The 56,750-nt window shown below is 55.4% G+C and carries 56 protein-coding genes and 2 tRNA genes (1 of these 58 running past the window's edge); 38 read left to right on the top strand and 20 right to left on the bottom strand.

Annotation, left to right across the window (positions count from 1 at the left end; all coding sequences use genetic code 11):
• Positions 1-127: the start of a M67 family metallopeptidase gene (locus tag KXG62_RS13235; protein ID WP_218092453.1), read on the bottom strand. It extends 308 nt beyond the left edge of the window; only the first 127 of its 435 coding nucleotides appear in the window; its start codon is at positions 125-127; the stop codon falls past the left edge of the window.
• A gap of 48 nt (positions 128-175) precedes the next feature.
• The gene (locus KXG62_RS13230) at positions 176-1,486 is read right to left on the bottom strand and encodes an MFS transporter (RefSeq protein ID WP_218092452.1); all 1,311 of its coding nucleotides are present in this window, start codon (positions 1,484-1,486) and stop codon (positions 176-178) included.
• A 190-nt stretch (positions 1,487-1,676) separates the two neighbouring features.
• Between KXG62_RS13230 and KXG62_RS13225 the strand changes: the two genes are divergently transcribed.
• Entirely contained in the window at positions 1,677-2,210 is a 534-nt protein-coding gene (locus KXG62_RS13225) for a TlpA family protein disulfide reductase (RefSeq protein ID WP_218092451.1), read from the top strand.
• Positions 2,211-2,279: 69 nt separating this feature from the next.
• On the opposite strand, the gene cimA is transcribed toward KXG62_RS13225, so the two are convergent.
• Complete coding sequence (gene cimA / locus KXG62_RS13220; protein WP_218092450.1) at positions 2,280-3,899, bottom strand: citramalate synthase; 1,620 nt, start codon at positions 3,897-3,899, stop codon at positions 2,280-2,282.
• Between the two features lie 184 nt (positions 3,900-4,083).
• Here cimA and KXG62_RS13215 point away from each other — a divergent pair, with 184 nt between their 5' ends.
• From KXG62_RS13215 to KXG62_RS13200, 4 genes are all read left to right on the top strand, one after another.
• The gene (locus KXG62_RS13215; protein ID WP_218092449.1) at positions 4,084-5,418 is read left to right on the top strand and encodes a DNA polymerase IV; all 1,335 of its coding nucleotides are present in this window, start codon (positions 4,084-4,086) and stop codon (positions 5,416-5,418) included.
• Complete coding sequence (mobB, locus tag KXG62_RS13210) at positions 5,415-5,912, top strand: molybdopterin-guanine dinucleotide biosynthesis protein B (RefSeq protein ID WP_218092448.1); 498 nt, start codon at positions 5,415-5,417, stop codon at positions 5,910-5,912. Before KXG62_RS13215 ends, mobB begins: the two co-directional genes overlap by 4 nt.
• A 126-nt stretch (positions 5,913-6,038) precedes the next feature.
• On the top strand, positions 6,039-6,275 hold the full coding sequence (locus tag KXG62_RS13205) for a ferredoxin (protein ID WP_218092447.1): 237 nt from the start codon (positions 6,039-6,041) through the stop codon (positions 6,273-6,275).
• 254 nt (positions 6,276-6,529) lie between these two features.
• A complete protein-coding gene (locus KXG62_RS13200; protein ID WP_246627431.1) occupies positions 6,530-7,939 on the top strand; it encodes a L,D-transpeptidase family protein in 1,410 nt (469 codons plus the stop codon).
• A 43-nt stretch (positions 7,940-7,982) separates the two neighbouring features.
• Here the strand turns inward: KXG62_RS13200 and KXG62_RS34365 are convergent, their stop codons facing one another.
• On the bottom strand, positions 7,983-8,117 hold the full coding sequence (locus KXG62_RS34365) for a hypothetical protein (RefSeq protein WP_281426781.1): 135 nt from the start codon (positions 8,115-8,117) through the stop codon (positions 7,983-7,985).
• Positions 8,118-8,288: 171 nt separating this feature from the next.
• Here KXG62_RS34365 and KXG62_RS13195 point away from each other — a divergent pair, with 171 nt between their 5' ends.
• The 3 genes from KXG62_RS13195 (at position 8,289) to KXG62_RS13185 (ending at position 10,836) form a co-directional block, all read left to right on the top strand.
• Positions 8,289-9,392, top strand: coding sequence for a quinone-dependent dihydroorotate dehydrogenase (locus tag KXG62_RS13195; RefSeq protein ID WP_218092445.1), 1,104 nt, complete (start codon positions 8,289-8,291; stop codon positions 9,390-9,392).
• Between the two features lie 178 nt (positions 9,393-9,570).
• Positions 9,571-10,377: a GTP diphosphokinase gene (yjbM, locus tag KXG62_RS13190; RefSeq protein ID WP_218092444.1), complete on the top strand. Its 807-nt coding sequence runs from the start codon at positions 9,571-9,573 to the stop codon at positions 10,375-10,377.
• 30 nt (positions 10,378-10,407) lie between these two features.
• Positions 10,408-10,836 (top strand): DUF309 domain-containing protein, encoded by a 429-nt coding sequence (locus KXG62_RS13185; RefSeq protein WP_281426780.1) that lies wholly within the window; start codon positions 10,408-10,410, stop codon positions 10,834-10,836.
• 97 nt (positions 10,837-10,933) lie between these two features.
• Here the strand turns inward: KXG62_RS13185 and KXG62_RS13180 are convergent, their stop codons facing one another.
• Entirely contained in the window at positions 10,934-11,416 is a 483-nt protein-coding gene (locus KXG62_RS13180; protein WP_218092443.1) for a thioredoxin family protein, read from the bottom strand.
• A 198-nt stretch (positions 11,417-11,614) separates the two neighbouring features.
• Between KXG62_RS13180 and KXG62_RS13175 the strand changes: the two genes are divergently transcribed.
• Genes KXG62_RS13175 through KXG62_RS13165 form a run of 3 tightly spaced genes read left to right on the top strand, consistent with a single transcriptional unit; the run spans position 11,615 to position 15,487 of the window.
• A complete protein-coding gene (locus tag KXG62_RS13175) occupies positions 11,615-13,240 on the top strand; it encodes a hypothetical protein (protein ID WP_218092442.1) in 1,626 nt (541 codons plus the stop codon).
• A 7-nt stretch (positions 13,241-13,247) separates the two neighbouring features.
• Positions 13,248-14,732, top strand: coding sequence for an RsmB/NOP family class I SAM-dependent RNA methyltransferase (locus KXG62_RS13170; protein ID WP_218092441.1), 1,485 nt, complete (start codon positions 13,248-13,250; stop codon positions 14,730-14,732).
• Positions 14,732-15,487, top strand: coding sequence for a pseudouridine synthase (locus KXG62_RS13165; protein WP_218092440.1), 756 nt, complete (start codon positions 14,732-14,734; stop codon positions 15,485-15,487). Before KXG62_RS13170 ends, KXG62_RS13165 begins: the two co-directional genes overlap by 1 nt.
• Positions 15,488-15,605: 118 nt before the next feature.
• On the opposite strand, the gene KXG62_RS34065 is transcribed toward KXG62_RS13165, so the two are convergent.
• Positions 15,606-15,698 carry a YjcZ family sporulation protein gene (locus KXG62_RS34065; RefSeq protein WP_246627430.1) on the bottom strand — a complete coding sequence of 31 codons (93 nt, stop codon included), beginning with the start codon at positions 15,696-15,698 and terminating at the stop codon, positions 15,606-15,608.
• A gap of 185 nt (positions 15,699-15,883) precedes the next feature.
• Here KXG62_RS34065 and KXG62_RS13160 point away from each other — a divergent pair, with 185 nt between their 5' ends.
• A complete protein-coding gene (locus tag KXG62_RS13160; RefSeq protein ID WP_218092439.1) occupies positions 15,884-16,951 on the top strand; it encodes a hypothetical protein in 1,068 nt (355 codons plus the stop codon).
• A 120-nt stretch (positions 16,952-17,071) separates the two neighbouring features.
• Here the strand turns inward: KXG62_RS13160 and KXG62_RS13155 are convergent, their stop codons facing one another.
• Positions 17,072-18,469 carry an RsmB/NOP family class I SAM-dependent RNA methyltransferase gene (locus KXG62_RS13155; RefSeq protein WP_218092591.1) on the bottom strand — a complete coding sequence of 466 codons (1,398 nt, stop codon included), beginning with the start codon at positions 18,467-18,469 and terminating at the stop codon, positions 17,072-17,074.
• A gap of 152 nt (positions 18,470-18,621) precedes the next feature.
• On the opposite strand from KXG62_RS13155, the gene queD reads away from it, so the two are divergent.
• From queD to queC, 3 genes are read left to right on the top strand one after another with little or no spacing between them, the layout of a single operon-like run.
• A complete protein-coding gene (gene queD / locus KXG62_RS13150) occupies positions 18,622-19,098 on the top strand; it encodes a 6-carboxytetrahydropterin synthase QueD (protein ID WP_218092438.1) in 477 nt (158 codons plus the stop codon).
• The gene (locus tag KXG62_RS13145) at positions 19,095-19,796 is read left to right on the top strand and encodes a 7-carboxy-7-deazaguanine synthase QueE (protein WP_218092437.1); all 702 of its coding nucleotides are present in this window, start codon (positions 19,095-19,097) and stop codon (positions 19,794-19,796) included. The genes queD and KXG62_RS13145 overlap by 4 nt, the downstream gene beginning before the upstream one ends.
• Before the next feature lie 32 nt (positions 19,797-19,828).
• On the top strand, positions 19,829-20,524 hold the full coding sequence (gene queC / locus KXG62_RS13140; protein WP_246627429.1) for a 7-cyano-7-deazaguanine synthase QueC: 696 nt from the start codon (positions 19,829-19,831) through the stop codon (positions 20,522-20,524).
• Between the two features lie 211 nt (positions 20,525-20,735).
• On the opposite strand, the gene KXG62_RS13135 is transcribed toward queC, so the two are convergent.
• Positions 20,736-21,155 (bottom strand): helix-turn-helix domain-containing protein, encoded by a 420-nt coding sequence (locus KXG62_RS13135; protein WP_218092435.1) that lies wholly within the window; start codon positions 21,153-21,155, stop codon positions 20,736-20,738.
• 200 nt (positions 21,156-21,355) lie between these two features.
• On the opposite strand from KXG62_RS13135, the gene KXG62_RS13130 reads away from it, so the two are divergent.
• Positions 21,356-21,562, top strand: coding sequence for a helix-turn-helix domain-containing protein (locus tag KXG62_RS13130; RefSeq protein WP_218092434.1), 207 nt, complete (start codon positions 21,356-21,358; stop codon positions 21,560-21,562).
• Between the two features lie 212 nt (positions 21,563-21,774).
• Positions 21,775-22,515 (top strand): UMP kinase, encoded by a 741-nt coding sequence (gene pyrH, locus KXG62_RS13125; protein WP_218092433.1) that lies wholly within the window; start codon positions 21,775-21,777, stop codon positions 22,513-22,515.
• Here pyrH and KXG62_RS13120 read toward each other — a convergent pair.
• Positions 22,512-23,654: a GGDEF domain-containing protein gene (locus tag KXG62_RS13120; protein ID WP_218092432.1), complete on the bottom strand. Its 1,143-nt coding sequence runs from the start codon at positions 23,652-23,654 to the stop codon at positions 22,512-22,514. The genes pyrH and KXG62_RS13120 overlap by 4 nt on opposite strands.
• 233 nt (positions 23,655-23,887) lie before the next feature.
• Between KXG62_RS13120 and KXG62_RS13115 the strand changes: the two genes are divergently transcribed.
• The 3 genes from KXG62_RS13115 to KXG62_RS13105 all read left to right on the top strand — a co-directional run bounded on the left by KXG62_RS13115 (position 23,888) and on the right by KXG62_RS13105 (position 29,559).
• Positions 23,888-25,018: a glycosyltransferase family 4 protein gene (locus tag KXG62_RS13115; protein WP_218092431.1), complete on the top strand. Its 1,131-nt coding sequence runs from the start codon at positions 23,888-23,890 to the stop codon at positions 25,016-25,018.
• A gap of 102 nt (positions 25,019-25,120) precedes the next feature.
• Positions 25,121-26,425 (top strand): metallophosphoesterase family protein, encoded by a 1,305-nt coding sequence (locus KXG62_RS13110; RefSeq protein WP_218092430.1) that lies wholly within the window; start codon positions 25,121-25,123, stop codon positions 26,423-26,425.
• Positions 26,422-29,559, top strand: a complete 3,138-nt coding sequence (locus KXG62_RS13105; RefSeq protein ID WP_218092429.1) for an AAA family ATPase — start codon at positions 26,422-26,424, stop codon at positions 29,557-29,559. The genes KXG62_RS13110 and KXG62_RS13105 overlap by 4 nt, the downstream gene beginning before the upstream one ends.
• A gap of 63 nt (positions 29,560-29,622) precedes the next feature.
• Here the strand turns inward: KXG62_RS13105 and KXG62_RS13100 are convergent, their stop codons facing one another.
• Positions 29,623-30,600, bottom strand: coding sequence for a DMT family transporter (locus KXG62_RS13100; RefSeq protein ID WP_218092428.1), 978 nt, complete (start codon positions 30,598-30,600; stop codon positions 29,623-29,625).
• Positions 30,601-30,631: 31 nt separating this feature from the next.
• A complete protein-coding gene (locus tag KXG62_RS13095) occupies positions 30,632-31,393 on the bottom strand; it encodes a glucose 1-dehydrogenase (protein WP_218092427.1) in 762 nt (253 codons plus the stop codon).
• Positions 31,394-31,582: 189 nt separating this feature from the next.
• On the opposite strand from KXG62_RS13095, the gene KXG62_RS13090 reads away from it, so the two are divergent.
• Together KXG62_RS13090 and KXG62_RS13085 are read left to right on the top strand one after the other, a co-directional pair.
• On the top strand, positions 31,583-31,876 hold the full coding sequence (locus KXG62_RS13090; RefSeq protein WP_218092426.1) for a hypothetical protein: 294 nt from the start codon (positions 31,583-31,585) through the stop codon (positions 31,874-31,876).
• Between the two features lie 99 nt (positions 31,877-31,975).
• Positions 31,976-32,416, top strand: coding sequence for a hypothetical protein (locus KXG62_RS13085; RefSeq protein WP_218092425.1), 441 nt, complete (start codon positions 31,976-31,978; stop codon positions 32,414-32,416).
• On the opposite strand, the gene KXG62_RS13080 is transcribed toward KXG62_RS13085, so the two are convergent.
• On the bottom strand, positions 32,342-33,388 hold the full coding sequence (locus tag KXG62_RS13080) for a YkvI family membrane protein (protein WP_218092424.1): 1,047 nt from the start codon (positions 33,386-33,388) through the stop codon (positions 32,342-32,344). The two genes, KXG62_RS13085 and KXG62_RS13080, sit on opposite strands and share 75 nt — an antisense overlap.
• A gap of 211 nt (positions 33,389-33,599) precedes the next feature.
• Here KXG62_RS13080 and KXG62_RS13075 point away from each other — a divergent pair, with 211 nt between their 5' ends.
• Complete coding sequence (locus KXG62_RS13075; protein WP_246627428.1) at positions 33,600-34,205, top strand: DedA family protein; 606 nt, start codon at positions 33,600-33,602, stop codon at positions 34,203-34,205.
• Between the two features lie 144 nt (positions 34,206-34,349).
• Here the strand turns inward: KXG62_RS13075 and KXG62_RS13070 are convergent, their stop codons facing one another.
• Positions 34,350-35,066, bottom strand: coding sequence for a DUF4309 domain-containing protein (locus tag KXG62_RS13070; protein WP_218092422.1), 717 nt, complete (start codon positions 35,064-35,066; stop codon positions 34,350-34,352).
• Between the two features lie 319 nt (positions 35,067-35,385).
• Here KXG62_RS13070 and KXG62_RS13065 point away from each other — a divergent pair, with 319 nt between their 5' ends.
• Positions 35,386-35,955: a xanthine phosphoribosyltransferase gene (locus KXG62_RS13065; RefSeq protein ID WP_218092421.1), complete on the top strand. Its 570-nt coding sequence runs from the start codon at positions 35,386-35,388 to the stop codon at positions 35,953-35,955.
• A 154-nt stretch (positions 35,956-36,109) separates the two neighbouring features.
• A complete protein-coding gene (locus tag KXG62_RS13060) occupies positions 36,110-36,433 on the top strand; it encodes a hypothetical protein (RefSeq protein WP_218092420.1) in 324 nt (107 codons plus the stop codon).
• Positions 36,434-36,543: 110 nt separating this feature from the next.
• On the opposite strand, the gene KXG62_RS13055 is transcribed toward KXG62_RS13060, so the two are convergent.
• Complete coding sequence (locus KXG62_RS13055; protein ID WP_218092419.1) at positions 36,544-36,876, bottom strand: hypothetical protein; 333 nt, start codon at positions 36,874-36,876, stop codon at positions 36,544-36,546.
• A 111-nt stretch (positions 36,877-36,987) separates the two neighbouring features.
• On the opposite strand from KXG62_RS13055, the gene KXG62_RS13050 reads away from it, so the two are divergent.
• From KXG62_RS13050 to KXG62_RS13040, 3 genes are read left to right on the top strand one after another with little or no spacing between them, the layout of a single operon-like run.
• Positions 36,988-37,221, top strand: a complete 234-nt coding sequence (locus tag KXG62_RS13050) for a hypothetical protein (RefSeq protein WP_246627427.1) — start codon at positions 36,988-36,990, stop codon at positions 37,219-37,221.
• A complete protein-coding gene (locus tag KXG62_RS13045; protein ID WP_246627426.1) occupies positions 37,218-37,934 on the top strand; it encodes an adenosylcobinamide amidohydrolase in 717 nt (238 codons plus the stop codon). The genes KXG62_RS13050 and KXG62_RS13045 overlap by 4 nt, the downstream gene beginning before the upstream one ends.
• A 39-nt stretch (positions 37,935-37,973) precedes the next feature.
• A complete protein-coding gene (locus tag KXG62_RS13040; RefSeq protein ID WP_218092417.1) occupies positions 37,974-38,201 on the top strand; it encodes a hypothetical protein in 228 nt (75 codons plus the stop codon).
• A gap of 26 nt (positions 38,202-38,227) precedes the next feature.
• Here the strand turns inward: KXG62_RS13040 and KXG62_RS13035 are convergent, their stop codons facing one another.
• On the bottom strand, positions 38,228-38,449 hold the full coding sequence (locus tag KXG62_RS13035; protein WP_218092416.1) for a hypothetical protein: 222 nt from the start codon (positions 38,447-38,449) through the stop codon (positions 38,228-38,230).
• Between the two features lie 394 nt (positions 38,450-38,843).
• Between KXG62_RS13035 and KXG62_RS13030 the strand changes: the two genes are divergently transcribed.
• The 5 genes from KXG62_RS13030 to KXG62_RS13010 all read left to right on the top strand — a co-directional run bounded on the left by KXG62_RS13030 (position 38,844) and on the right by KXG62_RS13010 (position 42,282).
• Positions 38,844-38,927 (top strand) — tRNA-Leu (locus KXG62_RS13030).
• Positions 38,928-38,963: 36 nt separating this feature from the next.
• Positions 38,964-39,048, top strand: a tRNA-Leu gene (locus KXG62_RS13025).
• Between the two features lie 124 nt (positions 39,049-39,172).
• Positions 39,173-39,658: a GNAT family N-acetyltransferase gene (locus KXG62_RS13020; RefSeq protein ID WP_218092415.1), complete on the top strand. Its 486-nt coding sequence runs from the start codon at positions 39,173-39,175 to the stop codon at positions 39,656-39,658.
• A gap of 479 nt (positions 39,659-40,137) precedes the next feature.
• Positions 40,138-41,847, top strand: a complete 1,710-nt coding sequence (gene argS, locus KXG62_RS13015) for an arginine--tRNA ligase (protein ID WP_218092414.1) — start codon at positions 40,138-40,140, stop codon at positions 41,845-41,847.
• Positions 41,848-42,087: 240 nt separating this feature from the next.
• A complete protein-coding gene (locus KXG62_RS13010; RefSeq protein WP_218092413.1) occupies positions 42,088-42,282 on the top strand; it encodes a YqzE family protein in 195 nt (64 codons plus the stop codon).
• 102 nt (positions 42,283-42,384) lie between these two features.
• Here KXG62_RS13010 and KXG62_RS13005 read toward each other — a convergent pair whose 3' ends face one another.
• The 3 genes from KXG62_RS13005 to KXG62_RS12995 form a co-directional block, all read right to left on the bottom strand.
• Complete coding sequence (locus tag KXG62_RS13005; protein ID WP_218092412.1) at positions 42,385-43,320, bottom strand: hypothetical protein; 936 nt, start codon at positions 43,318-43,320, stop codon at positions 42,385-42,387.
• Between the two features lie 206 nt (positions 43,321-43,526).
• Positions 43,527-44,570 (bottom strand): YqhG family protein, encoded by a 1,044-nt coding sequence (locus tag KXG62_RS13000; RefSeq protein ID WP_218092411.1) that lies wholly within the window; start codon positions 44,568-44,570, stop codon positions 43,527-43,529.
• A gap of 1 nt (position 44,571) precedes the next feature.
• Positions 44,572-46,365: a DEAD/DEAH box helicase gene (locus KXG62_RS12995; protein ID WP_218092410.1), complete on the bottom strand. Its 1,794-nt coding sequence runs from the start codon at positions 46,363-46,365 to the stop codon at positions 44,572-44,574.
• 163 nt (positions 46,366-46,528) lie between these two features.
• Between KXG62_RS12995 and KXG62_RS12990 the strand changes: the two genes are divergently transcribed.
• Together KXG62_RS12990 and KXG62_RS12985 are read left to right on the top strand one after the other, a co-directional pair.
• Positions 46,529-47,626, top strand: a complete 1,098-nt coding sequence (locus KXG62_RS12990; RefSeq protein WP_218092409.1) for a hypothetical protein — start codon at positions 46,529-46,531, stop codon at positions 47,624-47,626.
• A gap of 63 nt (positions 47,627-47,689) precedes the next feature.
• Positions 47,690-48,535: a lipoate--protein ligase family protein gene (locus KXG62_RS12985; protein WP_218092408.1), complete on the top strand. Its 846-nt coding sequence runs from the start codon at positions 47,690-47,692 to the stop codon at positions 48,533-48,535.
• Between the two features lie 61 nt (positions 48,536-48,596).
• On the opposite strand, the gene dat is transcribed toward KXG62_RS12985, so the two are convergent.
• A complete protein-coding gene (gene dat / locus KXG62_RS12980; RefSeq protein WP_218092407.1) occupies positions 48,597-49,439 on the bottom strand; it encodes a D-amino-acid transaminase in 843 nt (280 codons plus the stop codon).
• 609 nt (positions 49,440-50,048) lie between these two features.
• Here dat and KXG62_RS12975 point away from each other — a divergent pair.
• From KXG62_RS12975 to KXG62_RS12965, 3 genes are all read left to right on the top strand, one after another.
• Entirely contained in the window at positions 50,049-52,658 is a 2,610-nt protein-coding gene (locus KXG62_RS12975) for an adenosylcobalamin-dependent ribonucleoside-diphosphate reductase (RefSeq protein ID WP_218092406.1), read from the top strand.
• Positions 52,659-52,856: 198 nt separating this feature from the next.
• Positions 52,857-54,500, top strand: a complete 1,644-nt coding sequence (locus KXG62_RS12970; RefSeq protein WP_218092405.1) for a TniQ family protein — start codon at positions 52,857-52,859, stop codon at positions 54,498-54,500.
• Between the two features lie 756 nt (positions 54,501-55,256).
• The gene (locus tag KXG62_RS12965) at positions 55,257-56,234 is read left to right on the top strand and encodes a hypothetical protein (protein ID WP_218092404.1); all 978 of its coding nucleotides are present in this window, start codon (positions 55,257-55,259) and stop codon (positions 56,232-56,234) included.
• Between the two features lie 287 nt (positions 56,235-56,521).
• Here the strand turns inward: KXG62_RS12965 and KXG62_RS12960 are convergent.
• The coding region (locus tag KXG62_RS12960; protein WP_218092403.1) for an IS3 family transposase at positions 56,522-56,750 on the bottom strand (229 nt) is incomplete at its 5' end.

Raw genomic sequence — 56,750 nt, 5'->3', positions numbered from 1 at the left:
GATCGATTCGATCGGACACGGAACTGTCGCCGCGATAACCTGACAAAAAGCCGCATGCTTCATGCGGCTGTTGCTGTATGCAGTATGCAATCATCTCGCGATAAGCTTGCTTGCTGATGCGAATCATATCCATAGTTCCTTTGCCGCTTTTACATCCATTATAATGCGGCGGAGGTCAACCTCCAACCTTCCCATGCGGTTTGACCAGGAAAAACACAAGTCCGAGCGTAATCAAGGCCATGGTGGCGACGGTAATGAAAACCATCTGATGCGATTTCTCCATCATCCACCCGAACAAAGGCGGTCCTGCCGCTACGCCCAAAAAACGCAAGCTGTTGTAGATGGACGTAATCATCCCGCGCTGGTCCCGTTTGACCGAGCCTGTAATCATCGTATTCAGGCAGGGGAGCAGCAAGCCGGTTCCGATACTGCTCAAAGTAAGCAGGCCGATAAACAGGTATATGTTTTTATTAAAGAGGAAGATACACAATCCGAGCGCGACCGTCATGATCCCAAGTCCGATATTGATGAGCCAGCGCATGACTGTTCCGTTTTTCTTGATCAACGACCCGGTTGTGTAGGACGTGATGACAAGGCCAAGCAGCGGAATGGCAAGCACCATCCCTTTCTTTACACCGTCGATATGGTAAGGGGCAACCTCCAAAATATCGGACAAGTAGAAGAGCACGCCGAACAATACGAAGAGCGAGACCGACCCGGCTATAAACGATGTAATTAACCAACGGCCTTTTTCCTTCAGTACTTTGCCGATGCTCCGCAAGTATTCGCCGAGCTTCATCGGTTCCTTCGTTTTCTCCGGTTCCTTGATCAAGAACATGATCGCCAGCAGCGATAGCGCGCAAAAGACGGGAAAAGCAAAAAAAGCCGCGTACCATACAATAAGGGCGAGCAATGATCCGATGATCGGACTGACGACTTTACCTGTGCCGTTCGAAGCCTCCGTTAAGCCAAGCGCCTTGCTTTCCGTTCCTTCCTTATATAAATCACCGGCGAGCGCCATGGCGATCGGAGCTGTTCCTGCGGCGCCAAGCCCTTGAATTGCCCGGGCAATAATGATCGTTGTGTAGGAGTTCCAGATCGCCCCGAAGCCTGCCAGAACTCCAGCGGCGCCGTATATAATGAGCGATGGAATCATGATGCTTTTCCTGGAAAATCGGTCGGATAAATAACCAGATAGTGGAATAACCAGGCCGGCCGTTACCGAAAAGAGGGTGATGACTAGACTGCTTTGGAATTGGCTGATGCCCAATCGTTCCTGCATGTCGGGTAAAATTGGAACGAGCATCGAGTTGCCGAGCACGAGGACAAGCGGAACGGAAGCGATCGCAATGAACTCCCATATTCTTCCTTTCGATTCACCGCTATTGTTCCCCTTCGTTTCGGCTTGTCCGGTTCGCTCCTTCGGCTTCCAGCTTACGTCGCTTTCAAACGTAATATCGAGTTTTTTTCGCTTCGTTTTTTCCATTACTTCATTCTGCTCCTCTATTTACATAAGATGAACCTAATGTTCCCGTATCTATCATTCACCATGCCTTAGGACGATACCTAATGAAGGAAAACGGCATTAATGTAACGTTTGCCGGCATTTTGGAGATACTGGAAAAGTGCGGCGCAAGCATGCGCCCATCCGAATAGCGACTACGAGGAGCAAGCAGATGAAAAAAATCACATGGTTGGCGGCAATCGCCGTCCTTTTAGTTGTGCTGGGTCTGTACCAAAGTAAAGCGGGGGACGCTGTTGCACAAGCATCTGCGGCCCGGCCGGAGCTAAAGCAGGGTCAAGCAGTACCTTCGTTTTCTTTGAAGGGCATGGATGGGGGAGAGTATCATGTCGGCGGTCCGCGGGATAAGCCGCTGATCGTTAATTTCTGGGCGTCATGGTGCGGGCCTTGTCACGAGGAGGCCCCGGACTTGGCGCAGCTATACGAGCGGTACAAAGGAAAGATCGATCTGTACGCCGTGAATGTTACCAAAGGAGACAGCCTCAAGGAGGCGCGGAGCTTCGTCAAACAATACGGGTATCACTTTCCCGTGCTGCTGGACGCTCAAGGGGAGGCGGCTGCTGTTTACCGGATCTTGTTTGTCCCGACCAGCTTCTTGATCGACAAACACGGGAATTTAAAAGAAGTGATTCACGTGCTTCCGCGCGATGAGCTGGAGCAACGCATACAGTCATTAATTGAAGCGTAACGAAAAAAAGCTGCGGTCTCCGTTATGAAAACGGGAACTGCAGCTTTTTGGTAGTTTATTATAGAAGCATTAATGGTTTACAAGCCCGACTTGCTCACGCTGTTCTTCCGGCTGATGGCTGGTGCGCGATTGCGAGAGAAGGGCATAGCGCATACTGTCGACGAGCGCGTGCCAGCTCGCTTCGATAATATTTTCCGACACACCTACCGTATTCCATGCATTTTTGAAATCGGACGATTCGATCAGCACCCGTACTTTGCCGGCTGTCGCATTTTTATCGTCGAGAACGCGGACTTTATAGTCGGACAAATGCATATGCTGGATGCCCGGGTAATGCTTTTTCAAGCATTTGCGGAGCGCGTTGTCGAGCGCGTTGACCGGTCCGTTGCCTTCCGCCGCATTGTATACGGTCTCCCCATGCACCTTCAGCTTGACGATCGCTTCGGAAAGAACCGGTTGTCCGGCCGATTTGGTCACCATGATTTTGAACGATTCAAGCGTGAAAATTTCTTCGAGCATACCATAGGCATTGCGCATCAACAGCTCGAGTGTCGCATCGGCCCCTTCGAACTTGTAGCCCTGATGCTCCATTTCCTTGATTTGCTCGATCAGCAGCTTCGTCTGCTGATTATTCGTATCGAACTCCAGCCCGAGCTCCTGGGCCTTGAATACGAGGTTGCTTTGACCGGCCAACTCGGAGACGAGCACACGCTGCTTGTTGCCCACAAGCTCCGGCGTAATATGCTCGTATGTACTGGAGTCCCGCAAAATGGCCGAGACGTGAATGCCGCCCTTGTGGGCGAACGCCGCCGAACCGACATACGGCTGATTGATCGGCATATGCATATTCGCGATTTCGCTGACATAGCGGGCAATACTGCTTAAGCTCGCCAACTGGTCCGCAGAGATGACGTCGTATTTCAGCTTGAGCTGCAGGTTCGGGATGATGGACACCAGATTGGCATTGCCGCATCGTTCACCATACCCGTTAATCGTGCCTTGAACTTGTCGGGCGCCGGCCATTACAGCTGCGATGCTGTTGGCAACGCCGAGCTCACAGTCATTATGCGCGTGAATGCCGATCGGCGTAGCGATGTTCTGGCACACGGTCTTTACGATCTCCGTTATTTCATGCGGGAGCGTACCGCCGTTCGTATCGCACAAGGCGATCCAGTCCGCGCCGGCCGCTTCCGCCTGCTTGATCGTCGCCAGCGCATATTCGGGATTGCTCTTGTAGCCGTCGAAGAAATGCTCAGCGTCGTAGATCACTTCCAAGCCGTTGCTCTTCAAGTAGCGGACGGAATCGTAGATCATCGCCAAATTTTCTTCCAGCGTCGTCTGGATCGCCGTATGCACCTGAAAGTCCCAGGACTTGCCGAAGATCGCCGCGGCGGCCACGCCGACTTCAAGAATCCGGTTCAAGTTCGGATCGTTCTCCGCCTTGGTCCCTTTGCGGCGCGTGCTTCCGAAAGCCGTCACTTTCGCATGCTTGAACGACAGCTCTTTGACGCGAATGAAAAACTCAATATCTTTATTGTTGCTTCCCGGCCAGCCGCCTTCAATATAAGAAACACCCAGCGTATCGAGCTTCTGGGCGATTTTCAATTTGTCTTCGACGGACAGGCTGATTCCTTCGCCTTGGGTACCGTCCCTAAGTGTCGTATCGAATATTTTGATCGTGCTATTCATAAACTGGCCTCCTGATCCATCAACCTCTGTTGCGCTGATACGGGACCGAATCGTTAACTTGATCGTATTTCCCTTCTCAGCCGCAAAGTATATTACATCATTATAGCACAATTTTCCCGGGGCCGTGTACACTTTTTCAGGCGAAGGTCCCTTGTTCGTCTTGACCTTGATTCGGGGTGTAGGTATGCTGGGAGAAGATGATATCGCCGGAGGTGTTCCTTTTGTGACGAACGCGGGCTCGAGCGGTTATCCTGTCAATGGAAGAGTTATTTTGCATATCGATATGAACGCGTTCTACTGCTCGGTTCATGAAGCGGTAGAACCGGAATTGTATAAAGGCAAGCCACTTGCCGTCGCCGGAAGCGTGGAGCTGCGCAAAGGCATTGTCGTCACTTGCTCCTACAAGGCGCGTGCGGTAGGCGTCAAAACCGGCATGCTGGTAAAGCAGGCGCTTCGTCTATGTCCGGATCTGGTCCTGATCCGGCCGGACTTCGATTTGTACCGGCAGTTTTCCCGGCGGTTCATGAAAATCGCATACGAATACTCGCCGCTCGTGGAAGCGGTGTCCATTGACGAATGTTATGTCGACATTACCGGTTCCAAAATATTCGGCGTGCCGCTCGATATCGCTCAGGCAATTCAGCTGCGCATTCGCGAGGAGCTCGGTCTCCCTTGCTCCATCGGTGTCGCTCCGAACAAGCTGCTGGCCAAAATGGCTTCGGACATGAAGAAGCCCAATGGCATTTCGGTGCTGCGGAAGCGCGATGTACCGCATGTGCTGTGGCCGCGGCCGTGTGCGGAATTGTTCGGCATCGGCCGGAAGACGGCGGAGAAGCTGAAGAAGCTGCAAATTCATACGCTCGGTCAGCTGGCTAAGGCGGATGAGCGGCTGCTTACCGATCGCTTCGGCGTGTATGGGGCTCATCTGCTGCTTGCCGCTAACGGCGAAGACGATTCGCCGGTCAATCCGGAGCGGGAGCAAAGCAAATCGATCGGCCATACGACCACGCTGCCGGTCAATGTGAAAGACAAGCATGACATTCACCGCGTATTTCTGAATTTGTCTGACCAGGTGGGACGCCGGCTGCGCAAGCAGGGGCTGCTGGCCCATACGGTGCAGATTACGATCCGCGACCCCGACATGAAGACGATTACCCGGGCATCCAAGCTGCCGCATGCTTCCGAGAACGCCGACGAGTTCTACAAAGCGGCATGCAAGCTATTCGATACGCAGTGGCAAACCGGCGAGCCGGTCCGCTTGCTCGGGATTACGCTGCAAAATTTGGAGGCGAAGCGGGAGGCGGCCGTCCAGCTCGACCTGTTCGACTACGAAAAACAGCCGCTCAAAGAAAAGCTGAACAAAGCAATGGATGCGCTGCGCGACAAATACGGGGAAAGCGTCATTTTGACGGCAGGCATGCTTAGCGACGATCCGTCCGCACTGATCCGCAACGGGAAAGTGCGGGGAACATCGCTGCAGATGGATCATTTGAAGCTGAAAGGGCTGGAGGAAGAATGACGAAGGTGATCGGATTTGCCGGATATTCGGACAGCGGCAAGACGACGCTGATCGAGAAGCTCGTCCCGCGGCTCGAAGCCGGCGGCCTGTCGGTCGCGGTCATAAAGCATGACGGCCATGGGCACTATAAAGAAGTCGAGGGAACCGACTCCACGCGATGGATCGAGGCGGGCGCTTCGGCTGTCGCCGTCCTGTCGCCGCATGCGCTTCATCTATATGAACGGTGCGCTCCGGCATTGGGGCAGCTGATTGAGCAGTGGGAGGGACGCTACGACCTGATTATTATCGAAGGGTTCAAGCGGGAGCCTTTTCCGAAAATCGCGGTGTTCCGTTCGCCTCAGCAAGCGGCCATCGTTGCCGAGTTGTCCGAAAGACCGCTCGCTTGGGTAACGACGGATGCAGCTTACGCTTCCGAACCGCCGGGCGGGACTCCCATCTACGATCCCGATGATGTGGAAGGCATCGCCAGTTTCATTGAAGGACTTGCGGAATAACAAATACCGGAAGCCCTGTTCCATAGCAGGAAGGTATCAAACCGTTCTCTACTTTCTATTTGAACTTTCAAAGCATTTATATTATATTTTAGGATGAGGCTGCACAATTAAGGAGGAATATAAGTCATGGCTAAATACACATGGGTGGAGAAAGATACCTGTATCGCCTGCGGCGCCTGTGGCGCGACCGCACCTGATATTTACGATTACGACGATGAGGGTCTTGCTGAAGTTATTTTCGACGGCGACGGAAACACGGGTAACACGGAAATTCCGGAAGATCTGTTCGACGATCTGCAGGATGCGCAAGACGGCTGTCCTACCGATTCCATTAAAGTAGCGGATGCTCCTTTTAATAAATAATCGGTTTTTGCAACGGCGAAAAGAGCCTGTTCCCATACATGTGGAGTAGGCTCTTTTGCTATACTCATTTTCCCACTCTTGCAGCGTCCGCCCTCTTGTATATCCCCGCACAACCGACAACATTCCGTTCTTTTCGGCATTTCACCGAATCTATCCGCAGGAACGACCTTTCCGATGGGAAAGGTTTTTTCTTCATGTTCGCTTGATAAAAACCGATATAGAAGAGGAGCATGCGGAAAGAAAGGGGTCTTGTCGTGAAAACGAAACCAACGGGCGAACAATTGGAGCTGTTTTTCAAGCAGGACCCGATGTATTTGAAAAAATACGTCAAGGCGCACCCGGAAAATAAAATGGCCTGGTATTTGCTCGGGCGAGATTACGAGTCGCAGGGAAAGCAAGGGAAAGCGCTCTATTGCTATGCGCAGGCCGGGGAAATCTACGAAGCGTACGAGAATCAAAAAATAAGTTTGCCTACGGAGGAGCTGGAATCGATCGAGCGCTGGCATGCCGGCCGCAAACGGGCGCGGACGCGCGGCGTACTGCGCTGGGCCGTCCTGCTTCTGCTGGCCGCGGCCTCCGTATTGATCGCGCCGGGCTCATGGCCGTGGACGCCGGAGGAGACAAGCCGGGAGCTCCCGCTTCCGCCGGATGTAAGCAGCGCGCAGGTGCGAGAGACGAAAGTATACTACTTGTCCGGCGGCAAGAGCAAGGCATCGGTCGGCGCCGCGCTGCAGCAAATGCTGCTGCAGGAGCGGGTCAGCAGCTTCGGGCTGCTGGCCAGAGGGCTCCCGCTCGGCGGGACCTCGTGGATCGGCTGGTTAAAGAAGCCGCAGCTCATTCTGTCCGTGGAAGCGAAGCAGGACGCATCGCAGCAGCAAATTTATTATCATGACGCGCAGAGCTGTGAATGCGAGCCGAGCGATTCTGCCAAGGCGGAGGCGATCGTCGATGCGTGGATGTCCACACAGGAGCAGGAGCTTGTCTTGAAGTCGGCGCTGGCCGCCTATATGGAGCGGAACGGCCGCATGCCGCAGCAGAGCTCCGAGCTGACGGCAGCGTACCCGAACAATATGCTGCCGGGACTTACGCCATACATGCAGGAGCGGTTTGAACGGCAGAAGGATGCGCTGGGCGCAGAGCTTGCAGCGGCGAAGCAAGCTTCGGCTGCGGGGGCCAAGGCGCTGCCTGAGGCGGGCACGGACGGACTGACCAAACCGCTCGGCGAGCCGATGCGGATCATCGTGGACAAGACGGCGCACCGGCTCGCCGTAGCGAGCGGCAATATCATTGTACGCAGCTATGCGGTAGGTTTGGGCGGCTCCCGTACGCCGGAAGGGACCTTCGCCATCTCGGAGAAGGTGCGCAATCCGAACGGCAAATCAGACGGCGAGTTCGGCAGCAGAGGTATGACATTATCCGATACGAACTACGCGATTCACGGCACGAATAAGCCGTCCAGCATCGGGAAGGATCAATCGCTGGGATGCATACGAATGCGCAAGGAAGATATTGAAGAGCTGTTCGATCTGGTGCCGCTCGGCACACCCGTTACGATCGGAAAAGGGATGCTGCCGCTCGAAGAGGTGCGTTCGGGCAAGCCGTATCAGGTGCCTGCCGTAAGCGACGATACGAATCCGGGCAAAGTATACCGCTGGCTGGATTGATGCGCGTCGCATCGCGAGCCGTTATCAACGAACCGCCGCAGACTCAAGGATTCAAAATCAGCAGCAAGGCCATGGCGATGACGATGAGCCCGAAGATAGAGCTGATCCATATAATCAGCTTCTTGTTCGGCTCGTCCTTTTGTTTGCGCTGAACGTAAGAGGTTTTCTTTTTTGGCATGCGGATCAGTCCTGCCTTTTCTAGGGTTTAAGCCTATTTTAGCATAACCGGAATCGATTCGCCGATGCAGAATTCACAGATGCCTACTTTATTTTTGAGCGATTTAACGATAAACTGTCAAAAGAAGGGTTGCACTAGGATACGCGGCTTCAGAGGGAGAGAACATAACAGATGCTTTACAAAAATATAGCAAAGCCGGTGCTGTTCCGGATGGATCCGGAACAAGCGCATCATCTTACGATCGACGGGCTTCATACGGTTGGAAACGTGCCGGGCGGACGCAGACTGCTCCGCGCCATGTACGGAGTCAGGCCGTGTCCGGAGCTGCAGACGGAGCTGTGGGGCATCCGCTTCGATAATCCGGTCGGGCTTGCCGCCGGCCTCGATAAGAACGCGAAGGCGGTTCCGGGCTTTTCGAACATCGGCTTCGGCTTCATGGAAGTCGGGACGGTGACGCCTAAACTGCAAGAGGGCAACGAAAAGCCGCGCTTGTTCCGGCTTCCGCCGGACGCTGCGCTCATCAACCGGATGGGCTTCAACAACGTAGGGATCGACGGCATGAAGCGGAATCTCCGCAACCAGGGACATCGTTCCATCCCGCTTGCCATTAATATCGGCAAAAACAAAACGACGCCGAACGAGCAGGCGGAGGACGATTATCGCGCTTGTATCCGGGCTTTGTACGGGTACGGCGATTTTTTCGTGGTCAATATCAGCTCGCCGAATACCCCGGATCTGCGAAATCTGCAGCACGGAGACGACTTGTCGCGGCTGCTTGCCGCGGTCATCGGCGAAATTCAGGCGCAGCACGCGAAATTCGGCGGGAGGCAAAAGCCGGTGCTCGTCAAAATCGCGCCGGACTTAACCCCGGAGGAAGTCGAGTATACGGTGGCTACGATCGACCGGAGCGGCGTATCCGGCATTATCGCCTCGAACACGACGCTTTCCCGCGACGGCTTGTCCCACGAGAACCGGAAGGAAACCGGAGGGCTTAGCGGCAGGCCGCTCACTGAGCGCTCTACCGAGCTCATTCGGACGATATATCGGTTAACCGACGGAAAGCTGCCGATCATCGGGTCGGGCGGTATTTTTACGGCGGAGGACGCATACGAAAAAATACGAGCCGGAGCCAGTCTGGTCGAAGTGTATACCGCCCTTATATATGAAGGTCCTGGGCTTCTGCGCAAGCTGAACGACGGGCTCAAGACACTGCTGCGCAAAGACGGGTTCAGCCGCATCTCGGAAGCGGTCGGATCGGCGCATCGCTCGAAGTAACGTAGCTCCCGCCGGTTGTGCGGGGGCTGCAGGTGTCAGCAGCTTTCGTCTCTGTGAGAGAAGGGGAGCTGTGGAGGTTGATGACTTCACTCCCAAGCAGCAGGGGAAGTTGCACTGGCTGACAGCTTCCATCTGAATAGGGAATAGAGGGAAGTTGCGACGTAGGAGGTTGACAACAATGGAAGGCTGGGATTGGAAAAAATTTCTGCTGCCTTACGAGCAGACGATTGAAGAACTGAAAGTGAAATTCAAGACGCTTCGTACCGAGCTGAAAAGCCGTGAGGAATACTCGCCTATCGAATTCGTAACCGGACGCGTGAAAAAGGTGTCCAGCATCCTCGAGAAAGCCAAACGGCTTAATGTGCCGATGGAGCAGCTGGAGACCGGGATCGAGGACATCGCAGGCATCCGGATCATGTGCCAGTTCGTGGAAGACATCGACCGTCTCGCGGAGCTGATCCGGCAGCGCGAGGACATGACGGTGCTGTATGTGAAAGACTACATTAAAAATAAAAAGCCGAGCGGCTATCGAAGCTACCATATTATTGTGGAATATCCGGTGCAAACCGCGCTCGGCATGAAACGGGTGCTTGCAGAAATCCAGCTCCGTACGCTAGCGATGAACTTCTGGGCGACTATCGAGCATTCGCTGAACTACAAGTACCGCGAAAGCTTGCCGAAGGAAGTGGTGAACCGGCTGAGCAAGGCGGCGGAAGCGGCGTTCCTGCTCGATCAGGAAATGAGCAGCATCCGCGAGGAAATTATGGAAGCGCAGAAGCTGTTCGAGGATAAGTCGAACATCGTTTCCAAAGTATTGAACGGCATCCATGAGCTGTACTTTTTCCATCGTGTGCGCGAGGCGGCGCAATTCCAGATGCGGTTTAACGAGCTGTGGGATACGGATGACGTATGGCTGCTGAAGGAGCTGCTCGGTCAGGTAGAGGAAGCGATCGTCCGCGCGAAAAAAGGCAACTCCTCCAAATGACGCCGATTCGAACGGGGGAGGTTCATCGACTTGCAGACGTATGACCGATTGTACGTTCAATTTATATACTATTTTAATATGGCCCGCGATTATTTCGAATGTCATGAAGTGCTGGAGGAGCTGTGGCTGGAAGAAGGCCGCGATCCGCTGTACCAGGGGCTGCTGCAAGTCGCGGTCGGCCTGTACCATCACCAGAACGGCAACGCCAATGGCTCGATCAAGCTGTTCACCGCAGCGCTGGAGAAGCTGGAAGGGCATCCGGCGGAGACGCTCGGAATCGATCTGGCGTCGCTCCGGGAGGAAAGCCGTCTTTATCTGCATAAGCTGCACCGGCTGCACGAGGAGCCGTTCGCTTGTTACGACTTGGACATTCGTATCGTCGACCCGGTGCTCGAAGAAGCCGTCGAGAAGCTTCGGCTGCATCCGCCAGGCGAGCATGAGGCGGACACGAACCGGTGACGACCGAACTGCGGGAAGAGGCAAGTCACAGCATTCAACGAAAAAAGTACTGGATCGGTTGCATCCAGTACTTTTTGGCGTGTCGCGAAAAAAAGGCTTATGACTTGTATTTGGAAATGAAATTTTTGAAAGTATCGGCCGTTTGCTCGCCTTCGATGCGCTCGACTTCCTTGCCTTCCTTGTAATAAATCAAAGTCGGCGTCGCTTGAATTTTGTATTTGTCCCAGCCGTTCTTGAATTCTTCCAGATTAAACTGCTTGATGTCCGCACTGAGCGATTTGGCGACAGGCATCAGTACGGGAGTCGTCGCTTTGCAGTGAACGCAGGTGGAAGCGAAGTAGTACAGGAAGAAACTTTCCTTTGCGGTAATCTTTTTGTCCAGCGCGTCCGGCAAGATGATGTTCTGGTAGTTCGGGTCGTCCAGCTGCTTGATCGTTTCGGGATGAAGCTTGCCCGGCGCGATGCCGTATACATTGTCCGTATATTTGCCCAGCTTTGCCTCGGTTGACTGTTGATTGACAATATACAATGCGCCGAAAAGTACAACAATGATCGATAAATAAATAGCCAGTTTCTTCATCTTGCTCCTACTTTCCATCGAAAATATAAAACCAACCTGTCCGCCTAAAAAACATAGGTTACTAAATAAATGTTCCTAACTTGATCATACAACAAACAGGAAGGAATTTCGACTGTCTTGTGGAATTTAAATTAAACAGATTTGCGAACATAAGCCGCAATCATGGATGTTGACGACTAGGGAGGCGCAGGGGGGTCCATGATCAGAAGACAATCGGCGTATATAGGCTATATTCTCGGCTTTTGCATCGCGTCGCTGCTGTTTTACGGCTTGTATTTGACCAGCGGGGCAAAATCGACGCGGGACGCGATAAAGCCGGAGCGTGCGGCGGACAATGTCGCGGTATTTACGGAAGCGCCAAGCTATCGAGTCGTTGACGCGTTTAAGGCAGAGAACGGCTCCATCACGGCACATGAATTCCCGGAGTTGACGGCATCGAAATCGAAGGTAACGAAGGGCACGTTGTATACACTAAAAGACGGGGCGCATGTCATTGGGCAGTACAGCTTGCCGGATCGCAGCCAAATCGTCTATATTGTCATGCGGACGAATATGCGGGATGACGGAACGTGGAGCCAGGCGGACGCGGTGACGATTGATCCGAAGCGGCAGCTGCTGCAAAGCGACCCGATCGGTTATTCGTTCGGAGCAGCCCCCGAGCAAGCGTTGCGGTTCACGAAGCTGCTCGGCTTTGTCAATAACGATGAATGGTTATACTTGACGCTAAAAAACGAAGGCCGGGACCGGGTGCTTCGCGTGAACCGGTTTTCGGTGGCGAAGCGTACGGTTACGCCGGTGCTCGATTTGTACCGCTTCCAGGACGGAGACAGAGCGTTATCAGCGATAACCTTCGGGGAATCGGCCGTATCGCCCGACGGACGGCGGCTGCTCCTGAAGGACAGCGGCAGAGGGATTGTCAGCTACGATCTGCAGACGGGCGCCGCGAACATTATTGCGCCGCCGGTGCCGGAGCTGGAAGTAAGGGACAAGCTCATCGCGTCTCCTGCGGGCATCGCGCTGTATGCGGCCGGTTTGTTCCGCAGCGATGTGCGATGGATCGATCTGAATACGTCGGAGGCGAAGCAGCCATTTGCCGCGGAGACGGGTCTGGTGGAGGCGGGAATGGACGCCGGCCGCAAGCTGCTGTACTACAACTTCACGTATGACCGCGAGGTGCGGCATTTTAGTCTCAACGATAACCGGGCGATGCTGTATCCGTTCGGCGTGCAGTTCGCGGACCTGAAGGGCGCGCCGCTGCAGCGGTTCAGCCTGCCGAAGGATTCGCCGGAGCGGCTGGAATACGGGGGAGGCTACAGCGAGGACAAGAAGATCGTGCTGCTTCACCGGTTCACGGTGGAGACGAACGGCCAAGGGCTGCCCTACAAAAAAACGACAGGCTGGCTAGCCGGCGATTTGTCGACCGGTACGATGACGCCGCTGCAAAAAATCGACGTGCCCGACGGCTGGGACCGGAAAGACATCTTGTTCGGGAGCGCGTTTACCGATGTCAACAACGAAACGGCAGCGGAGCAGGTGTTCGTGAACATGCCCGATCGCACGTATTATTCGTCCCGCTGGCGGACGAAAGAAGCGGTCCTGCTGCCGGAGGAAGATGCGATCATGTATGCGGATGAAACGAGCAAGCGGATCTTCGTCAGCTCGTTTACACGCCCGGACCTGATCGTTGCAGTGAACAATTATAAGAAGTACAATTGGGATAATCGCGATTTTGTTTGGCTGAGCGGACATTGGCTGTCCCGGTATCATACGCAGCCGGAAGGCGACAAAATATATTTCTTCCAGATTCCTACCGAAACGAGTTGATTTGTCGATGACAGGGCCGGCTGCGCCTGCTGCTTTTTTAGAACGAATGAGATCACTTCTTGGGGCCGAGTATTCGGCCTTCTTGGCGTCTTACGAGGAGGACCGGCTGTACGGGCTACGGGCGAATACGCTCAAAGTGTCTGCTTCCCGTTTGCTCGAGCTGACAGAGCTCAAGCTGGACCCGGTGCCCTGGGCGGAAACGGGCTTTTATTACGGCGAGGCGGCGCGTCCGGGCAAGCACCCCCATTACCATGCCGGCTTGTATTATATTCAGGAGCCGAGCGCCATGGCGCCGGCCGAGCTGCTTGGGGTGGAGCCGGGCGATTATGTGCTCGACCTGTGCGCCGCGCCGGGCGGCAAAACGACCCAGCTTGCGGCCAAGCTGCAGGGCACGGGTCTGATCGTGGCTAACGATGTGCACCCCGACCGGGTGAAGGCCCTTGTCAAAAATATGGAACTGTGCGGCGTGACCAACGCGGTTGTGCTGAACGAGGACCCGGAACGGATGATTCGCACGTTTGCCGGTTATTTTGACAAAATTCTCGTCGACGCCCCGTGTTCCGGGGAAGGGATGTTCCGTAAGGAAGAGGACATGGCGAAAGCTTGGCAGCCGGATTGGGTGAACAAGTACGCGGACATGCAGCGTACGCTGCTGCGTCAAGCCGGGCAAATGCTGCGTCCCGGCGGACGGCTCGTCTATTCGACTTGTACGTTCTCGCCGGAAGAGAACGAAGCGATCATCGCCGAATTTCTGGACGCACATCCGGCGTTTGAGGTCGTGCCCGCTGTGACCGGGCACGGTGGATTCGCCCCGGGGCGGCCGGACTGGCTGCCCGAAGGCCGCTACGCGAGAGCCGGCGAAGTGGCCGGCACGGCGCGCTTGTGGCCCCATCGCCTGCGGGGCGAGGGCCACTTCGTAGCCGTGCTGCGCCACCGCGGCGAAGCCGGCGTGCGGCAGGCGGTCGCGCACGCCGCGGCAGCGTCGGCCCCCGCGCGCGCGCCGCGCAGCGGCAGCGCAGCCCGTGCCGGCCGTGCGGCAGCGGCGGTGGCCGACCCGCGCGAAGCGCTGGCCCGCTTCGCGCGCGAGCATTTGGCCGCGGCGCTGCCCGCGGCCGTGGAGCTGCGCGGCGAGCATGTCTACGCCGCGCCGGCAGGGCTGCCGCCGCTGGACGGCATCCGGGTCATCCGGCCCGGATGGTATCTGGGCGGCGCGGCCAAGCAGCGCTTCGTGCCTTCGCACGCGCTGGCGATGGGGCTGCGCGCGGAGGATGCGCTGCGCCGGATTATGCTGACGGCCCACGACTCGCGGGCCGTGCGCTATCTGAAGGGCGAGACGCTGGAGCTCGCCCCGGAAGAACTCCACGCCGCGCATGAAAGCGTGGAGCGGAAGGGCTACTGCCTCGTGTGCGTCGACGGACATCCCGTCGGCTGGGGCAAATGGCAGGACGGCCTGCTCAAGAACGAATATCCCCCCGGGTGGAGGTGGACCTAATGAAAGCGACGATGCGTCTGGACAAGCTGCTCGCCCACACGGGCTACGGTACGCGGAGCGAGATCAAGCTGCTCGTCAAGCGCGGTGCCGTGTCCGTAAACGACAAGACGGCCAAAGACAGCGGCATGCAGGTGCAGCCGGACCGGGACCGCATTATGGTCGAGGGTGAGCCGGTGGCGTACCGCCAGTTCGTCTACCTGATGCTCAACAAGCCGCAAGGGGTCGTATCGGCTACGGAAGACACGAGAGACCGGACGGTGCTGGATTTGCTCGGAGACGAATACGCGCATTTCGAGATTTTTCCCGTCGGACGGCTGGACAAAGATACGGAAGGATTGCTGCTGCTGACCAACGACGGGAAGCTGGCGCATAATTTGCTCTCTCCCCGGAAGCATGTGCCGAAGACGTATTATGCGGAGGTGGACGGCGCCGTAGGAGCTGACGATGCCGAAGCGTTCGCCCGTGGCGTGACGCTGGACGACGGCTATGTGACGATGCCGGCCCGGCTGAATATATTGCACGGCGGTAACCCGGATCAGGGACAGCGGTCCATAATCGAGCTGACGCTTATGGAAGGAAAGTTTCATCAAGTCAAACGAATGTTTCAAGCCGTCGGTAAGAAAGTCGTATTCTTGAAGCGGCTTTCCATGGGCCCCCTGGTCCTTGATCCGGCGCTGCGTACCGGACAAAGCCGCGAGCTGACGGCAGCGGAGCTGGAGCAGCTCGTCCAGGCGCAGCGATGGCAAGAAGGATAAGCAAGCGCGCTGCCAATGCGTCAGAACGGCGCGCGCCTGCCGCAATGTGCAAAGAGAGGTCGGGACAACGAGTCCTGACCTCTCTTTGCGCATTAGGATGCTGCAAGCAGGCGGGGGATCAATATATTCCTGCGCGAAGGATGATCACCAGCAGGATGTACAGTACCAGAATCGTGCCTGTCGATGTGAAAAAGCCGTGAACATGAGACATGGAAATCATTCCTCTCGATATTGTACCGATCAGGAGGGGTATCGGTTTACTATAGGTTATGGCCGTCTGCCCGGATCCGCTATAGTCATATGTCCCGGCGAATAAATCTTGGGCTCCGGAGGGCACGATATACAGGGGCGGCCGAAAACTGTGCTTCCACTATCGCCTAACTTGGAGGGAACCGAATGGCTAATGTGATGCTTAGACCGGATTTGAAGACGGCTGGCGGCGAAGTCAACGATATATTATTCAATCATCGTTCCGTGGGCACTTTATCGTTGGTATACCGGGAAAATGACCGCATTGCGGGAGCGCTTCAGTTGGAGCAAGAGGTTCTTTCGGAATCGGAAAAGGAAGCGGTTTTCGAAAGCGTGCACGCCTATGTACAGGCTTTGGCCGGCGCGATCCAGGCGAAGAGCTGCGAAGTGATGGCTACATACGGCAGCTACGACCATATTATTGCGACGGAAAGCCTGGATGAAGCGTATCCGCGAATAACCGGTATCGATGAAGATTTCGATTTCGATTCCGATTGGGTCGATACGGATACCCGGATCGAAGATGAGGGCCCTATGGAACGGGGAGACTACTCGATGGCCGACTTTGAACTAGTCGTTGTCGGCGAAGCGGACGATGCGATTGAGTATCATATTTACGACAAAGACGAAGATTGGGTCGCGGAAGTGTTCCTCCAGATCGAAGACCGCGAAGTGAGCGGGACGGTGAATTGGCTGATGGAGCCGACCGAAGAAGAGCTGGATGTCGTGGCCGACCTGCTCGTTCTGGATTTTGACGACGATCAGGTGGACAGCTTCGTGATCGATATGAAGTTCAATCATGAAATCATAGAAACGATCGAACTGACGCATGAAGATTTACTGGACGAAGCGGAGATGGAAGCGGAGGCTGAGACAGTATCGGACAGCGAGCATGTCTGGTACAAGCGCAGCGATCAGCATGATTACTCCGTAATGCTCGTGCGAGACGACGGAGATGTGCTGACCTATGAGATTTATCAGTCAACCTACGGCGGCTTGCCGATCGGAACGGCAACGATCGATATTAGCCAGCGGCAGTTGACCGGGTTTATTGATTTTCGCGTAGCCGGCAGCAGCGATGACCGCGAGCTGATCTCCATGATGCTGATGCAGGAGCTGGATAAGGAAAAAGATTTCGACACGATCAATTTGAGCATGATGCACCAAAACCGGCTCATCGAGGAAGTATTGCTCGAAACGGAACAAGTGCATTAAGTTCGCAATGCGTATAGAACGGTAAAACCGTCCGGGCATGCAGGAGCGGTACCCCGATCGTTAGACAGCTAACCATCGGCGTGCGGTTCAGGCCATGCCCGGATATTTTTTTTATGCTCGTTACGATTTTCTGAGCCCTTTCGGGTAATGATTTTTCACTTGTCCGTCCGATTGCTTGCCCCAGCCCAGCGGATAGTCGTCCGCTGCGATAACGACCCAGCCTTGCTGCGGCAGCGCTGCGGGGAGCGTCTCGCCCTTCAAGTAGCGTACGATTCGGGTATCATTCGCATCCAAACGGATCGTTTGACGGGCTGCGCCTGCGCGGTCGCCGCAAGGCATCGCCAGCGCCAAAGCATGGGCCGGTTCGATGCGTCCTTTGCGGCATTCGGCCAGATGCAGTCCAGGCCGCAGCACCTTCAGCCCGGTCAGCCACGTGCTGCCGAACGGACAGCCGTTCGCTGAAGGGAGCCAATAGAGCTGGTCGCCGAACAGTACCGGTTCCCCCGGGGGCAGGGGCAAGCTCCCTCCGATCAGCGATTCGGAAGCCCAGCGGCGAAACTGCTCTATCGCTTCCTCCCCCGGCCGCCGCCCGCCGCGGTTGCCTTTCGAGCGCCGCGCCGCATCCGTTCGTTCCGGCCTCTTAGCCGGCGCCGCATCTTCGCGGGCATCGCCGCTGAGCCGGAGTACGGCGACAAAATGCCCTTCACCCTGCTGGAGGTGAGGCCAGATGCGCTCTGTCCGTTCCAGCGACAGCTCCGGAAACCGCCGCAGCAGCGCTTCGACCGTCCGCTCGTTCTCGAGCTCGTTAAACGTACAGGTCGAATATGCGATCCGCCCGCCCGGCTTCAGCATGGTGACAGCCGATTCCAGTATATCGAGCTGCCGCGCCGCACACATGTCGACATGCCCCGGCGACCATTCCGCAACGGCTTCCGGGTCCTTGCGGAACATGCCCTCCCCGGAGCATGGTGCATCGACCATCATTTTATCGAAGAAGCGGGGGAAGCGCTCGGCGAGCTGCTGCGGCGTCGCACTGACGACGACGGCATTGCGCACGCCCATGCGTTCGATGTTTTCGGATAGGACTTTGGCGCGCGCGCCGTGAATCTCGTTGGAAATGAGCAGCCCCTCGCCGCCCAGCTTGCCGGCGATATGCGTCGATTTGCCGCCGGGCGCAGCCGCGAGATCCAGTACGACATCGCCCGGCTGCGGGTCCAGCAGCTCAACGGCCGACATGGCCGAAGGCTCCTGAATATAGTAAAGCCCGGCGGCGTGATACGGATGCTTGCCGGGCCGGGTGTCTTCCTCATAGTAGAAGCCCGTCTCGCACCACGGCACCGGCTCCAATGAAAATAAACCGCGCAGCCGGTTCATCGCATCGCCGGTCGCGCTCAGTTTGCCCGGGTTGATGCGCAGCCCTTGCGTTCGGGGCATAGCGTAGCTGCGGAAGAAGGCGTCCGCCTCCGCGCCGAGCTGTTCCTTCATTTGTTGTATATAAGCCTCTGGCAGTGCAATCATAGCGATCATTCAAACTCCTTTATTCAGTCAGCTTGTCCTCATACGATTCCCCAAAAGGTTTCCCGTTTCATTATACAAGTTTCACCATATTGTAGGAAGCGATTCCCGCATGATATAATGGTGTGTGTTTTTTGGTAGAGAGGTGAACAGCGATGGAATACGAAATTCCTAGAAAAATACAAACCTTGGGTCGCGATATACAAGAAAACGAGCTCAAATATCACGATAAAGAAGTGCTCGTATCCAAAGAGTTTACGTTCGACAGCGCCCATCACCTGCATTGCTATGACGGCAAATGCAAGAGCCTGCACGGCCATACGTACAAGCTTCAGGTCATTATGCGCGGCAAAGTGGACAGCCGGGGCATTGCGATCGATTTTGCCGATATCAAACGAATCGCCAAAGAGCGGATCATCGACCGGCTGGATCACCGGTATTTGAACGAGGCGCTCCCTCTGATGAATACGACAGCGGAGAACATGGTCGTCTGGATGTACGAGCAGTTGGATACGGCACTGCGGGAAGAAGGATGGCTGCCGAACGTACGCGTGGAGGAAGTCCGCCTGTGGGAGACGCCGACAAGCTACGCTGCGGTAACGGCGCAAATGATGGGAGATGATCGCGCATGAAGCGGCCGGATGCTGCGGTGTACGACGTGAAGCTTCCGATGGTGGAAATATTCGAAACGGTCGAGGGCGAAGGAACGCGCGCGGGATTTCCGACAGTGTTCGTTCGTCTGTTCGGCTGTAATCTGCGCTGCACGTGGTGCGATACGAAGTACAGCTACCCTCCAGCGGAGGCGGAGCATGTGCTTACGATTGGCCAAATTGTAGAACAGGCAACGAGCTACAGCTCCACGCACCTGTGCTTGACCGGGGGGGAGCCGCTGCTGTACGGCGACAAGTCCGCCTCGCTTATCGAAGCGCTTGTGGCAACGGGCCGGTTTACCGATTTGCATATCGAGACGAACGGCGCCATCGATCTGGGCATGTTCCTGGAGCGGATCGACGCGCCGGAAGTGCGCTATATTATGGATTACAAGCTCCCCGACTCGGGCGAGTCGGATAAGATGATTACGGCCAATCTCGTCAAGCTGCGGTCCCAGGATGAGCTCAAGTTCGTGATAGGCAGCGAGCGCGATTTTCTCGCGGCCAAAGAAGTGCTGTCGGCCTATCCGACGGCGGCGCTGCCTTTGTTCAGCCCGGTATGGGAAACGATGCCGCCGGCCAGACTCGTCTCCTTGATGCTGGAGCACGGGCTGTCCCGCGTGAAGCTGAACATGCAGCTGCACAAAATCATATGGGACCCCGCGAAGCGGGGCGTGTAAACGGAACAATAATTAAAGAAGGTGCAATGAAGATGAGTATAAAAAAAGCGGTCGTCATTCTTAGCGGCGGCCTGGACAGTACGACATGCATGGGAATTGCGCGCGATCAAGGGTATGACATTTACCCGATTACGTTCGATTACGGACAGCGCCAGAAGAGAGAAATTGAAAATGCCCGCCAAGTTGCGGCTTATTATCGAACGGAGGACCGGCACAAGGTCATTTCGCTCGGCTTCCTGAAAGAGTTCGGCGGCAGCGCGTTGACCGACGAATCGATCGACGTGCCGGCAGCGGGCGAGACAGGGACGGTCGATTCCGATATTCCGATCACCTATGTGCCCGGACGGAACTTGCTGTTCTTGTCCATCGCGACATCCTATGCCGAAGTCATCGGCGCGGAAGCGATCTATATCGGCGTCAATGCGCTCGACTACAGCGGTTACCCGGATTGCCGTCCGGAATTTATCCGCAAGGTGGAGGAAGTGATGGCGCTGGCCACGCGCGTCGGCGTGGAGGGCGGCCCGATCCGGATCGAGACGCCGCTGATCGATTGGACCAAGGCGGAAATTATTCGCGAAGGCAACCGTCTGGAGGTTCCCTATCATTTGACGACCTCGTGCTATAACGGGCAGGAGGAAGCATGCGGCGTATGCGACAGCTGCCGTCTGCGGCTGAAAGGGTTCGAGGAGAATGGCTCGAAAGACCCGATTGCTTATCGCGAAGCATAACGAAACGCAGCAAAAAGTCCGGTTCTTCCACAAGCGGCAAGCCGCCGGGAGAGCCGGACTTTTGATCATATGCAAGCATGGTTGCTCTATTAATACCATCAAATCGCTATAGAGAACGACCGGCGGGTATGAGGAATTACCTTCATTCGCCACGGCAGCTTCTTGCCCAAAGGCATGGACCCGAAAGATTCTATGTATGATCGGGGCATGGCTACTTCTCGTAGGTGAACGATGGATCCCCGGATTGATCCTTCCGCTTCTTCTCTTTCCAGAACAACACCGTCAGCATGCGTTCGATCCATTCTTTGTCGCCTTCCGTCAGCTCGATGCCGTCGAAGATCAGGTCGTTTTCCCGCAAAAACCGCCGCAAATTGATGCGCGGCTTGCGATAGGCGCCTTCTTCCCGGGCTTGCGGCGATTTCTCCAAATAGCCAGCAATTTGCATCAGCTCCGTATAAGGCATATTAAGTCCTTCCGATAGCTTCATCAGCACATCCGGGGACGGGATTCCGCGGTTTCCGTTTTCGAGCTGCGAAATATATGCTGCAGAAACACCGGACCGGTCAGCGAGCTCCCGGATTGTAAACCCTTTCATTTTGCGCATATCTTTCAATTGCTCATAGAAATCCATCGCGACACCTTCAATTCTAGTAAATGGAAAGTTAACGTTATTATAATAACAGTAAGCAGAGTTCAGCACAAATATATTTTTGGATAAAATCAAGCGAATGACGGTAGTTTTAATATAAACAAAAGTAAATATAATAGGTTGCTAGTGTGAATATACGTGGTATAATCAAGGGGGAAGATACAAATATTGGAGGGCGGACTGTGAAGATCAGAGCAAGAACGAACGCCATCGTGAGAGCGAGAATCGTGAAAGGGATGACGCAGCGGGAATTGGCCAGACTTTCGGGACTAAGCTTCGCCTATATCAGTTTGCTGGAGCGGGCGGTGAAGCCGGTCGGACCGGCAACAGCCAAAAAAATCAGCGAGCTGCTGGAACAGCCGATCGACGATCTGTTTACGATCGAGTAGGCGGCAGGCGGATTCGGTGTTGAAATATAGCATCCTATCCGGTATTCTGGATAAAGGAAAATTTTACAAAGCGAGAAAGGATGATCGTGTTGCGGAAGGGTCGGATCGTTCCAAGCCATGCATTCTATTTCGCATTTGGAAACTAAGGCGGCAGGCGCTTTAGTTTTTTTTGTATGCGCGTCTCATCCTATTCCAGAGGAGGCAGGTAAATCATGAGTCATTATAAGCGTGTGCTAGTGAAGCTCAGCGGCGGCGCCGTTGCAGGAGAGGAAGCGTTCGGTTTCGCGCCGGACCGGCTGGAACATATAGCCGGAGAGATACTATCGGTCGTGAACATGGGGGTCGAGGTGTCGATCGTGATCGGCGGTGGCAATATTTTTCGCGGACATATGGGTGAGGCGTGGGGAATCGAGCGTGCGGAAGCGGACAATATCGGGACGCTGGCAACCGTTATCAACAGCCTGATGCTGCGCGGCGTGCTGAAGTCCAAGACGGACAAGGAAGTGCGCGTCATGTCCGCCATGCCGATCAACGCCGTAGCGGAGCCTTACATTCGCCTTCGCGCCGTGCATCATCTGGAAAAAGGATATATCGTCATCTTCGCCGGCGGAAACGGGCAGCCGTACGTGACGACCGACTACCCGTCGGTGCAGCGGGCGCTGGAGGTGAACAGCGGCGCGATTCTGGTAGCGAAGCAGGGCGTGGACGGCGTGTACGACGGCGACCCGCGTGTGGTCCATTCGGCCCGGAAATATGTATCGCTCCCGTACGACGAGGTGCTTGCCAAAAACTTGAAGGTGATGGACCAATCCGCATTTATTCTGGCGCGGGACTACTCGCTTCCGATTCATGTGTTCAACTTCGATCAGGCCGGGTCGATGAAGGCGGTATGCGAAGGCAAGCACGTAGGGACGAGCATTTACCGCGACGCCCCCGTTGCTTACGAAGGCTAAAGCCCGACGACCTTGTTCTTGCCGCTCGTCTTCGCTTCGTACATCGCTTCATCTGCTTGCTTGACCAGCTCGTCGGCGGTTACTCCTTTCTTGGATCGGCTGTAGCCCATGCTGACCGTCACGATCGACTCCCGCTCCACCCGGGCGCGAATCCGCTCCGCCAGCTCGGCGGGGTCGGTGTCCGGGTCTGTGACCAGCACGACCAGCTCCTCGCCGCCGTACCTGCCGCATAACCCGGCGTCGGCGGTCTCTTCCTTCATAATTTGCGCTACCTGCTTCAGCATCGCATCGCCCGTCTGGTGTCCCTTCGTATCGTTCAGCTTCTTGAAATTGTCGATGTCGCTGAAGATGACGGATACGGGGACGCGCCCTTCGATATACTGCGTCACCCGGCTGAAAAAATATTTGCGGTTGTACAGCTTCGTGAGCCCGTCCGTAATGGAGGAATTATAAATCGCTTGCATAATTTCGATCACGCGTTCGAATATGAACAAAAATAGCACGATATGGAATAAAAACGGAATCGTCTGCTCGGACAGCTTCAAATAAGGCTGCTTGTCGTCGAATAAATACACGTTCGCCATATGCAGCATATGCGCGGCAAAATAGACTGTCAGCATGATCTGGTATTTGCCGTTCTGACCGATTCGCGGGCCGACGAGCAGAAAGCTGACGAACAGCAGTATAAACAAATACAGCTCCATGAATAGCGGCCGCAGCAGCGAGGTCTGCTCCATATTCTCCTGCAGCCATTCCGGAATGCTCCAGTACGTAAGAGAGATCGCGGCGGTCCCTGCCAGGAACAGGAAGAATATGGCCATATCGCGTTTGCGTGTCGCGTTATACAACTGGTAGATGCCGATGTTGAGCAGTACGAAAGCGAGCAGCTTGAGCAGCAGCGCGGTGAATGTACCGGCATCGCTCTGGGTTTGGGTCACGGCGTGGGCGACCAGCTGTCCGTACTGGACGATCAGGATGACCAGCGCAATGACCATGGATAAATACCCGACTTTGCGCCGGGTAATGAGCAGTCGAAGTGAGACGAGCAGCGTCATTACGATAATCACGATCAGCATGGAATACATAAAAAACGAGCCGGCCGGTCCGAACAGCAGCTCCGTAAACGTGGCATTGTTCATGAAAATGAGAGTTCCTCCCGATCCGTCCGCATCTTCCCTTGAAATATACGCGTGCCGCGATTCGCAGGCCTGTGCGGATGCAATATGCCTATTATACCAAACATACATTCGTTTCGTGAAGTCTTGTCGCCGCGTTTTTTACCTGTTACGATGTAGTGGAGACATCATTTAATTTATTGCTAAACGATTCGAATGCAGCAGCGTTTGATAGGATCGGACCGAAGGAGGATATCATGCGTATACTTCAAGCGTTGTTTTTCCCCCCCGAACAGCCGGGCGGCGTATCTTCCATGGTGCCTTTTATGCTCGACCGGTTCAACAGGAGAGGCTGGGAAACGGAGTTGTTCTCGCTGCCCAAACGGGTGCGCGGCAAAGGAACGGAAGAGGTTCGATTCTCCACGTTCGATTGGGAAGCGTATGCGGGAAACCCGGTAGTCGATAAATATATCCAAACGATCAAAGATTATATTTGGTGGACCCGGATGCGGATCAAAACGACATATGATATCATTCACGCGCATCATCCGATCGCTTGTTTGGTCATGAAGCGGCTGTTTCCGGACACGCCGGTGCTGATGACGGTCCATTCCAGCTACGAGCGCGAGCTGATGCTCAACGGCAAGATCAGAAAGGACGGACCGGAGTATGCGTTCCTGACTTCGATATACCGGGAGCTGGAGGAGCAGGCGGATCAACTGATTACCGTCTCGAATTCGTTCAAACATTATTTGTCCGATTTCGTGCAGGAGCCCGAGCGGATCGGCGTCATTCCGAACGGGTTCGACGAGAAGCGGTTCCGGCCGGTGCATCATGAAAACCAGGTGCCGCAGCTGATCTCCGTCTGCCGGCTTGTGCCGGCCAAAGGACTCGATACGCTGCTGTATGCTTGCGCGGAGCTGAAACGCAAGGGCCATCCCTTCGTACTGCATCTGATCGGCGACGGCCCGATTCGCCCGGAGCTGGAAGCGCTGGCGCAAGAGCTCGGCATTTACGACGACACGATATTTTATGGCTATATGCTGCATCCGGAAGATTTCATGCCGTTCTTCGACGTCTTCGTGCTCCCGTCGCGGGCGGAAGCGTTCGGCTCGGTATTCGCCGAAGCGGCGCTGTGCGGGCTGGCTATCGTCGGTACCGATGTGGGGGGCATTGCGGAGCAAATCGAGCACGGGGTTAACGGATTGCTCGTGCCGGTTGACGATGTCCACGCACTGGCGGCTGCGCTGGAAAAGGTGACGAGCGATTCGATGTACCGTTACCAGCTCTCGCGCGTTGCTCTGGATAAGGCGCTCAATACGTACTCGATGTCACGGGTGGTGAAGCAGCTGCGCAGCGTGTATCGCACGTACAGGAAAGAGTCCTGACAGCTGGTTTCCAAAATTGGAAGACAAGGCGGAATATCTGGTCGTTCCCGCACGGGAGCGCGCGGAGATCCGCCTTTCTTTTGCACAAAGGAGAGTTGCGGATTGGTATCGTTTCGGTTTCTACATACGGCAGATCTTCACTTGGACAGCCCGTTCCGGGGACTGTCCAAGCTTCCCGAGCCGCTGCGGGGGAAGGTCAGGGAGTCGACATTTCGCGCGCTGGACCGTCTGGTAGCGCTGGCAGAGCGGGAACGGGTCGATTTTGTCTTGATCAGCGGCGACGTATACGATGCGAAGGACCGTTCACTGCGGGCGCAGCTGCGCTTTCAGCAGGCGCTTGAAACGCTTGCCGGACAGGGTATCCCGGTATATGTCATTCACGGCAATCACGATCCGATGCAGGACGGATATGCGGCCCGATTCACGCTGCCGGATACCGTCTGCGTGTTCGGCTGCGAAGCGGTGGAGAGCCGCGTGGCGACGAACAAGGAAGGACAGGCCTTGTGCCGCATCTCCGGCATTTCGTTCGCCCGAGCCGCCGTGACGGACAACTTGTCGCACGGGTTCCGGCCGTGGGAGGACGGGCTGTATCATATCGGCATGCTGCACACGAATGTGGACGGCGACCCGCAGCATGACAATTACGCGCCGTGCAGCTTGCATGATTTGACCGTTCGCGGCGTCGATTATTGGGCGCTCGGGCACGTCCATACGCGGCAAGTCATGCGGGAGCGCCCCTGGGTTGTCTACCCGGGCAATGCGCAGGGGAGGCATATCCGGGAGACCGGCGCTCGGGGCTGTTATGTTGTGGAAGTATCATCTTCCGGCGATACGGGCTTGACGTTTCATCCGCTTGACGAAGTGCGCTGGCTTATGCGTACGGTATCGATTGCCGGTCTGGAGACCGAGCAGCAACTGATGGATGCGCTGGAAGAAGCGATCGAAGCGGCGCGGGAGGCGGCCGAAGGCCGAACGGCGCTCGTGCGCCTCGTCTTGACGGGCCGCGGGCCGCTGCACGCCGTTGTGCGGCAGGCGGGGTCTCGGACAGAACTGGCCGCCGGGCTGCGGGAGTCGGAGCTGCGGCATGGTACCGACGGCATCGTATGGGTCGAGTCGATCGACGACCAAACCGGTATAGCGGCGGATCGCGGGGAGCTGGCGGGCAAGCCCGGGTTTCTGGGCGACCTGCTGCGCCTATCGGAGGAGACCGGGCGGGACGAAGAGCGCATGCTCTCGTTCGTGTCCGAAGCGCTGGCACCTATGGCAGGCCACCCGCAGCTCGCCTCGCTGCTTCGCTCCATCCCGGCCGACGAGCTGGAGGAATGGCTGCGAGAGGCGGAGGAGCTTGCGCTGGATGCGCTGACAGCAGGTGAGGCGGCAAAAACGGAGACGGGGTGGAAGGCATGAGGATCGAGCGGCTGCATGTATACGGCTTCGGAACGCTGCGCGATATGGAGCTGGAGCTTGCTCCGGGGGCTGTTCTGCTGTACGGGCCGAACGAAGCGGGCAAAAGCACGCTGCTGGCGTTCATTCGCGGCGTTTTGTTCGGATTTTCCGTCCGCAGCGCCGCCGACCGGTATGCACCTCTCGGCGGAGGGGCTTACGGCGGCGCCATCACGCTGACGGATGCGGAGGGACGCCGCATTCGCGTCGAACGGACGGACGGCTCGTCCGGAAAGGGCCGTGCGCCGTCTGCGGGCAGTGTGCGCGTGATCTTCGATGACGGGAGCACCGGCGGGGAACGCGAGCTGTCCGCGCTGCTTGCCGGCATAACGCCGGAGCTGTTCCGCAGTTTGTTCGCCTTCGGGCTGACCGAGCTGCAGGAGCTGGGCACTTTGCAGAGCGACGAGGTGAGCGGCTTTCTGTACAGTGCCGGGCTTGGCACAAGCGCCTCCGCCTTCCGCGCGGCGGAGCGGAAGCTGTCGCAAGAGCTGGAACAGTTGTACCGGCCGCGTGGCCGGGCACCGCTGATTAATAAGGCGCTGCAAGAGCTGGCGGAAGCGGAGCGGGAGCTGGCCGGCAGTCGCGGCGAGGCCGAGCGTTATGAAGCGCTTCGCACGGAAGCGGAGCGGCTGCGGCAGCTGCGGGAGTCGCAGGAGCACGAACTCGCCGCTTGCGAGCGGCAGGCCGAATGGCTCCGGCACTGCCTCCGGGCGCGCCCGCACTGGCTTCGCCGCCGACAAGGGCTGCGCGACGCGGCGGCGCTGCCGGAGCTGAGCGGGTTCCCGGAGGACGGTGTGACGCGTCTCGAAGCGATCGAAGCCGAGCAGGAGCGGCTTGCCGCGCTGTCTGATGCGGCGGGGCTCGCCTCGGCCGAGCTTTCCCGCGAGCTGGATGGCCTGGAAGCGCAGGCGGCGGAGGGCGAGGCGCTGCTGCTCCACCACGAAGCGCTTGAGCGGCTGATCGAGGAGCGGGCAGCATACGAGGAGGCGCAGCGCGGCGCTGCTCGCGCAGCCTTCGACGCGGAGCAAGCAGCCGACGAGTTGGAGCGGACGTTAAGACAAATCGAGCCGCGGTGGGATGCGGCGCGGCTCGATGCACTGCCGTCGCTCGTCATGCTGCGCGAGCAGGCTGCTGCGTTCCGCGAAGAGTGGAACGCCCGCAAGCGGGAAGAGGCGACGCTGGCGGGCGAGGCGGACCGGCTGACGCTGGAGCTTGGAGCAGGGGACGCAGCCGGCGATGAAGAGAGCGACGCAGTCGATGTGCGGCAGACGCTCGAGCAGGTCGCGTCGACGCGTCGCCTGTACTACGAGTGGAAGGAGGCGAAGCAGGCGGCGCGGCATGCCGAAGAACGGCAGCACGATTGGCAGCGGCTGCAACCGGTCGCCGGCGTTAGGGGAGCGGACCGGCGCATAGCCAAAGGTGTCTTGCCGCTGCTGACGTATGCCGTGTACGCTTCGACCGTCCTGCTGCCCGTGCTGCTGGCTGCGGCGCTGCGCGAATACGTCGCCGCTGGCGTCGCCTTTGCGCTGCTGCTGGTGTTCTCCGCGGGGCTTACCTTGCTGGGCCGCAGCGAGTCCGGGCGCAGCGGCCGGTCCCGTTCCGGCGCCGGCGAAGCGCCTTCGGCGGCGCGCGAGCAGGCGCACGCGACCGAGCGCGAAGCCGCGCTGACGGCGGCATTGCGCCGCCTCCCGCGGCTCGGCGCGCCCGCCGGCGCCGCCGAAGCGGCAGCCGCCCGCGAAGCATCGCCGCCGCTTGAGGGTATCGAGCCGGGGCTCGACGCCCTCGAGCGGCAGCTGCGCGCGCGCGAAGCGCAGCACGGCGAGCGCCGCCGCGCCGCGGAGCGGCTCGCTGCGCTGCGCGCACAGCGCGAGCGCCACGCGGCGGCCGCCGAGCCGCTGCGCCGGCGCTGGGCCGCGTGGCTGCGCGAGCTGGCGCTGCCGGAGGCGGCGAGCCCCGACGCGGCGCTGGCGCTGCTGCAGCTGGCCGAGCAGGCGCAGCGCCAGCTGCAGCAGCTGCGCCGCCACGCTGCGGCCCGCGAGGCGCTGCAGCGCGAGGCCAGCGGCTTCGAGGCGGCGGTCGCCGCGAAGCTCGGCGTCGCCGCGGGGCGCGAGCCGGTTGCGGCGCTGAAGGCGTGGCAGGCGGAGCTGGGCCGCCAGCTTGCGCTGCGGGAGCGGCTCGCGCAAGGGCGCCGGCAGCTGGCGGAGCACGCGCGGCAAGCGGCGCTGGTGCGGCAGCAGCAGGAGCGGCAGCGCGAGCGGCTGGAGGCGCTGCTGCAGGCGGCCGGCGCGGACAGCGCGGAGACGCTGCGGCGGCTGCAGCGGCAGGCGGAGCGGTGGAAGACGCTGCTCGCCGAGCTGCGCGAGGACGAGCTGGCGCTGGTCACGCTTGTCGGCGAGGCGCAGCTGGCGCGTCTGGACGAGCAGCTGCAGCATATGGACGAGGAACAGCTGCAAGCGGAGCTGTCGCGGGTCGAACAAGAGATGACGGCGCTTCAGGCGCAGCTGGAAGGCTGCAGGGAGCAGCTCGTCCGGCGCAAGTATGAGCTCGAACGGCTGGAAGCGGGCGGCGATCACGCGGAGAAGCTGCAGCGGGTCGAGGAACGCCGAGCGGAGCTGCTGCAGCTTGTGAAGCGGTGGGGGGTGCTCGCCATGTGCGGCACGCTGTTCAACCAGACCAAACGGCTGTATGAGCATGAAAAACAGCCCTCCGTCATGAGGAGGGCTTCCGATTATTTTGCAATGGTGACCGGCGGACGGTTCTCCCGCATGGTCGCCCCGCTCGGCGAGCAGCGGGTGCTGGCCGAGCAAGCCGGCGGCGGGCTGCTGCCCGTCGAACAGCTGAGCCGGGGAACGGCGGAGCAAATGTATTTGTGCATCCGTTTCGCGCTTGCCGACGAATATGCGGTGTCCGGCATCCGGCTTCCGCTCGTGATCGACGACCTGTTCGTCAATTTCGACGATGACCGCCTGGAGCGCGGCATGGAACTGCTGCAGACGATCGGCGAACGCCATCAACTGCTGCTGTTCACCTGCCATCAGCACGTGCTGGAAGCGTACCGGCGCCGCTTCCCCGTTCCTTCGGTCATGCGGATCGGGTAGAAGCGGGGACCTCGCAATCTCTCAGGCATGCCGGAGAACGGAGAGATGCGGCTCCTTGAACTTCTACGCCGCGAGGCGCAAAATCAGAATGCCGACGATGGCACACACGAGGCCGCCTGTTTCCAGGCGGCTGAATTTTTCTTTCAGCCCGAATCGCGCATAGAGCAGCACGATGACGACGTTCATGGCAATGACCGCGGAGACCAGGCCGGTCACGCCGAGCTTGAATGCGGGCAGGATGAGCATCATGCCGCAAATGTTCGAGATGCCGACGAACATGCCCCACAGGAACGTTCTTTTGGCGGACCAGCGGGGAGCCGGGACGGTTTCGGGAGCCGGGGAGACGGATGGCTCTTGCCGCCCGGAGCTCTCCGTACCGGCGGCGGCTGGCGATTCCGCGCCGGCCGCCGTTTCTTGCACGGTCTGCCGCAGCTGTGCTCGGGCCTGACGCTCGCGGGCTATGTCCGCGGCCCATGACAAGCCGAACAGCAGCGTGCCGGTTGCGTACATGACGACGAGCGTAGGCAGGGGCGGAGCGCCCAGCAAGGTCGATGCCTTGGATGACAAGTCGGTGAAGCCGAAGAACAGCATCGTCAGCACGCCCCAGCCGGCGCCTTGCAGATGCTTTAAGGACAGGTCGCTGGAGTAGCGGATCATGAGAACACCGCCCATGATGACGATGAATGCCCCGAATTGCCATATATTCAGCTTTTCTCCCCATAACCCATAAGCCAGCACGGCGACGACGACCGGCGGAAGCGCCGTAAACATCGCCACGAGCGAAGCTTTGCCGACGGCAAAGCCCTTATACATGGCGGCGTTGGAGACGAATGAGAACAAGCCCATCAGCACGCCAACCCATACGGCGGATGTCCAGGCTTGTCCGGCCGCGAAGCCGGCCACCGCGGCGATCGCCAGCCCCGAAAAATAAACGCCGAACAGCAGCAGGTTGCGCTGAATCGGCCGCTGTGACGTCCATTGATACAAAATCCCCCGAAGGCCGAAGCACACGGCTGCGGCAACGGCATATAGAAACCACATGATGCATATCTCCTTGCTGCGATTGTAATCGTTATTCCTCGTAGATCATTTTTACGGTCATGCCTCCGTCGATGACCCAGTTTTGCCCGGTGATGAAGCCGGCCTTGCTGCTTGCCAGATACAGGCAGGCGGAGGCGATGTCGTGCGGCGTGCCGACGCGGCCGGCCGGATGCTGCAGACGGTCCTGCTCGGAATGAATGGGCTTCTGCCGGTTGGCCGTCTTCTGCCAGTCCCGCGTCTCGATCCAGCCGGGGCTGATCGCGTTGACCCGGATTCCGTAGGGGCCGAGACTTACCGCCATCGCATGCGTCAGAGCGACGATCCCGCCTTTGCTTGCGGCGTAGGCTTCGGTGTCCGCCTCCGACATGAAGGCGCGCGTCGACGCCATATTGACGATCGCGCCTCCGCCTTGCTGCGTCATCGCCCTGGCGGCCAGCTGCGATGCGTGGAACGTGCCGCGCAGATTGACGTTCAGCACTTGCTCGAACCGCTCCAGCGGCAATTCGAGCATGGAGCCGCCCCGTCCGATGCCGGCGTTATTGATCAGTACGTCGATTCGTCCGAAATCTTCCAGCACGAGCTTGAAGAATCGCTCTGTTTCATCGGTTTTTCCGATGTGACACGGCGCGAACAGTCCCGTACCGCCCAGATCGCGAATGTCCCGGGTCAGCTCGCTGCCCGCTTCTATATCAGTATCGGCAACGGCTACCGCATAGCCGGCCTTGATGAATTCCAGCGCAATGGCTTTCCCGATGCCTTGCGCCCCGCCTGTAACGACGGCTACCTTGTGCATAAGCCTTACCTCCCCGTAATGGATGATATGGATGGATGGCATGAATCCCATGAATCCCAGAATCTTATGAATCGCTTCCCCGTAATGGTACCATAACTTCCGAGAATCAACTACTGCGCGTGAATTCGGTAGGGAAGTTATGCTAGAATAGAAAATCATGTCCTGCAAGACGAGAGAGGAGGCTAGGTCATGGACCCCGAGCAGCGTACACCGCGCGAAATGACGTACAAGGCCGGTTGGAAACGGAGCAAGATCGTTTCCACGCCGGGCAAGACGGAGGCGGCGTCCGCGAATGCACAGCCCGAAGCGGCCCGCGCGATTCCCCGCCCGCTGCGCTCCGTCGCTATGTTCAACGAACGCGTGATCTGGAAGCATACGCCTCTCCCGCCGGTTGCGGCGATGAAGGCCGTCCTGATCCTTTTGCCGGCGGCGGTATTTGCCTTGTTTGTCTGGATGGTCTTCTGGCTGTCCCGTTTTACCTGACGGCTCGCAGCGGGGCGTAACGATTCGTCGCCTGTGCTGCAGAGCCCGTGATGCATTCGAAACCAACATTATCGAACGATGTGAGGTGGCTGCAACATCATGATGACATTGCTTGCCGTTGTCGGCGGTGTGGTCGGCTTGACGGCTACAGGCTCCGCTGTGTTGATGGGGTGGACGCTTTACTCGCAATCCAAAGCGTCGCCTGCGGAGGCTGCGGAAAACGGCGACCCGCGCGCTTCCTTTTACATGCACGCCGCGCCGCATTTATCCAGATGGACTTTTTTCGATTATGCGTTGTTTGCTTTGTTCGTGATCGGCAGCCTGTTTCTGTTCACCGACCTGATAGCGGTCCTTCGCGATAAGGATGCGTTTCCTCCGTATCATTACGGTTACTTGCTGTGCGGCTTTATTTTTACGCTGGCCGGCATGCTGATGATGGCGGTGCGCCTTGTGCTTACCGTCTCGCTAAGTCGGACGCTCCGGTCCGCGCCGGTGCCAGATCATCATGACCATCCAGGCCATGCTGAGCATGCCGAATAACGGATAGAGCGACGCCAGCAGCGTCTTGAAGCCGATCTGGCTGACAGCGTAAGCGACGATCAGGATGAGGGGGACGATAAGCTTATACTTCAGCCTCGTCCGCTGCTCGAGCTGCAGCGCAAGCCCGTAGACGTCGGACAGCAGCGTCGTGAAAATTTCCCCGTAGATCACGAGGATGAACGCCATTTGCAGCACCGGACCGAGCCTGTGCACGATTTGCGCCATCGGGATCTCGAATCGTGCGATGTCCGGCATTTGCGCCGCGAGCGCAAAATGGCCGGCCATGAGCATGCACCCGATCCACACGCCCCCCAGAATGCCGCCCCACCGCAGGACGAAGCGGTCTTTGATCTGCGCGCCGAGCGGCACGAGTACGCCCTGCGCCATTGTCAAATTGAATGCGGCATACAGCAAAGGGGCGAACCAGACCCGCTGGGGGGAGCTGCCGGCGTCCAGTTCAATCCAGTTGAAGGATCCCGGGGCGTTCCAGGTGTCCCACACGATCAAGACGCTGAAGAACGCCATCAGCGGAACGACGATCGAATTGGCGGCCATGATGGCCTCCATTCCTTTGGTCAGCAGCAAAAAAGCGAGCAGCAGCGTGATCACCAGCCCCGCTTGATACGGAAGATGAAGCTGTTCCTTGAATACCGAGCCGGCGCCGGCTAACATGACGGTGCATACGCCGAACAGCGTGACCAGCGTAAACAGGCTGACCCAATTGCCGATTCGGCGCCCGAACAGCAAATTGTTCAGGTCCTCGTACGATTTTGCTCCCAAATCGCTGGAAATCAACATTAATTTGATCCCGAGCCATACGAATAACGCCGTCGCCAGACCGATGGTCAGCGTGGCCATACCGCCGTACCGGGTAAAAAACTGCAGGATTTCCTGACCCGTAGCAAAGCCCGCTCCGACGACCGTGCCGACGTATGTAAAGCTGACCTGCAGGATGCTTCCCCATTTTTTCATGAGTCCGTGCGTCTCCCTTCCAACGGCTGTATAGTACAACCTATGAGATTCGTCCAAGCCTCATGCCTTAATTGAGAAGCGGATGTTAAAGTTTTGTCAAAAATGGGGAAGCGCGGCCAGTACTCCCTTGGGAAATGTCAAATATTCTGCTACAATAAGAGATACTTGTCTGTTTAAACCTACTTTCGAATTTTGCTTGGAGCGTGTCAGGGTGGAGCAACTTATTGGGCTCATTGATCAGTACGGTTATATTGCGTTATACGGGCTTTTGGCGCTGGGCATTGTCGGCATACCGGTCCCGGATGAAATATTGATGACCACCGTCGGCTCGTTGACGGCGGGAGAGGAGCCGCTGCTGAGCTTCTGCATGTCGCTGCTGGTCAGCTTCTGCGGCGCGATGACGGGCATGATGATCAGTTATTTTTTGGGCAAAAAAGTGGGCAAGCCCTTTCTGTACAAGTTCGGCAAATGGGTGAAGCTGACGCCGGAACGGCTGAATGTGGCGGAGAGCTGGTTCAAGAAGTACGGTCTTTGGGCGGTCGCATTCGGGTACTATGTCCCCGGCATACGCCACTTTACGTGTTACCTCGCCGGCGTGAGCAACGTCGGGATATGGCGTTACTTGCTGTTCGCCGGTTCCGGCGCGCTGATCTGGTGCTCGACGTTTTTGACGCTTGGCCATGTGATCGGAATTAACGCTCCGGTCATTCTCGATATGATGCATCAGTATATGGGGCTGAGCATTACGGTGATCGTTCTGCTCATTGCCGTCGCCTTCTATATTTATTGGCGCATTCGCAAAAAGCCGCTGCTGTAGACGCGCATAATGAAAAACCTTGACCCGCGGGGGATCAAGGTTTTTTTGGGATCCTGAAAACGTTTTGCGTACGAAGCCGGTTTGCCGCGCAAACCATAAAGGCTTGGCTTGTTTGCCGGTTCCATACGCTGTGCGCCGGAAATGCTATTCCGCAAAAAGCTTGATCGAATTTACTTTTTGCGACTTGGGATCAATGTCGAGCTTCAGTATGGCGCCCGGCGATTTGTATGTCATGACAAGGCTTGTGTTGGAATCTGGCTTCCCGAGCGCCTTGCTCACGTCGGCCACCGGATCGCCGAGCTTCAGCCCGTTGAGGCCCGGATCTATGCTTTCGCTGCGGATATCGATAAATTGCAGCTGATTTTTTTGGTTAAAACCGGCCAGAAAGTCGGTGTAATCGTAGACGGTAATCGGATCGGCGTCGTCTTCCATCATGAAGGTGTTCTTCGGTTTCCCGAGCTTCTCCGTCATTTCTTCCGTGCTTGTTTTGAGCGAAATCCCGAGAAGGGTCGGTTTCTCCTGCGTATATGGAGTCTTGATCTCAATCTGCGGCTTCGTGCTCGTATTCGGTTTAGACTCCCCGCGCTGCGGCTCTTCCGGCTTGGGCTGTTCGCTGCTGACCAGCGCTACCTTGCTCTCTGAGTCAGACGGAGGATCGGCTGGGGCTTGCGGAGGCATTGCGGCCTCGGCCAGCTTCTCCTGATCCTGCTCAGGAGCGGACGGCAGCGAACCGGACGGTTCCTGCTTCTGAACCGCAACAGGCTGTACCGGCGCCGGCTTATGGTTCTGGCATCCCGCGGCAAGCAGCGTCATCGTGACAAGTGCGGACATGTAGCCGATGGAGGTTCTTTTTCTATTCATCTCGAACTCCCTTTCTCTGTAACTTCCTCGTTACAGCCTTACTAATCATACCTGTTTGCACCCGGCTACTCAAAGAGCAAAAAAGGCCAAATCTATTCAAATAACATACGTTTCGCCGGTTTTCATTTTGAAAACTTGCTTTTCACTTCATAGAATGCCAGTTTCACGCCTTATAACCTTATATACCCATATAGACGAAGAATGAAGCGTAAAAGTTGCATAAATTTTTAAAAGTTCCAGTAAGGAATACTTGAAACCGTCTTTGGCGATATGATAAGTTTACGGAAAAGGTTTTGACCAGCGAAAGGCGAGGATACGCATGGAGTTATTGAAACAAAAAATAAAAGAGGTCGGCATCGTCGTAAATGACGATGTCATCAAACTGGACGCCATATTGAATCATGCGGTCGATCCGGTTTTAACGACGGCGATGGGGAAAGAATTCGCGCGGCTGTATCGCGAAGAGAACGTGACCAAGATCATGACGATCGAATCGTCGGGCATTCCGATTGCATTCGCCGCGGCGCAGGAGCTGAACGTGCCGATGGTGTTCGCTCGCCGCAAAAAAACGCTCAACACCGATACCGAAACGTATTGCGAGCGTGTCCCGTCGTTTACGAAGGGGATGGTCACCGACATTATGGTGTCCAGGGAATTTCTAAGCGAGACGGACCGAGTCGTACTTATCGACGATTTCATTGCGAACGGGGACGCGGCCAGAGGGCTGATTCGGATCATTCGCCGCTCCGGGGCCACGCTGCTTGGCCTTGGGATCGCCGTAGAGAAGTCGTTCCAGGCCGGAGGCCGAACGATCCGCGAATCGGGGATCCGTGTAGAGTCGCTCGTCAAGATCGCCTCGCTAAGCGGCGGCAGCATCGAATTCGAATAGCGGCGCCGCTATCGAATAGCAACATTTGCATCGGATATTTCGCAGGCGAAAGCCTTCCCATGGTCGGCGTTTTCCATTATAATTACTTTCAGAACACTTGGGTCGCGCTCAAGCAGCAGGTTGTTTGGCGTAAATTTCCAGGAGGTGTGCTGCTGTGGGGAAAGAAATTCCAACCGATTTTTTCGTAACCAAATTGAATGAGGCGAAAATTCATTTTGAACGTGCCCTTGATTGTAAGCATACGGAGTTTGACGACCTGTATCCCTACATGATCGAGCATCCTCAGTTTTTTTGGTACAAACGATATGTTGCTTGGTCTGAACTATTGACGGTCGTGAAGCTTTGCAAGGAACTGGAGATCGATTGGCAAGGACAGTTTACCGAACAGCAGGTTGACTATGTAAATAAGCGGGTTATGTCCAGCAAGGTGCTCGATTACTGGTTTGAGACGAACGATTCGAAAGAACATGTAGGCTAAGTCAACGGATGATCCAAGCTTTACCGATACACAGAGCCTGTTCCCGGCCGGCCGCCGGGGGACAGGCTCCTTTTGTGTCGAACGGACGGACACGGGACGGATCTGTGAAGTTATTGCTTCAGGATGTTCATACTCTCGATGTGCTTTTTTGTCTCCGGTGTTCCGAGCTGGTGGAGCAGTTTGTAAATTTGCGCAAGCGACCTGTCGTAATCGTCATTCGGCTCATCGTGATGGTATTCCCGGAATGGGATATGCGAGCGGACGGCCGACGCTTCTTCCGAATCGAGACGATCGTCGAACAATTCCTCCAACTGATCGATCTCGTCCTCGGTCGCCAAAATTTCCAGTTCAAAGTTGCCGATCACGTCTTCCGGCTCCAATATTTCGGCCGAGCCGACGGTAATGTAGTACGTTTTTTTGTGCGCGGTATTTTCGGCTTCCATGGCTATCCATCCTCTCTCTCTTCTCGTATCGAACGGGTCTGTTTTATTGTATCCCCAAAATGGTGTAATCTTATAAGGCAGGAGTCTATAAAGGTCAAGGAGGCGCTGCTTATGATTTCGGATGAACAGTTGGATCAATACCGGTTGAACGGAACGCTGCTTCGCGTTGTCCGCGACGCCGATCGCACGAATGACGTCAGAGGTTATGTCGTCGCATGGGACGACACGACAGTGCTGATTCGCAAGAGGACCCGCAATGTGGTGAAGCTGGACCGGAGTTACTTGTATCAGCCTTACGAAGAAACGCGCGCCGAGCTGTGGCCGGAGCAGGAGGACAAGCCGTGATTCCCGGGCTCCGAGACAGCTTCACGGATCTGGGTTGGGCCAGCTTCTTCGCGATTCGTTCGGACACGCCCATGCGTACGCTCAATTCGTCGATGTGGGGCGAAGGCTTCGGAACGCACCGGCATTTGATGAACCGACAGGTGGACAAGCACTACCATTGCGACGATCCGCTGGCTGAGATGCACGCGTTTATGGCGGCGCATGGGATCGATGGGCTTCAGACCGCCGCGCTGCTGACGGCTGCGGATTTGCGGGACAGGGCGTATGAAGCCGAGCGGATCCCGGATGGAAGTGAAGTATGCTGCTGGGTGACCGCAGGGTTCAGCAACAAAGCGCGAGCGGGGCGGGCGCAGCAGGTGAGCGCCTTATATCCCGGCACGATCAATACGATCGTCGTCGTGGATGGCACGTTGACCGATGCCGCATTCGTCAACGCGGTCATTACCGCCACCGAGGCGAAGACAGCCGCCCTGCACGATTTGGGCGTACGGGTCGACGATCGGGACGACGCCGGCGCATTCGCGACAGGCACGACGACGGACGCGGTATTGATCGCCTCGATGCAGCGCGGTACGTCGTTCCGGTATGCCGGCACCGCCACGCAGCTCGGCTATGCTATCGGCCGCACGGTATATGAAGCGGTGATGGCCTCTGGAGCCCGTTACCTGAGACGGACAACGGCGCATGAACCGGGCATTTCCGGGCAAGCCTAGCCATAGATGAGAGTGCAGGAGGATCAAGGGGGTGAAGTGGTGAAAAAACGTCAGGCGGAACAAGCGAAGGACGATTACATCATGCTGGAGAAAGATTATATTTTACGGCTCCGGGAAGGAAATAGCGGGGTAGAAGGCGACGTCATCATGCTCGACACGAGAAGGCCGGGCCAAGGCACGCATTTGTTCGATGCGCCGGCGCATGAAACGCCCGAAGCGCTGGCCGCATGGGCAAGAGGAGCGTTACGTGCGTTCCGGGAAGGCTGAAGGAGGACGAAGCGGGCGTATGAGATTCACGAACGGAAGGCGGACAGCAGCACCAGCAGTCCGAGGGTAGCCAGCAAGCTGACGGCCACGAAGACGAGACCGCCGAGCAGCAGCGCGATCCCCGGAAAAAGAAACGCAACGATCATCGCGAATCCGATCGTCCAAAGCGCCGCTCGCAGCGTCAGCTTCAGCATGGTCCACAGCAGCAGCGCAAGCAGCATTCCCCCGGCAATTTGCAGCAATATCATGATTCATCGCTCCTTTTCCCCTGGTACCTATTCATGAACATGTATATGGCCAAGGCTGCGAAAGGATGACTTCAAATGCAATGGACACGCATAAATCGTGAAGGACTTGCATAAGATGGTATTCACTCTTAGATGCCATGGAGGGAGCGTGCTGCGTGATGAAGGAAGGCTCGGCTTTAAAAGGAACCGTGTTCGGAATTTTGTTTACGCTTCCGATTTGGGCGCTGATCGTCTGGGGCGTATGCGAGTGGTTGAACGGCTGATCCAATCGGGCTGTTCAATTCCAATTTCCGTTTAAAAAAATGCTATTGTTTGCTGTTGACTTCACTTTCGAAGGATGATAAGATACTATTTGTCTCCTAAAAAGAAGGCTTTGCGAGAATGATATGGATTTGCGGTCATGGCGGAATTGGCAGACGCGCTAGATTCAGGTTCTAGTGGTGTAACAACCGTGGAGGTTCGAGTCCTCTTGACCGCATCATTCCCACCCCACTTTTTATGCGGCAATGTATATGCGGTCGTGGCGGAATTGGCAGACGCGCACGGTTCAGGTCCGTGTGGGCTAACCCCCCGTGGAGGTTCGAGTCCTCTCGACCGCATTCTTATGTATAAAGTGCAACCTTTCAGCAGCCTGCTGAAAGGTTTTTTTTGAAGAGTAGGCTTCGTGCGGAAGCCTTCCTTAGAAGAGAAGATAATCACATGGAAAGAAGGAAGTAGACAGCGATGCATATCCGATTAGCCGTTTCCTCAGACCTGCCCCAAATACTCGACATATATAATGATGCGATTCTGCATACGGTGGCGACCTTCGATACGGTGCCGCGCACGCTGGAGCAGCAGGAGCAATGGTTCGAGCAGCATGGCGCCGCGTACCCGGTGCTGGTAGCGGAGCAGGACGGCGCCGTCGTCGGATGGGCTTCGGCGAACCGGTATTCGGACCGGCTCGCCTATGCGAGAACTGCGGAGCTGTCGCTGTACGTACGGGAAGGTCAGCGCGGCCAAGGCATCGGTAAAGCGCTGTTCGAGCGGCTTTTGGCCGAATCGAAGGCGGCGGGCCTTCACACGGTATTGTCCCGCATCGTGGAAGGGAACGACAACAGCATTCATATCCATCATGTGTACGGATTCGACACGGTGGGCACGATGCGCGAGGTCGGATTCAAATTCGGCCGGCTCCTTAACGTGGTCCTTCTGCAAAAAATATTGTAAATAAGGAAAGCAGCCTCGCGGATCGCTCCAGTGGGACCGAAGGCTGCTTTTCGCCGTTTCATGCAGGACGCGTACAGTTCGCGGTTGCCGCGGAGAAATGATCATGATCGAACGCATAATGAAAGTTGGCGTTGATGCGGCTGTGCTGCGTCCCGATCCGCTTGACTCGATTTTCACGGGCCGATATAATGTAAGTTATGTAAAGACTGGCAAACGAGCGCCTATGCCGCTTGAATAAAGGCACCCCGAACGGGGTGCTTTATTAACGATTTGAAGCGCTCCGGCGGGAGCTTTCATCATAAGGACCAAGCATTGTCAAGCTTTCGGGGAAGTCGGGCTGAAAGATGCGGGTCTTTGAAGGCAAGCTTCCGAATGAACGCGAATGCAGCTTCGCCGGCATGTCCGGTAAGATAGGGATTGCATTCGGCCGGCAGTGTTTGACCATGGTGCGGTCGCAGGACGAAAGGGGTTCATCGGTAATGAATTACAAACAATGGCTCGCCGGACAATTGGCCGGACAGCTTGAAGGTGTCGCGGAGGAATCGATTGCGGAGCTGGTCGAATATCCGCCGAATCCGCAAATGGGCGATTTGTCGCTGCCCTGTTTTAAACTGAGCAAACAGCTTCGCAAGGCGCCGCAGGCGATCGCCGAGGAGCTGAAGTCGAAATGGTCGGGCAACGACGCGGTTGCTCGCGTAGACGCAGTATCCGGCTATTTCAACGTGTATTTGAATCCGGCAAAGTTCGCCTCCGATGTGCTCTCGGAGGTGCTGGAGAAGGGCGAGCGGTATGGCTCGCAGGAGACGGGACAAGGCAAGAACATCGTCATCGACTACTCGTCGCCGAATATCGCCAAGACGTTCCATATCGGTCATCTCCGTTCGACCGTGATCGGCAACGCGCTGTATAACATTTTCCAATTCATGGGCTATAACAGCGTCGGCATCAACCATCTCGGAGACTGGGGGACGCAGTTCGGGAAGCTAATCGTGGCGTACAAGCTGTGGGGCGAGCAGTCGAAGGTGGAGGCTGAAGGCATTGACGAGCTGCAGCGGCTCTACGTCAAATTTCACGACGAAGCGGACGCGAAGCCGGAGATGGAGGACGAAGCGCGCGCCTGGTTCGTGAAGCTGGAGCAGGGCGACGCGGAGGCCGAGAAGCTGTGGCGCTGGTTCGTGGAAATCAGCCTGAAGGAGTTCCACAAAATGTACGACCTGCTGGGCGTCAAGTTCGACTCCTATGCGGGCGAAAGCTTCTACAACGACAAAATGGCGGCGATTCTGGACGAACTGAAAGCGAAGCAGCTGCTGGAGGAAGACGAAGGCGCGCTGCTTGTCCGTCTGGACGATTACAACATGCCTCCGGCGCTCATGGTGAAAAAAGACGGCGGTACGCTGTACCATACGCGCGACGTGACGGCGGCGATTTACCGCAAAAACACGTATGATTTCGAAAAGGCGATTTACGTGACCGACGCAGGGCAAAGCCTGCACTTCCAGCAGTGGTTTAAAGTGATCGAGCTGATGGGCTACGACTGGGCGAAGCAGCTGCAGCACGTGCCGTTCGGCAAAGTATCGCTGGAAGGCGCGAAGCTCTCCACGCGGAAGGGCAACGTCATTCATCTTGAAGAATTACTGGCGAAGGCGATCGAGAAGACGCGGGAAATTATCGAAGAGAAGAATCCGAACATGGAGAACAAGGACGAAGTGGCCCGCAAGGTCGGCGTCGGCGCGATCATCTTCAACGATCTGAGCAACAATCGGATCAAAGATATCGTGTTCTCTTGGGAAGAAGCGCTCAATTTTGAAGGGGAGACCGGCCCGTACGTGCAATACACGCATGCAAGAGCGTGCAGCGTGCTGCGCAAGGCGGGAGACGGCGCGGACAAGCCTGACGCTTCGGCGATCGATGCAGCACAGCTGACGAATGCGGAAGCGCAGGGCGTTGTGCGCGAGCTGTACTTGTTCAAGGAGCGCGTCGAGCAGGCGATGCTCAAGCTCGAGCCTTCCATTGTCAGCCGGTACCTGGTCGATCTGGCGCAAAGCTTCAACCGCTTCTACCACGAGTGCCCGATTCTCGTAGATGATCCCGGGGTTCGCAGCGCCCGTCTTGCTCTGGTGCAGAGCGTGCGGGTTACGCTGAAGAACGGATTACGCTTAATCGGTCTGGACGCGCCGGAAAAAATATAGTTGCATCCATACGAAAAACACCCGCAGAAGCGGAAGAATCCTGTGCTCAGGCTCTTCACGCCGCTGCGGGTGTTTCTTTGCAGCCGGGGCCTTATTTGCCGCGGTGCATGCATCCGGACTACCAACCGGACCGTGATTTTACGCTTGTCACCGATTGTCACGATCCGGCTTCGTTTCGTATGGCCTGGCGTTTGCTGCCGTCTTCTATTGACTATACTAAACGGAGGAGGTTGATAGACAATGGCCAAGAGCGACGAGCTGGTGAAATATTTGACAGTACAGGTCGTGAAATATATCGAAACACCCAAGGATGTACGCAAGCAAGTCCGCGCGGGGCGCAAGGAAGTGCGGGAGCAGTGGCAGTACCGCTGGTTCGGGCTGCTGCCGGTGGCGCTGCGGATTTGGCGCGAACGCTATTTCCGCATTAAAGAGTAGGAGGGCAAAAAAAAGGAAAAGCTTTGCACCGCGGAATTGGCCAAGGCCGGTCCGGTGTGGCGTAAAGCTTTTCTATATAGGGAAGAGGAGAAAAACCGTAAGTTAAGGATAAAACCCGCCGGACGAAGCCAGCGTTTCAAAGGGCAGGTAACGGTCGTCGTCCTGGAGGACTTTGACATAGACGTCACCGCCGGACCATACGTGATAACCGGATACGGACAGCGGCACAATGACGCTTCCCGCGTACAGCTCGGCCGAGAAGACCGGTTTGCGGGCGCTGCGGATCCATTCCTCCAGCTTCCGCTGCGTCATACCGGGTTCCGGTTTGCCTTGCACCCACGGCAGCCGCTGATTCGGTTCAGCGGGCGTCGTTTGCCCGGCTTCTATTATATTATGCGCAGGTTCGGTTTTCGTGAACGGCTTTATTCCCGGGCTTGTGCCGGTTTCCGGCTTCGGCAGCTTGCTCCCGTCCTGAAACGGGAACTCCTCGCCGGTCTTCGCATCGAGATACCATTCGCGGTCCGCCCCTTGCACGGATACTTTCCATAAGGCTTGCAGCGGGTTGTAATACAATCGTTCAGTGGTATAAGCATAATCGATCAGTTCCAGCTGCACCATACTGCGGTACAGCGTTTGCATGCTGAACAGCGGGAATTCGCCGTTGCCGTATTCGGCCAGACGGTACGTCCCCGGTCCTGCATCGTTCAGGACCAAGTAGCCGATGTCGCGGCCGCTGGACGAGATAAGAATGACCCAGCCGTGAGTCCCGGGACCGAGCGGATAGCTTGTCCATGTGCCTTGCTTCCATTGCTCGAAGCCCGGCTGGGCCGACAAGACGAGAATGAACCGGTTGGCTGCCTCAGACAACGAGGCGGAGCGAATTTCTTCCGGAATGCCAGGGGCAGAGACGCTTGCCGCCGTTTGCCGCGATTCAGCGGGAGCGACAGGCTGCTGCAGCGCTGCGGAAGGGTAAGGCTGCGCGAGCAGCATGCTTGTACACAGCAGGAACGCGGCAAGTCCTAACGTTCTTAATTTCATCAATTCACCTGCTTCGCTAGTAGGATAGGCGGCCGGCCGCTTCAAGTCGAAGATGCCGCTCAAAGCGTCCTGAGCCGAAGGCCGTATGCGCGTGCCGGTGCGAATATGCCTTTATTTTATATGGTATGCGCTAAAAAGTTTGTTAGAACCTGTAGCCGGCATCAAAAAAGTTTTCCCGTAAATACGCTTTCGTTCGCGGTCGTTCGTCAGTACGCTCTCCCGTTCGTCTGCGGGAAATGAAACAAACCGCAGTTGATGACGGATATTTGGATGCGCGGGCGGTACTGCCACTCGACTTCCTGCAAGCGACCGGCATATTGGGCTTCGATTTCGGGCTTTTTATCCGGTTCGGCCGCCTGCAGCATCGGCTCGTAGTAATCCTTTACACGGATCCGCTCATCTTCCAGCCGCAGCTGCGCCTGCTGCGCCCAGCTGTGATCGTAAGCAGCAAGCTTCCGTTCCAAATGCTCTTCGAGGAACAGAACGGCTCGCGGCAGGGCGACCCGGTCGGGCGTGACGTAGACATGCGCGGGCAGGCGCGGCGTGAGCTTGCGCGGCAGCACCCAGTCGTGAAACCGCTCGCGAATTTCGCCGGTCTGCAGCTGAATGCCGATGGAGTGAATCTCGCTGCGCTTCATGTCGGAAGCCAGCTCGACTTTGTAATTCACGCCGAGCCAGCTTTCGTACGGTACGGTTTGCGGCTGCTTCGACGGCTCCGACGCGTACTGCTCGAATAAGCGTACGAAGCGCCCTTTGGCGCGGACCGCGCTGAAAATTTGCTCAAGCTTGCCGCTGCCGTACGTCAGCTCGTCGCGGGGGATGCGCGCGGTGAATGTCGTCGGCACGAAGCCGAAGTAGCGGCCGAGGATGCTGTCTCCTTGCGGCTGCGGCCCGCCGGCTGTCTGAGACGCTGCCGGTTCTCCGCTGGCAGGCTGAGCGGCCGGAGCGGGCGCTGAAGCCGTGCCCGGAGGCGCTGCGGTGCTGATGCCTGGCGCCGGTCCGCCCGGCGCTCCGTGCGGCTGCAGCTCACGATACGTCTGCGGATCGAAGATGTACGTGCAGGTCATCGTCTCCGGCGTGACGCCCGTCCGTTCCACGAAGCCCCAATAATACGGCCGGTGCGTCAAGTCCTTGTCCGCCGAGACGGACAGCTTGACCGTGACGTAGGCGGGATGCTTCTCGAGAATGTCGCATTTTTCCGCATCCAAATATTTGAGGACGAACGTGCGGATTTCCTCTGTCGTCATCATGCTACGGCTGCACCTCCGTCTGGATCGTCTGGCCGACGGCGTTCAGCATACGCTGCAGTCCGGCGCCTTCCACTTGCTCCTGCTCCACTTCGGACTTCAGCATGGTGAAAGAGCGGCCCAAATCGTCCAGCTGCCTGCGCATATCCTCCTGACTGGCAGAGGACAAAATCATCTTCGCCAAATGCGATTCGAGCGATGTCTTCTTCTCGAAACGCTCCAGGATGGTGTCCAGCTCCCCGATGACCAGCTCGAACATGTTGATCTTCTCGTGCAGCAGCGACAATATATATTCCTCGATCGTTCCTTGCGTCGACAGGTTGAAGATGTTGACGTCTTCCTTTTGCCCGAGACGGTGGACGCGGCCGATCCGCTGCTCGACGCGCATCGGATTCCACGGTAGATCGAAATTGATCATGTTGTGGCAAAATTGCAGGTTGATGCCTTCGCCGCCGGCTTCGGTAGCGACGAGCACCTGCGCCCGGTTGCGGAACAGGTCCATCATCCAGTCTTTTTTGCCCCGGTTCATGCCGCCGCGGTACGGAACGGCTGTAATTTTGTGATCCTTCAAATATTGCAGCAAATATTCCTGCGACGCCCGGTACTCGGTAAATATAATGACTTTGTCGTTGATGTCCTGGACCAGCTCCATCGTTTTTTCCGCTTTCGTATTTGCTTTAATGCCGCGGATCAGCTCGACCAGCTCCCAAATTTTGGGGCGCAGGGGCGAATCCTCGGCCGTTTTTTTGAACAGATTGACGAGGGTGATGAACACCGCGTCCCGGCTGGAGCAGACTTCACGCTGCAGCGTTACGAGCGACAGGACGCTGCCAAGGTCGCCTCCGGCTTCCTCATACCGCCCTTTGACAAAATGGGTGACGCCGTCATACAGCGCTTGCTCCTCATCGGACAGCTGGAGCGGGATGTTGCGCACGATCCGCTTCGTGAAGTTGACATTGCCGTCGCTGCGCCGGTTGCGGATCATGACCTTGGAGAGCTCCTGCTGCAGCTGTTCCTCGTTCTTCGGCACGCGCTTGTCGACGACAAAGTTCGCCTGAAAGCTCGTCTGGCCGCCGAGCTGCCCCGGCTTGAGCAGCGTAATCAGGTTGTACAGCTCCTTCAAATCGTTTTGCACCGGCGTCGCCGTCAGCAGCAGGCAGTATTTTTTGCGAAGCTCGTTGATGAATTGGTAATTGGTCGTTTTTTTGTTTTTCAGCTTATGCGCTTCGTCCACAATCAGCAGGTCGTATTCGAGGCCGAGCACAATTTCGCGATGCGGATCGCGTTTGGCTGTATCCATCGAAGCGACGACGATGTCGTTTTGCACCCACATGTATTCTTTCTTTTGCGCCACGGCGGGAATGCCGAACTTTTGGTTCAGCTCGCGCACCCATTGCAGCACGAGCGAGGCGGGTACCAGAATAAGCGCTTTTTTCACCAGTCCGCGAATCAAGTATTCCTTCAGGATCAAGCCGGCCTCGATCGTTTTGCCCAGACCCACTTCATCGGCCAGAATGGCCCGACCCCGCATATCGACCAGCACTTTCCTGGCTGTTTCGAGCTGATGTTCCATCGGGACGAGACCTGGCAGGTGGGTCAGGCATTGCAGCTCGTCGAAGCTGCGGATCAAGCCCGCTTGCTCCGTCTCATAGGCGAGCTTGTACATCGTCCATCCGTCCCACGGTCCGTTGCCCAACGCTCTGCCGTGCAGCTCTTCGAACCATTCGCGGTCAAAATGCATCTGCACATGATCGTTCAGCTGCCGCACGCGTTCATTGGATTCATTCGATGTTTGCATAGATACGGCGCCCCTTTTCCATCGCGGAATGCATAGAGTTACCATTTATTATGCTCAAAATACGGTCTTTCAAACCGAAAGGGGATGCATTATGATGGGGAGGAGACTTCTGCGGGACAAGTTCTCGTCGTCATGTCGAGCGAGTGAGGAAGGTAGAGGGACGATGAAGAAAATCATGCTGTGCGGCGTAACGGCCGTTTGGCTGCTCATTGCGGGCACGGGCTGCCAGTCTGCTGCGTTATTGCCCCCGGAGGGGAGCGAAGCTCCTTCCGCCGGAAAGAGGGCGCAGGCGGACCGCGCTTACGGGGATCTGCTCGTTGCCGACGACCATCGGGTGTTCAGTGTAGACAGCAAGGCGCAGCGCGCGCAGGAAGTGCTGCATACGGAGCAGCCGATCAGCTCGGTTTGCTATACGAAGGATCATGCGGTCGTGACCGTATTCGAACCGGATAACCCGAATGGCTTCCGGGGGTTGTATGTACATGACAACAACAAAGACGGCTACGACCAGGTGGCGACGCCGGCCATGGCTCCGAGGCTCAGCTATGTGAACGGGGACTTGGCTTTTCTCGCTTCCGCCGAGGTAACGCCGCAGCCGGACGGCGATTATACGAAGGTCGGCATCTATCAGTTGAAGCAGCGCCAATGGGTCAAGGAATGGATGATGCCCGGCGGGGTGGAGGACGTACGAGGCAGCGGCAATACCGTCTGGATCGTCACGTCGAACAACGCTTCGACCAGTTCCAATGTATCCAAGCTGGACCTTGCGACCGGCCAGTGGGACAAGCTGATTCAACAGCCGCGCCGGTACCCGCTTGATGAGGCGGAGGTGGACACAAACGGCGAACTCTACCTGATGATCTCTCAGCGGCACAAGAATGAATGGTCCAATAAAATATTCCGATTCAATCCGCAGCAAAATCCATACGAGCTAACCGGAAATTTCGTCAGCAATACGCGGCCGTATTCATTCGCCATCCGGGCGCTGAACGGCAAAATGCTCATTGCGCGGCATGATGCGACCGGCAGCAACCCGGAGCTGGAAAAACCGCTGTCGCTGCTCGATCTAAAGTCGCGGAAGCAGGTGCATCTGGCCTGGGACCATCAACCGGTCGCCCTGGAGCGGACAGAGAGTGAATTTGTGGCGCTGGCCGAGGACGGGGCGCTTGCTTTTATCGGAACGGAAGCGACGGAGAAGCCGGACCGGACGGTCGTGATCGAAGGGCTGGAGGCAGGACGCTGGATCAGCGTGAAGAGATAAGGTATTGTTGAAGGGTAACGAAATCGTACAAGTTCCGAATCTAATGAAGAAGGTGCAGACGGCATGACGGAACAGTGGAGGTTTATTTATTCGGGGCAGTGCTCCCCGGAATATAATATGGCGGTGGACGAAGCGATCTTGACGGCGCATAGCGAAGGGAAGGTGCCGCCGACGGTCCGGTTTTACGGCTGGAACCCGGCGACGCTGTCGGTCGGTTACTTTCAGAAGGCGAACGACGAGGTCGACTTTGAAGCGCTTGAGCGTGAGGGGATCGGCTTCGTGCGCCGGGCGACCGGCGGGCGGGCGGTGCTGCACGACCGGGAGCTGACGTACAGCATCATCGTGTCGGAGAGCTACCCGGGTATTCCGCGCAGCGTCACCGAGGCGTACCGCGTGCTGAGCGAAGGACTGCTGCTCGGCTTCCGCAAGCTGGGTCTGGCGGCGGATATGGTGCAGTTGGTCAACGAGGAAGAGAAGGAGAAATATGCTTCGATGGGCTCGGCGGCCTGTTTCGACTCGCCATCCTGGTACGAGCTTGTCGTGGAGGGACGCAAGGTTGCGGGAAGCGCGCAAACGAGGCAGAAGGGCGTCGTGCTGCAGCACGGTTCGATTTTGCTCGACCTTGACGCAGACCAGCTGTTCCGGCTGCTTCGTTTCTCAAACGAACGGGTGATGGAGCGGATGAAGCAGCAATTTTTGAAAAAAGCGGTTGCGATCAATGACGTGCTTCATAGCGTGAATCGGCCTGCCGTTGGACTGGCGGACGTGGAGACGGCGTTTCGGGAAGGTATTGCGGAAGGCTTGCGCGTGGAGCTTATTCCCGGCGAGCTGACCGCGTACGAGGAGGAGCTGGCGCAGCAGCTGGCGCAGGAGAAGTATGGCAGTGAAGCATGGAACCTTCGGAGATGAGCGAGCAGCTCCTCCGAAGGTTTTTTTTGAGGACAGGGGTCTGACTTCCGCTTTGTTGCGTTTATGCGGTTGGAATGGAGGTATCGAACGCCTGCTGCAGCCTGCGGGTGACCGCTCCCGGGCTCCCGTCGCCGATCGGCTTGCCGTCGACGCTCGTCACGGGAGTGACTTCCACCGTCGTGCCGGTGATGAACGCTTCGTCGGCTTCCAGCAGCTCTTCCACCGTAAATGGCATCTCCTGAACCGGAATGCCTTCCGCCTGCGCCAGGCGCAGCACAACCGCTCTCGTCACGCCGTGCAATATCAGGTTGTTCGCCGGATGGGTGCGCACGACGCCGTTTTTGACCATCATGATGTTGGAGGAACTGCACTCAGTCACGGTGCCGCTGCGGTGAAAGATAACGTCGCCGGCGCCCCGGTCGATGGCGGTCTGCTTGGCCATGACGTTGGGGAGCAGGTTCAGCGTCTTCAGGTCGCAGCGCAGCCAGCGGATGTCGTCCGCTGTGATGGCCGCGATGCCCTGTTCCATAGAGGCATACGGACGCGCGAGCGTCTGGGTATAGGCCATGAGCACCGGTTCGGCGCCGGATGGAAAAGCGTGAACGCGGGCAGCGGCGCCTCTCGTAATCTGCATGTATACGATACCATCCTGCAGTCCGTTTGCTTGGATCAGCTCCTCCAGCCGCTGCGTGAGAGCCGGTTGGCCGAGGGGAAGGTGGATACGCAGCGCGTCCACCGTTTTGTTCAATCGCGTGAAATGGGCTTCCGTTTCGTACAGTTTTCCGTTGTACACCCGAAATACCTCATAGGCGCCGTCTCCGAAGTAATAGCCCCGGTCCTCCGGCGAAATATGAACTTCCGTCAACGGAGTCAGCCGGTCTTGATACAAGTAGATTTGCTGCATGTCTGCATCTTCCTCCGATCAGTATGTAGGGATGGGGTTGGGTGTGATGTTGATCTTATGAGGCGAACGTTTGTTTGCTTTTTACGTACGCTTATGTTATTATCGATATTAGACTAACAAGTGCAGCATCGGTTGTCAAAATCGATTTTTCTATGTTCCCCGCAGATGGAATCAAGGCAATAGGTCTTACGGGCAGAAGACATAGTTCCTTCGGACCTGCAATCGAATCGAACGGTGTCGAATGAAATGGAGATTTGGTAAGACAAAAAAGAGAGATTGATAGAGCAAATAGAAGCTTTCGGTCCTGTTGCCGGAATTTCAGCGCCAAAATCGCCGGCGATTCATTAGAAACACTATATATTGTATTGTATAATGAATTTCGCATACCAGATATTGTGATTTTTCAGAAAATGGATAAGCGTGCACCACTCGTCAGAAATGGCTTTATAGCGCCTTTTTTGACGTTTTTGGTCTTCCGGCACTTGTCTTTGCGCGGCCGGAACGGGCAGCCAGACCGGTTCGGATGCTTGTCTTTGTTTCTAGATCATGTCGAATTCGAGGGCAGGTTCCATGCCCTCACATGAATACCATTTCCGGGAGGTTGTCGATTTGAAGATCATGCAGCAAACCAAATTGGAAGGCCTAAGCGAGAAAATATTTCTTGACCGTTACGCGATGAAAGACGCCGATACAAGCCATACGAAAGTAGGCGATACGGTGCTCGTGCTTACGAAAGACGATCCGAAGTTTCCTGCCAAAGAGGTGGGTGAAGTCGTCGAACGTCAAGGAAGACAGGTCAAGGTCAAGCTGAGGAACGGTGACATCGTCGAATCCGCCGTTGAAAAGCTGACGCTGACGCTGGAGAAAACGCCCGGACAAATGTGGGATCGCTTGGCCGCTGCAATGGCTTCCGTAGAAGCTTCTCCTGAGAAGAAAAAAGAATGGACGGAGAAATTCCGCTACATATTGGATGACTGGAAGCTTGTGCCGGGCGGCCGGATCGCTGCCGGCGCGGATGCGAGCGACGAGCTTACCTTGTTCAACTGTTACGTGATCCCGTCTCCTCACGACAGCCGTGGCGGCATTATGGCTACGTTGTCGGAGATGACGGAAATTATGGCGCGCGGCGGCGGCGTAGGCATCAACCTGTCCTCGCTCCGTCCTCGTCGTTCCGTGGTCAGGGGCGTCAACGGCTCTTCGAGCGGCGCCGTATCCTGGGGCGGCCTGTTCAGTTACACGACCGGCCTGATCGAGCAGGGCGGCAGCCGCCGCGGCGCGCTGATGCTGATGATCAATGACTGGCATCCGGACGTCGTCGACTTCATTACCGTGAAGCAAACGATGGGACAAATTACAAACGCCAACTTATCCGTTTGCGTCAGCAACAGCTTCATGAAGGCGGTCAAGGAAGATCTCGATTGGGAGCTTGTCTATCCCGATACAGCCGATCCGGAGTATGACGACATCTGGGACGGCGATCTGGAGAAGTGGAGGAAGTCCGGCAGGAACATTATCCACTACCGCACCGTTAAGGCGCGCGATGTGTGGCATACGATCATTGAGTCCGCCTGGAAATCGGCCGAGCCGGGCGTCGTCTTCATGGAATATTACAATCAGATGTCCAACAGCTGGTACTTCAATCCGATCATCTGTACGAATCCGTGCGGAGAGCAAGGGCTGCCGGCGTGGGGCGTATGCAACTTGTCGGCCATCAACTTGTCCAAGTTCTACGACGAGGCGAACAACGATGTGGCGTGGGAGGAACTGTCGAAGGTCGTCCGTTACTCCACCCGATTCCTGGATAACGTAATCGACAAGACACCTTACCACTTCGAAGAGAACCGAGTCAACCAGCAGGGTGAGCGTCGCATCGGGCTTGGCTCCATGGGCCTTGCCGAGCTGATGATCAAGCTGGGCATCCGCTACGGCAGTGCGGAATCGCTTGAATTCCTCGACAAGCTGTACGGCTTTATGGCGAAGGAGTCTTATCTGGCTTCCGCCGACATCGCCGAGGAAAAGGGCTCGTTCCAGCATTTCGACTGCGAGAAGTTTCTGCAAAGCGGCTTCATGAAAAACATGGTGGACGTATTCCCGGAAGTCGGCGCGGCGATCAAGAACAAAGGAATGCGAAACGTAACGGTCATCACGCAGGCGCCGACCGGCAGTACGGGAACGATGGTCGGTACGTCGACCGGGATAGAGCCGTACTTTGCCTTCGAATATTACCGTCAAAGCCGTCTCGGCTTCGATAAGCAATATGTGCCGATCGCGCAGCAGTGGAAAGATCAGCACCCGGGTCAGGAACTCCCAAGCCACTTCGTCACTGCGATGGATTTGTCGGCGGAGGATCATATCCGCGCGCAAGCGGCCATTCAAAAATGGGTCGACAGCTCGATCTCCAAGACGGCGAACTGCCCGTCCGACTTCACGGTCGAAGAAACGAAGCGGCTGTACGAGCTGGCCTTCGATCTCGGCTGCAAGGGCGTTACGATCTACCGCGACGGCAGCCGTGACGTGCAGGTGCTGAGCACCGACAAGAAGGAAGAGAAGTCGGCGGAGGCGAAGCCGGCCGAAGCGGCAGCGCAAGCAGCCCCGGCTGCCGAGACCGCAAGCCGATCGGAGGAATCGTCGCTGACGAATTTGTCGCAATCGCTGGCCGTGAAGGTCGACGCGAAGACGGAGCGCACCTTCGACAAGCAGTACAAACGCCGTCCGCAAATTTTGCGCGGCGCTACGTACAAGTTCAATACGCCATTCGGCATGGCTTATATTACGATTAACGATATGAACGGCAGCCCGAGCGAAATTTTTATGAACGTCGGCAAAGCCGGTTCCGATGTGTTCGCCATGTCCGAAGCGCTCGGCCGCGTCTGCTCCTTGTTCCTTCGCTACGGCGATCACGGCGACAAGGTACAACTGCTGACGAAGCATCTGAAAGGCATCGGCGGTTCCGGCGCCATCGGCTTCGGCGCCAACCGTGTCGAATCGATCGCCGACGCGGTCGCCAAGGCGCTGGAAATGCACGGCGAGTCCACAGACAGCGCAGACGACTACGTCACTGCCACACAAGAGGTCGTCATGGAGACGACCGCGCAGTACGCGGTTACCCGCAATGCGGCAACCTCGCTGGACCTGTGCCCGTCCTGCGGCTCCGCCTCGCTGATTAATACGGAAGGCTGCAAAAATTGCAGCAACTGCGGTTATAGCAAGTGTAGTTAAGTTTTTCTGTGTCATGAGCTGTAATTAAATAAATGTGAAATTCCAGAATTAATTGGAATTGTTTCATAATTCGTTAGACGGTTTGTTGCAGAATTCGTTAGAAACATTCTTTTATGCACTTAGTTGAATAAAAATACAACGGGGTAGGCAATGATGGAAATTGTCTACCTTATTTCTGCCGAAAAGAGACGATGTCTGATGAAAATGCTACCTAACCGGATAGATAAATACTCTGATGAATCTTTAGAAGGGTTCTTATATAGATTAGCATTCATAAATCATCGTGAACTTAAAGATCTAAACATTAAGTATATTCGTGATTATGCGAAAGAGAAAGACATCCAATATAACTTGGGTAAGATTCATGATTTAACCGGCCAATCTATTACTGAAGACCAGATTTACCCATACAACTGGTATTTACAAGGACTTACCTTACCTGAGTGGAAAACGAAGTTATATACCCGCTGCTGCCCAGAATGTTTAAATCTTAAACAGTATCACAGGGCTTTTTGGTGTTTAACTCATCATACTTATTGTTTTGAACACAAAATCTATTTATTAGATCAGTGCCCATGTTGTCATGCAAAAATCAATATTAAGGATGTTACACTAGGAAAGTGTGGAAACTGTTCATTCGAATATAGGAAAAGTAATGCCCAGAGTACTCCTCAAATTGAAGAGTATTTATCAGGATCAGGTGAGTTTATGGGGGTTGATTCCCCATTCCTCTCCCATTCGCTTAGTAATATGGAACAATTAATCCTAACTCAATGGTTATCCTATTATCTAGTTGATAAAACGAATTTCTATAATTTGGATATGAGTAATACTGAGAAGAAGAGGCTTGCATACAATGGATATTTCCGAGACATAAAAATTCAATTTCAATTGATGACGCATGCACGTCAACTATTGTCAGCTTGGCCTACAAAATTAATTTTATTTCTGCAGGATCAATTCGCAAATAATCACAATAAAATTCAAGGATTTTTTTCGAGATTTATTTATATGATAACTGATCAAAGACTCAATAATTTGTTATGGCATTCTTATTTGGACGAAGTAGGGTATGGTGGTTATCACAAATTTACATCAGAGAATATTGAATATGATAATAATTATTTACAAATTGCCACATTAAAGATGCTATATAATATACCTCAAGAGGTTTTGCATAAGTGTTTGAGAAAATTAAATATAACATTAGTAACGCATCCGCGAAATCACCGAAAACTTATACATAAAAACCAAATTTCATTAATATTGAACGAATTCCGCAATGCCAAACATAGTTTCAATTACTATTCGCTGGAAGAAGTCGCTCGTGTTCTAGACAAAGATAAACTTTCAATTACTATAATCTGTGAGTTCATTGGTATACCTAGTCGGACATACATAGGGGAGAAATGTTATCATTTTAATACGCTATTGCAACAGAAGGACGCATTTGATAAATATGCAACCATTGATGAATTTCTTCCCAGCAGCATCTGGGATTCAAAAACTCTTATTAATTATTTGGATCGTGTCGGAGTAAAGATATTTTTTAAATCTAGGCATAGGGTGCGAAAATATCTCTATAAAAAAGAAGAGGTCATTTGTGCATTACAAGCTCTCAGTAATGATCTTGAAGATTATTTACCTCGCCCTACGGTAATGGAGAAATTAGGGTATGCCTTGCTCAATGCAGGTCAACTGGAAGGTTTCTACCTACAGGGACACGAAGGCACACCTTATTATTTGAAAGCATGTGTTGAAGAAATACTTTTTTTGTTCGATAAGATGAGCATAAACGAAGTTAGGAAACATCGGCGTTTGGGAATTTCAGGTTGGCTTTAAAATGACATTAGTCAAATTTAAGCAAAGTAAAAGTATTTACACGATTGAAATATTGGCTGATGCTGTCCCCTCCCTTTAGTTTTTTTAACGACTGTTGATCTTAGACGAAATCCTATGTAATTAAAACAATTAGGTAGGTTAGGTTAAATATGGTATTATTAAGGCAGACAATGTGGACGGTGGAGTCATGGGCGCGCCAATTCATTTCTATCAGGAGTTGAGAGTGCCTATGATTCCATTTTTCAAAAAAAGCTACTATCGTACTTAAGTTCGTTTCCTCGTTGCTCGGAGCTTTCTGGGCAGGACGTGGAATTTACAGAGCGTTGCGCAGAAAAACGAAAAACCGCCGTTTATAGATTCAAATTATCAAGACTTTTTTACAAAGAAAGAGTGCTGTAAAGCGTTCTTTCTTTGTTTATATGTGTACAACGATATGGGACAATAGACTTTATTATTTATGATTTCAGACAGTTAGCGGCTAACTTATTCGTGCAAGTGTTAGCAGAAAATAAAATTGTGATCTGGAAAATAAAGTATTAGACTGAGAAAATAAAGTTCTAGACTGACTGCTCAGTTCATTACGGGGCAGTTTTGCTGGATGCCACGATCTTCTAATGGGATAATTGTCTTGGAGGGATTGAGTCATGTATAGTGATCGAACATAAACTGAAAACGCACGTTAACCGGCAGAAACAGTTATAAAAAAAGATACTAGAGAGAATCGTTCAACCTTGAACTACAACGGAGGTATACATAATGAATCTAACGGATGCCGGGAAATTATACGCAGATAATTTAAAGGAATCGTTTTATAAACAAAGTTATCATGATCGCCAACTAGTGATATTTGAACCACAGTTTTTGCAAGATGATACTCGGGGGTATAATAATTTAATAAATGAACACAGATCATTATCTGGTGCACGTCAGTCTATACTTAAGTCATTGGAAGAGTCAGAAGATCGGTTTTATATAAAATCTGAGGGGTTAAGACAACGCATATCAGGCGATCCTAGTAAAGCAGAACAGTATACTAAATTATTAGCATTGTACGAAGATAGTTACTATGAAATGCGTAAAAATAAGCTAGGTATTAATAGTTATTATTTCGAAAAGATAAATTTGCATAGTTTGGGTATGGGGACAGAAGGGATCAATTTAATTTCTGAATTTGAATGTGCGATGTTACAACTAGAATTTCCGATGGGTCATCCAAAAGCGAATACTCTTTACTCAGCCCATCCTTATGATAAGAATAGGTACTATCCACTTTCTGATTTTCATCCTTTGATCTTTGAAGATAAATTCATCGAAGCAATTAATCTGCTAATGTGTCTGGGTGCCACTAAGATTCAGATAGAGAATAGTGTAGGTCTTTCTAGAGATTTTTCAGGTGATGCAATACTATCGAGATTTCCTTTTAAAATAGAGGCTAATTATACGCAATTGCGGGATTCTAACACGCAACGGGTATTTAAGGCTGAATTTGCCGAAGGTAGAGAACCTTACATACCCCAAAATATATTTTGGTACAACCAAGATCCAATGTGGAACCCAATTATTCAAGGGAGGTTACTTCACGGATTAAAAGACTTTTCATTATTTATTAAAAATGACAATGACTTTGGCATTGACGGTAATATAAGTTGTAAATTATTAGCTTTGGGATTTCAAATCGGGGGGAGTTATAAAAAACACGAATCAATAGAATGGCATGTCTCTGGTACCTTCTAAGACCCTCTTCATAGATTGCGGCACATTACCGACATAATTACCTACAGGTATTTCAATAAATTGAGGATCACTAACATAGCAGAGAACGTTAGCAAAAAAACAGCGGCAGTCTAGGACATTTTCTCAGTCCTTGGCTGCCACTGTTTTTATTTGTGAGGTCAGTCTATTACTTATTTAAGGAGGCTGATGGTTTGTATTTTGATAAACCGCGTGGGATAACACATCTTGTCTATGGAGTTGTCAATAAAAGTGCAGTTTGAAAACACACTCATACAGGTATCCCGTTACTAAGCTGCTTGCGACAGCATTCTTTCGCGATAAATGGATGGCGGCCAGCCCCCTGGATTAGAGGTGTAGATCCGCCGTCTATTGTAGTAGACCATGATGTATCTGAAGATGATCGATTTAATGTAGGCCATCGGATAGTACTCGGTCTTGATCTTGTACAGCTTCTCTTTCTTGAGCGTAGCAAAGAAGCTTTCCATTCGTGCGTTATCATAACAACGCCCCGTGCCG

Origin of the sequence: Paenibacillus solanacearum (assembly GCF_910593845.1) — a bacterium.
GTDB lineage: Bacteria > Bacillota > Bacilli > Paenibacillales > NBRC-103111 > Paenibacillus_G > Paenibacillus_G solanacearum.
This window is presented reverse-complemented; position numbering and strand designations above follow the sequence as displayed.

Coding starts and splice junctions, on each gene's coding strand:
- dat (WP_218092407.1), bottom strand. CDS start 49,439: ATGCAGCAAATCTACTTGTATCAAGACCGGCTGACTCCGTTGACGGAA.
- KXG62_RS13120 (WP_218092432.1), bottom strand. CDS start 23,654: ATGAACAATGCCACGTTTACGGAGCTGCTGTTCGGACCGGCCGGCTCG.
- argS (WP_218092414.1), top strand. CDS start 40,138: ATGAATTACAAACAATGGCTCGCCGGACAATTGGCCGGACAGCTTGAA.
- KXG62_RS13090 (WP_218092426.1), top strand. CDS start 31,583: ATGGACCCCGAGCAGCGTACACCGCGCGAAATGACGTACAAGGCCGGT.
- KXG62_RS13035 (WP_218092416.1), bottom strand. CDS start 38,449: ATGATATTGCTGCAAATTGCCGGGGGAATGCTGCTTGCGCTGCTGCTG.
- KXG62_RS13000 (WP_218092411.1), bottom strand. CDS start 44,570: ATGATGACGACAGAGGAAATCCGCACGTTCGTCCTCAAATATTTGGAT.
- KXG62_RS13155 (WP_218092591.1), bottom strand. CDS start 18,469: ATGATTGCACTGCCAGAGGCTTATATACAACAAATGAAGGAACAGCTC.
- KXG62_RS12965 (WP_218092404.1), top strand. CDS start 55,257: ATGAATCTAACGGATGCCGGGAAATTATACGCAGATAATTTAAAGGAA.
- queD (WP_218092438.1), top strand. CDS start 18,622: ATGGAATACGAAATTCCTAGAAAAATACAAACCTTGGGTCGCGATATA.
- KXG62_RS12990 (WP_218092409.1), top strand. CDS start 46,529: ATGAAGAAAATCATGCTGTGCGGCGTAACGGCCGTTTGGCTGCTCATT.
- pyrH (WP_218092433.1), top strand. CDS start 21,775: ATGAGTCATTATAAGCGTGTGCTAGTGAAGCTCAGCGGCGGCGCCGTT.
- KXG62_RS13020 (WP_218092415.1), top strand. CDS start 39,173: ATGCATATCCGATTAGCCGTTTCCTCAGACCTGCCCCAAATACTCGAC.
- KXG62_RS12970 (WP_218092405.1), top strand. CDS start 52,857: ATGAAAATGCTACCTAACCGGATAGATAAATACTCTGATGAATCTTTA.
- KXG62_RS13005 (WP_218092412.1), bottom strand. CDS start 43,320: ATGAAATTAAGAACGTTAGGACTTGCCGCGTTCCTGCTGTGTACAAGC.
- KXG62_RS12995 (WP_218092410.1), bottom strand. CDS start 46,365: ATGCAAACATCGAATGAATCCAATGAACGCGTGCGGCAGCTGAACGAT.
- KXG62_RS13080 (WP_218092424.1), bottom strand. CDS start 33,388: ATGAAAAAATGGGGAAGCATCCTGCAGGTCAGCTTTACATACGTCGGC.
- yjbM (WP_218092444.1), top strand. CDS start 9,571: ATGGAAGGCTGGGATTGGAAAAAATTTCTGCTGCCTTACGAGCAGACG.
- KXG62_RS13055 (WP_218092419.1), bottom strand. CDS start 36,876: ATGGAAGCCGAAAATACCGCGCACAAAAAAACGTACTACATTACCGTC.
- KXG62_RS13115 (WP_218092431.1), top strand. CDS start 23,888: ATGCGTATACTTCAAGCGTTGTTTTTCCCCCCCGAACAGCCGGGCGGC.
- KXG62_RS13160 (WP_218092439.1), top strand. CDS start 15,884: ATGGCTAATGTGATGCTTAGACCGGATTTGAAGACGGCTGGCGGCGAA.
- KXG62_RS13175 (WP_218092442.1), top strand. CDS start 11,615: ATGATCAGAAGACAATCGGCGTATATAGGCTATATTCTCGGCTTTTGC.
- KXG62_RS12985 (WP_218092408.1), top strand. CDS start 47,690: ATGACGGAACAGTGGAGGTTTATTTATTCGGGGCAGTGCTCCCCGGAA.
- cimA (WP_218092450.1), bottom strand. CDS start 3,899: ATGAATAGCACGATCAAAATATTCGATACGACACTTAGGGACGGTACC.
- KXG62_RS13165 (WP_218092440.1), top strand. CDS start 14,732: ATGAAAGCGACGATGCGTCTGGACAAGCTGCTCGCCCACACGGGCTAC.
- KXG62_RS13145 (WP_218092437.1), top strand. CDS start 19,095: ATGAAGCGGCCGGATGCTGCGGTGTACGACGTGAAGCTTCCGATGGTG.
- KXG62_RS13195 (WP_218092445.1), top strand. CDS start 8,289: ATGCTTTACAAAAATATAGCAAAGCCGGTGCTGTTCCGGATGGATCCG.
- KXG62_RS13205 (WP_218092447.1), top strand. CDS start 6,039: ATGGCTAAATACACATGGGTGGAGAAAGATACCTGTATCGCCTGCGGC.
- KXG62_RS13095 (WP_218092427.1), bottom strand. CDS start 31,393: ATGCACAAGGTAGCCGTCGTTACAGGCGGGGCGCAAGGCATCGGGAAA.
- KXG62_RS13225 (WP_218092451.1), top strand. CDS start 1,677: ATGAAAAAAATCACATGGTTGGCGGCAATCGCCGTCCTTTTAGTTGTG.
- queC (WP_246627429.1), top strand. CDS start 19,829: ATGAGTATAAAAAAAGCGGTCGTCATTCTTAGCGGCGGCCTGGACAGT.
- KXG62_RS13180 (WP_218092443.1), bottom strand. CDS start 11,416: ATGAAGAAACTGGCTATTTATTTATCGATCATTGTTGTACTTTTCGGC.
- KXG62_RS34065 (WP_246627430.1), bottom strand. CDS start 15,698: ATGTCTCATGTTCACGGCTTTTTCACATCGACAGGCACGATTCTGGTA.
- KXG62_RS13010 (WP_218092413.1), top strand. CDS start 42,088: ATGGCCAAGAGCGACGAGCTGGTGAAATATTTGACAGTACAGGTCGTG.
- KXG62_RS13050 (WP_246627427.1), top strand. CDS start 36,988: ATGATTTCGGATGAACAGTTGGATCAATACCGGTTGAACGGAACGCTG.
- KXG62_RS13230 (WP_218092452.1), bottom strand. CDS start 1,486: ATGGAAAAAACGAAGCGAAAAAAACTCGATATTACGTTTGAAAGCGAC.
- KXG62_RS13170 (WP_218092441.1), top strand. CDS start 13,248: ATGACAGGGCCGGCTGCGCCTGCTGCTTTTTTAGAACGAATGAGATCA.
- KXG62_RS13065 (WP_218092421.1), top strand. CDS start 35,386: ATGGAGTTATTGAAACAAAAAATAAAAGAGGTCGGCATCGTCGTAAAT.
- KXG62_RS13100 (WP_218092428.1), bottom strand. CDS start 30,600: ATGTGGTTTCTATATGCCGTTGCCGCAGCCGTGTGCTTCGGCCTTCGG.
- KXG62_RS13215 (WP_218092449.1), top strand. CDS start 4,084: ATGCTGGGAGAAGATGATATCGCCGGAGGTGTTCCTTTTGTGACGAAC.
- KXG62_RS13085 (WP_218092425.1), top strand. CDS start 31,976: ATGATGACATTGCTTGCCGTTGTCGGCGGTGTGGTCGGCTTGACGGCT.
- KXG62_RS34365 (WP_281426781.1), bottom strand. CDS start 8,117: ATGCCAAAAAAGAAAACCTCTTACGTTCAGCGCAAACAAAAGGACGAG.
- KXG62_RS13070 (WP_218092422.1), bottom strand. CDS start 35,066: ATGAATAGAAAAAGAACCTCCATCGGCTACATGTCCGCACTTGTCACG.
- mobB (WP_218092448.1), top strand. CDS start 5,415: ATGACGAAGGTGATCGGATTTGCCGGATATTCGGACAGCGGCAAGACG.
- KXG62_RS13135 (WP_218092435.1), bottom strand. CDS start 21,155: ATGGATTTCTATGAGCAATTGAAAGATATGCGCAAAATGAAAGGGTTT.
- KXG62_RS13105 (WP_218092429.1), top strand. CDS start 26,422: ATGAGGATCGAGCGGCTGCATGTATACGGCTTCGGAACGCTGCGCGAT.